This window comes from Acidovorax sp. LjRoot66, assembly GCF_964253305.1.
GTDB lineage: Bacteria > Pseudomonadota > Gammaproteobacteria > Burkholderiales > Burkholderiaceae_C > Acidovorax.
Genome location: NZ_CAXUQU020000001.1, coordinates 3,442,604 through 3,498,806, shown reverse-complemented (window position 1 = coordinate 3,498,806; position 56,203 = coordinate 3,442,604). Strand labels below are relative to the sequence as shown.

Annotated in this window: 46 protein-coding genes (2 of these 46 cut by a window edge); 27 read left to right on the top strand and 19 right to left on the bottom strand. The window is 66.4% G+C overall.

What is annotated here, in order from left to right; translation table 11 throughout:
• The 4 genes from ACSQ3Y_RS16420 to ACSQ3Y_RS16405 all read right to left on the bottom strand — a co-directional run.
• Positions 1-1,253, bottom strand: the 5' portion of a protein-coding gene (locus ACSQ3Y_RS16420; protein WP_436178086.1) for a hypothetical protein. 4 nt of this gene lie to the left of the window's left edge; the window shows 1,253 of its 1,257 coding nt (coding positions 1-1,253); the start codon lies at positions 1,251-1,253; its stop codon lies beyond the left edge, outside the window.
• A gap of 672 nt (positions 1,254-1,925) precedes the next feature.
• Positions 1,926-2,342 (bottom strand): hypothetical protein, encoded by a 417-nt coding sequence (locus ACSQ3Y_RS16415; RefSeq protein WP_436178085.1) that lies wholly within the window; start codon positions 2,340-2,342, stop codon positions 1,926-1,928.
• Between the two features lie 51 nt (positions 2,343-2,393).
• The gene (locus tag ACSQ3Y_RS16410; RefSeq protein ID WP_436178084.1) at positions 2,394-2,636 is read right to left on the bottom strand and encodes a hypothetical protein; all 243 of its coding nucleotides are present in this window, start codon (positions 2,634-2,636) and stop codon (positions 2,394-2,396) included.
• Positions 2,637-2,724: 88 nt separating this feature from the next.
• A complete protein-coding gene (locus ACSQ3Y_RS16405) occupies positions 2,725-2,943 on the bottom strand; it encodes a hypothetical protein (protein WP_057268723.1) in 219 nt (72 codons plus the stop codon).
• A gap of 277 nt (positions 2,944-3,220) precedes the next feature.
• On the opposite strand from ACSQ3Y_RS16405, the gene ACSQ3Y_RS16400 reads away from it, so the two are divergent.
• The 3 genes from ACSQ3Y_RS16400 to ACSQ3Y_RS16390 all read left to right on the top strand — a co-directional run bounded on the left by ACSQ3Y_RS16400 (position 3,221) and on the right by ACSQ3Y_RS16390 (position 4,141).
• A complete protein-coding gene (locus ACSQ3Y_RS16400; RefSeq protein WP_436178083.1) occupies positions 3,221-3,370 on the top strand; it encodes a hypothetical protein in 150 nt (49 codons plus the stop codon).
• Positions 3,367-3,759, top strand: coding sequence for a hypothetical protein (locus ACSQ3Y_RS16395; RefSeq protein WP_436178082.1), 393 nt, complete (start codon positions 3,367-3,369; stop codon positions 3,757-3,759). The genes ACSQ3Y_RS16400 and ACSQ3Y_RS16395 overlap by 4 nt, the downstream gene beginning before the upstream one ends.
• 64 nt (positions 3,760-3,823) lie before the next feature.
• Complete coding sequence (locus ACSQ3Y_RS16390) at positions 3,824-4,141, top strand: hypothetical protein (protein WP_179679889.1); 318 nt, start codon at positions 3,824-3,826, stop codon at positions 4,139-4,141.
• Positions 4,142-4,369: 228 nt separating this feature from the next.
• Here ACSQ3Y_RS16390 and ACSQ3Y_RS16385 read toward each other — a convergent pair whose 3' ends face one another.
• Complete coding sequence (locus tag ACSQ3Y_RS16385) at positions 4,370-4,525, bottom strand: hypothetical protein (RefSeq protein ID WP_157422097.1); 156 nt, start codon at positions 4,523-4,525, stop codon at positions 4,370-4,372.
• 109 nt (positions 4,526-4,634) lie between these two features.
• Between ACSQ3Y_RS16385 and ACSQ3Y_RS16380 the strand changes: the two genes are divergently transcribed.
• Positions 4,635-6,137: a DUF2142 domain-containing protein gene (locus tag ACSQ3Y_RS16380; RefSeq protein WP_436178081.1), complete on the top strand. Its 1,503-nt coding sequence runs from the start codon at positions 4,635-4,637 to the stop codon at positions 6,135-6,137.
• A gap of 63 nt (positions 6,138-6,200) precedes the next feature.
• On the opposite strand, the gene ACSQ3Y_RS16375 is transcribed toward ACSQ3Y_RS16380, so the two are convergent.
• Positions 6,201-9,002 carry a cation-translocating P-type ATPase gene (locus ACSQ3Y_RS16375; protein ID WP_436178080.1) on the bottom strand — a complete coding sequence of 934 codons (2,802 nt, stop codon included), beginning with the start codon at positions 9,000-9,002 and terminating at the stop codon, positions 6,201-6,203.
• Between the two features lie 5 nt (positions 9,003-9,007).
• Positions 9,008-10,045, bottom strand: coding sequence for a zinc-dependent alcohol dehydrogenase family protein (locus tag ACSQ3Y_RS16370; RefSeq protein ID WP_436178079.1), 1,038 nt, complete (start codon positions 10,043-10,045; stop codon positions 9,008-9,010).
• Positions 10,046-10,285: 240 nt separating this feature from the next.
• On the opposite strand from ACSQ3Y_RS16370, the gene ACSQ3Y_RS16365 reads away from it, so the two are divergent.
• From ACSQ3Y_RS16365 to ACSQ3Y_RS16345, 5 genes are all read left to right on the top strand, one after another.
• Positions 10,286-11,365 (top strand): endonuclease/exonuclease/phosphatase family protein, encoded by a 1,080-nt coding sequence (locus ACSQ3Y_RS16365; RefSeq protein WP_436178078.1) that lies wholly within the window; start codon positions 10,286-10,288, stop codon positions 11,363-11,365.
• Between the two features lie 101 nt (positions 11,366-11,466).
• A complete protein-coding gene (locus ACSQ3Y_RS16360; protein ID WP_436178077.1) occupies positions 11,467-12,009 on the top strand; it encodes a DUF4124 domain-containing protein in 543 nt (180 codons plus the stop codon).
• Between the two features lie 171 nt (positions 12,010-12,180).
• Positions 12,181-14,061 (top strand): M14 family zinc carboxypeptidase, encoded by a 1,881-nt coding sequence (locus tag ACSQ3Y_RS16355; protein ID WP_436178076.1) that lies wholly within the window; start codon positions 12,181-12,183, stop codon positions 14,059-14,061.
• Between the two features lie 58 nt (positions 14,062-14,119).
• Complete coding sequence (locus tag ACSQ3Y_RS16350; protein ID WP_436178075.1) at positions 14,120-14,395, top strand: hypothetical protein; 276 nt, start codon at positions 14,120-14,122, stop codon at positions 14,393-14,395.
• Positions 14,396-14,529: 134 nt separating this feature from the next.
• Positions 14,530-14,949 carry an energy transducer TonB gene (locus ACSQ3Y_RS16345; protein ID WP_436178074.1) on the top strand — a complete coding sequence of 140 codons (420 nt, stop codon included), beginning with the start codon at positions 14,530-14,532 and terminating at the stop codon, positions 14,947-14,949.
• Positions 14,950-14,972: 23 nt separating this feature from the next.
• On the opposite strand, the gene ACSQ3Y_RS16340 is transcribed toward ACSQ3Y_RS16345, so the two are convergent.
• Positions 14,973-18,374, bottom strand: a complete 3,402-nt coding sequence (locus tag ACSQ3Y_RS16340; protein WP_436178073.1) for an EAL domain-containing protein — start codon at positions 18,372-18,374, stop codon at positions 14,973-14,975.
• 228 nt (positions 18,375-18,602) lie between these two features.
• Here ACSQ3Y_RS16340 and ACSQ3Y_RS16335 point away from each other — a divergent pair, with 228 nt between their 5' ends.
• The 3 genes from ACSQ3Y_RS16335 (at position 18,603) to ACSQ3Y_RS16325 (ending at position 20,118) form a co-directional block, all read left to right on the top strand.
• Positions 18,603-19,019, top strand: a complete 417-nt coding sequence (locus ACSQ3Y_RS16335; RefSeq protein ID WP_436178072.1) for a GFA family protein — start codon at positions 18,603-18,605, stop codon at positions 19,017-19,019.
• A gap of 14 nt (positions 19,020-19,033) precedes the next feature.
• Positions 19,034-19,516 (top strand): GNAT family N-acetyltransferase, encoded by a 483-nt coding sequence (locus ACSQ3Y_RS16330; protein ID WP_436178071.1) that lies wholly within the window; start codon positions 19,034-19,036, stop codon positions 19,514-19,516.
• A gap of 227 nt (positions 19,517-19,743) precedes the next feature.
• On the top strand, positions 19,744-20,118 hold the full coding sequence (locus ACSQ3Y_RS16325) for a hypothetical protein (RefSeq protein WP_057203331.1): 375 nt from the start codon (positions 19,744-19,746) through the stop codon (positions 20,116-20,118).
• 36 nt (positions 20,119-20,154) lie between these two features.
• On the opposite strand, the gene ACSQ3Y_RS16320 is transcribed toward ACSQ3Y_RS16325, so the two are convergent.
• Positions 20,155-21,150 carry a LysR family transcriptional regulator gene (locus tag ACSQ3Y_RS16320; RefSeq protein ID WP_436178070.1) on the bottom strand — a complete coding sequence of 332 codons (996 nt, stop codon included), beginning with the start codon at positions 21,148-21,150 and terminating at the stop codon, positions 20,155-20,157.
• Positions 21,151-21,273: 123 nt separating this feature from the next.
• Between ACSQ3Y_RS16320 and ACSQ3Y_RS16315 the strand changes: the two genes are divergently transcribed.
• From ACSQ3Y_RS16315 to ACSQ3Y_RS16305, 3 genes are all read left to right on the top strand, one after another.
• The gene (locus ACSQ3Y_RS16315) at positions 21,274-21,483 is read left to right on the top strand and encodes a hypothetical protein (protein WP_436178069.1); all 210 of its coding nucleotides are present in this window, start codon (positions 21,274-21,276) and stop codon (positions 21,481-21,483) included.
• A 34-nt stretch (positions 21,484-21,517) separates the two neighbouring features.
• Positions 21,518-22,537, top strand: a complete 1,020-nt coding sequence (locus ACSQ3Y_RS16310) for an aldo/keto reductase (protein ID WP_428001125.1) — start codon at positions 21,518-21,520, stop codon at positions 22,535-22,537.
• 260 nt (positions 22,538-22,797) lie between these two features.
• A complete protein-coding gene (locus tag ACSQ3Y_RS16305; protein WP_436180126.1) occupies positions 22,798-23,517 on the top strand; it encodes a glutathione binding-like protein in 720 nt (239 codons plus the stop codon).
• 72 nt (positions 23,518-23,589) lie between these two features.
• Here the strand turns inward: ACSQ3Y_RS16305 and ACSQ3Y_RS16300 are convergent, their stop codons facing one another.
• Positions 23,590-24,942, bottom strand: a complete 1,353-nt coding sequence (locus ACSQ3Y_RS16300) for an MBL fold metallo-hydrolase RNA specificity domain-containing protein (RefSeq protein WP_436178068.1) — start codon at positions 24,940-24,942, stop codon at positions 23,590-23,592.
• Between the two features lie 474 nt (positions 24,943-25,416).
• Between ACSQ3Y_RS16300 and ACSQ3Y_RS16295 the strand changes: the two genes are divergently transcribed.
• Both ACSQ3Y_RS16295 and ACSQ3Y_RS16290 read left to right on the top strand, forming a co-directional pair.
• Positions 25,417-25,620: a YgaP family membrane protein gene (locus tag ACSQ3Y_RS16295; protein ID WP_057203336.1), complete on the top strand. Its 204-nt coding sequence runs from the start codon at positions 25,417-25,419 to the stop codon at positions 25,618-25,620.
• A gap of 243 nt (positions 25,621-25,863) precedes the next feature.
• Positions 25,864-26,469 carry a hypothetical protein gene (locus ACSQ3Y_RS16290; protein WP_436178067.1) on the top strand — a complete coding sequence of 202 codons (606 nt, stop codon included), beginning with the start codon at positions 25,864-25,866 and terminating at the stop codon, positions 26,467-26,469.
• Positions 26,470-26,771: 302 nt separating this feature from the next.
• Here the strand turns inward: ACSQ3Y_RS16290 and ACSQ3Y_RS16285 are convergent, their stop codons facing one another.
• Positions 26,772-27,659, bottom strand: a complete 888-nt coding sequence (locus tag ACSQ3Y_RS16285) for a LysR substrate-binding domain-containing protein (RefSeq protein ID WP_436178066.1) — start codon at positions 27,657-27,659, stop codon at positions 26,772-26,774.
• 115 nt (positions 27,660-27,774) lie between these two features.
• On the opposite strand from ACSQ3Y_RS16285, the gene ACSQ3Y_RS16280 reads away from it, so the two are divergent.
• Positions 27,775-28,098, top strand: a complete 324-nt coding sequence (locus ACSQ3Y_RS16280) for an antibiotic biosynthesis monooxygenase family protein (protein ID WP_428001131.1) — start codon at positions 27,775-27,777, stop codon at positions 28,096-28,098.
• A gap of 393 nt (positions 28,099-28,491) precedes the next feature.
• Here ACSQ3Y_RS16280 and ACSQ3Y_RS16275 read toward each other — a convergent pair whose 3' ends face one another.
• Entirely contained in the window at positions 28,492-29,760 is a 1,269-nt protein-coding gene (locus ACSQ3Y_RS16275) for an MgtC/SapB family protein (RefSeq protein WP_436178065.1), read from the bottom strand.
• A 277-nt stretch (positions 29,761-30,037) separates the two neighbouring features.
• Here ACSQ3Y_RS16275 and ACSQ3Y_RS16270 point away from each other — a divergent pair, with 277 nt between their 5' ends.
• Both ACSQ3Y_RS16270 and ACSQ3Y_RS16265 read left to right on the top strand, forming a co-directional pair.
• Positions 30,038-30,475, top strand: coding sequence for a universal stress protein (locus ACSQ3Y_RS16270; RefSeq protein WP_436178064.1), 438 nt, complete (start codon positions 30,038-30,040; stop codon positions 30,473-30,475).
• Positions 30,476-30,541: 66 nt separating this feature from the next.
• A complete protein-coding gene (locus ACSQ3Y_RS16265; RefSeq protein WP_436178063.1) occupies positions 30,542-30,874 on the top strand; it encodes a phasin family protein in 333 nt (110 codons plus the stop codon).
• Between the two features lie 247 nt (positions 30,875-31,121).
• Here ACSQ3Y_RS16265 and ACSQ3Y_RS16260 read toward each other — a convergent pair whose 3' ends face one another.
• Complete coding sequence (locus ACSQ3Y_RS16260) at positions 31,122-35,138, bottom strand: beta strand repeat-containing protein (RefSeq protein WP_436178062.1); 4,017 nt, start codon at positions 35,136-35,138, stop codon at positions 31,122-31,124.
• 18 nt (positions 35,139-35,156) lie between these two features.
• On the bottom strand, positions 35,157-35,324 hold the full coding sequence (locus ACSQ3Y_RS16255; protein WP_436178061.1) for a hypothetical protein: 168 nt from the start codon (positions 35,322-35,324) through the stop codon (positions 35,157-35,159).
• Between the two features lie 227 nt (positions 35,325-35,551).
• Here ACSQ3Y_RS16255 and ACSQ3Y_RS16250 point away from each other — a divergent pair, with 227 nt between their 5' ends.
• Positions 35,552-36,100 (top strand): dihydrofolate reductase family protein, encoded by a 549-nt coding sequence (locus tag ACSQ3Y_RS16250; protein WP_057203343.1) that lies wholly within the window; start codon positions 35,552-35,554, stop codon positions 36,098-36,100.
• A gap of 214 nt (positions 36,101-36,314) precedes the next feature.
• Here ACSQ3Y_RS16250 and ACSQ3Y_RS16245 read toward each other — a convergent pair whose 3' ends face one another.
• The 4 genes from ACSQ3Y_RS16245 to ACSQ3Y_RS16230 form a co-directional block, all read right to left on the bottom strand.
• Positions 36,315-40,484 (bottom strand): fibronectin type III domain-containing protein, encoded by a 4,170-nt coding sequence (locus ACSQ3Y_RS16245; RefSeq protein ID WP_436178060.1) that lies wholly within the window; start codon positions 40,482-40,484, stop codon positions 36,315-36,317.
• A gap of 173 nt (positions 40,485-40,657) precedes the next feature.
• A complete protein-coding gene (locus ACSQ3Y_RS16240; RefSeq protein WP_436178059.1) occupies positions 40,658-44,812 on the bottom strand; it encodes a fibronectin type III domain-containing protein in 4,155 nt (1,384 codons plus the stop codon).
• 210 nt (positions 44,813-45,022) lie between these two features.
• A complete protein-coding gene (locus tag ACSQ3Y_RS16235) occupies positions 45,023-46,936 on the bottom strand; it encodes a sensor histidine kinase (protein WP_436178058.1) in 1,914 nt (637 codons plus the stop codon).
• 23 nt (positions 46,937-46,959) lie between these two features.
• Positions 46,960-47,652 carry a response regulator transcription factor gene (locus ACSQ3Y_RS16230; RefSeq protein ID WP_436178057.1) on the bottom strand — a complete coding sequence of 231 codons (693 nt, stop codon included), beginning with the start codon at positions 47,650-47,652 and terminating at the stop codon, positions 46,960-46,962.
• Between the two features lie 711 nt (positions 47,653-48,363).
• On the opposite strand from ACSQ3Y_RS16230, the gene ACSQ3Y_RS16225 reads away from it, so the two are divergent.
• The 4 genes from ACSQ3Y_RS16225 (at position 48,364) to ACSQ3Y_RS16210 (ending at position 54,407) form a co-directional block, all read left to right on the top strand.
• Positions 48,364-49,482 (top strand): leucine-rich repeat domain-containing protein, encoded by a 1,119-nt coding sequence (locus tag ACSQ3Y_RS16225; protein ID WP_436178056.1) that lies wholly within the window; start codon positions 48,364-48,366, stop codon positions 49,480-49,482.
• Between the two features lie 149 nt (positions 49,483-49,631).
• Positions 49,632-51,623, top strand: coding sequence for a HEAT repeat domain-containing protein (locus ACSQ3Y_RS16220; RefSeq protein WP_436178055.1), 1,992 nt, complete (start codon positions 49,632-49,634; stop codon positions 51,621-51,623).
• Positions 51,624-51,659: 36 nt separating this feature from the next.
• Positions 51,660-53,042 (top strand): hypothetical protein, encoded by a 1,383-nt coding sequence (locus ACSQ3Y_RS16215; protein WP_436178054.1) that lies wholly within the window; start codon positions 51,660-51,662, stop codon positions 53,040-53,042.
• An 87-nt stretch (positions 53,043-53,129) separates the two neighbouring features.
• Positions 53,130-54,407 carry a CynX/NimT family MFS transporter gene (locus ACSQ3Y_RS16210; protein ID WP_436178053.1) on the top strand — a complete coding sequence of 426 codons (1,278 nt, stop codon included), beginning with the start codon at positions 53,130-53,132 and terminating at the stop codon, positions 54,405-54,407.
• A 66-nt stretch (positions 54,408-54,473) separates the two neighbouring features.
• On the opposite strand, the gene ACSQ3Y_RS16205 is transcribed toward ACSQ3Y_RS16210, so the two are convergent.
• Entirely contained in the window at positions 54,474-55,385 is a 912-nt protein-coding gene (locus tag ACSQ3Y_RS16205) for a LysR family transcriptional regulator (protein ID WP_057203351.1), read from the bottom strand.
• A 133-nt stretch (positions 55,386-55,518) separates the two neighbouring features.
• Here ACSQ3Y_RS16205 and msuE point away from each other — a divergent pair, with 133 nt between their 5' ends.
• Together msuE and ACSQ3Y_RS16195 are read left to right on the top strand one after the other, a co-directional pair.
• Complete coding sequence (gene msuE / locus ACSQ3Y_RS16200; RefSeq protein WP_436178052.1) at positions 55,519-56,100, top strand: FMN reductase; 582 nt, start codon at positions 55,519-55,521, stop codon at positions 56,098-56,100.
• A gap of 41 nt (positions 56,101-56,141) precedes the next feature.
• Positions 56,142-56,203 carry the 5' portion of a DUF1852 domain-containing protein gene (locus ACSQ3Y_RS16195; RefSeq protein WP_436178051.1) on the top strand. It continues 922 nt past the right edge of the window, so the window shows 62 of its 984 coding nt (coding positions 1-62); the start codon lies at positions 56,142-56,144; its stop codon lies off the right edge, out of view.

Below are 56,203 nucleotides of genomic sequence, written 5' to 3'. Positions count from 1 at the left end.
TCCGGCTTGTTGTCGCGAAGCATAGTCAGATATGAGCGATTTTCCTCTCTGCCTTCCCACGTTTTAGCGATGTGATCAGACAGCCCCGGAATGTCCACCTCAAGCGTTGACGGCCAGATCGACGGGTCGTAGTCGTAGACGCGCAGCATGTGATCGATATCAAAAATCGCGCCAGTTCCCTTCGCTCTGATCAAGCAGACAGGCTTGTTGAATGCGATCCGCATACCGAGCTCAAATAGGACGTTCGGATTGTGCTCAGTCAGGTCAACGATCACTAAATCGGCGTTGTATAAGTCGTTCACGATTGTCGACTGGATGACCTCGCTGCCCGCCTTCTTTGCCGTGCGTGAGTTGAAGTTTGCGCGCACAGCGGCCGGAGTGATTAGATGCTTAAGCACTTCATCAAAATAGCCTTGCTTGTAAGAGGCGGTCTTTTCTGAGAACGGCATAGCGATGAATGCAACCAGATTGCCTGCCTTTGCAGACTCCCCAAGTAAAATTGAAGTTCCGCCTTGCTTCGTCGCTGCACCCGCCGCACTTGAACTGACGCTAGTAAGATCCCCTTTCGATTTTAGATAGGCAAGGTTCTTCTGGAATAATTCGTAGAAGTCATCCTGATACGCCTCGTCAACACCCCACTCCGTCTTCAAAGTATTTTTTAAATACTGTACTTCGGGAAGATTTCCCCCGGTGTAGTAGTCATAAACCTTGGCGAATAGTTCAATATTCCGGAAAGCTGCCATCAACGTCTTCAACTCATCACCCGATGCTTTGGGATACACAAGCTCGCGGCCAAGCGTTGAAAGCTCGATTTTTGACGCATCACGCGTGCCGATGGTCAGACCATAGTCTCGTGACGCAGCGGTCAAATAGAAGAAACCACTACTAGCCGCACTCTGCCCAATCGATTCCGCCAGATGCTGTGGCGACCACGAGTTGCCCCCGTTGTGCTCTCGCAATGCATATGCAAGCTTGTAGCACTCTTCGAGTGCTCGTTGTGGAAACGTGCGCTTTGCCCTCGCAGCATCACCCTCCGCCTTCATCGTCTTCGCCTTGCCTCTCTTTGCCGTCGCGGCTTTTTTGGCGGGAACGCTATTGCCAACAGTTTTTTTCGCAGCTACCTTCTTCGCCGCCGCCTTTTTCGCCGGTGCGTTCTTTTTCGCGGCCGGCGCGTCGGGCGGCATTGCCCACTGCTTTTTCAGATCGAGCTTGGCAACTTTATCGTCCGCAGACGATCCCTTGTCATTCGTCATGGATCCTCCCATAGACCGGTCTCCAACAGCCGGAATTCATAGATGCTAATCGTAAGAAGGCTTTAGCAGGACGGTATTTTGTTTGAGCAGGCCCAGTCACTCCGGCAGTCTCATCCTCAGCCAAACATTCGCCTGACGCCTGCAGTCTCTAAGAATCGCCCAATGTTGCCTGCCGCCTTGTCATGGTCCGCCAGTGCGCGCTCGTGGCCTCGCACTTCGCAGAACTTCGCCTCGGTATGAAATATGGACTTGGCCAATCCACGGCCGGCCGTTCTTTGACTGCGCAGACCATGCTTTTACTGTTTCCGAGGCGGCACTGCTATGGCGACTTGGCATTCCACGAGCTGGCCCAGGGACTCGGGGCACAGGGGATCACCTCTCGGGCAAAGTTCTCCCGCCTGATGAAGAGGCACTGAAAGTCTTTGCTGGACATTGATCGGAGCAGGCTCGCCCCCTGGGAAGAGCGCTTCTTTTGCGATGAGTTTGGCGAGGAATTCGTCAAGGACGCACTTCGAAGGCAGTATTGGTTCGCCTTCCCTGCCCTCATCAGGATAGCCATGGAGTTGGAGTTTGGAGAAGCGGTGTCTGCTGACGAAAGCGCTGCCTGACCAAGTCCAGCCGTGACAGCATCCATGCGGATGCTGTCATTCCTGGTCTCTCCTCGTTTTCAGCCTACTTTTTGTTGCCAGCCAGCGATGCACGCACCGCATCCGTCTTGGCCACCACCGTGTCCGCGCACGCCGCGATGCGCTCCACATCGCAGGTGGCCAACTGCCGGTCGATCAGGGTGTCCTTGCCGGTAGAAACCCAGCTTGCTGAATAGACGATGGAGCCGGCGTCCTGCGCCGACATGGTGGCGATGCGCACGGTGAGCTGCGCCTTGGACGCTGGCTCCTTGTAGCGCATGGAGCTGCTCTTGCGGATGCCCTCGGTCACCAGGGCACCGAGGCGCGCGGCCTGCGGGCCATCGGCCTCGGCCACTACGGCGACGTCGCGCACGGCGGTGGTCTGCGCATAGGCCTGCGGCAGGTTGCCTGCCATGGCAGCGGTGATGGCGATAGCGGCCACGCTGGCGTTCTTCTTGATCATTGTGTTTCCTCCCTTTTGTAAGTTTCGGAAGGATATGCCGTGCTGCTCACTTCACCCCTGGCGCAGGCCCAGCATTTCTTGAAAGTCTTCGTAACAGACAGCGCAGACCCAGCGATAGTGGTCCGACGTGGCATACCCCTCGCGCAGGGCATCGGGGGCGTTCAGCGAGAACTCGGCCGAGCAGAATTCGCAGTGGTCGTGCTCCCATTCAGGACGGTACGGCTGGTAGGCCTTGCGTTCGAGCACGGCACCTTGGAGGTATTTTTCCTGCCCTTGCAGGCGCCAGTCGGTCATGTGTCAGCTGCCTTGTGAAAATGCGCGAGTACACCTCAGGCGGCGACATGCAGCGGTCCTGACATGCTCCCTTCCGCGATTTCTCGCCTTAAACGAAAACCAGATTCCCCGCATCCAGCGACGGCGGGCGCGACAGGTCCTCGTTGATGCCCATGGTCTGGCTGGCGCGCTCCACGGCCTGCCACAGGGGAGCGGGCATCTGCAGTATCTCTTCCGGCGAGGCAGAGCGCGCAATCCAGGCGCTGATTTCAAAGTGCTGCTCGTGGGTGAGCAGCTCCAGGTGCAGCATCTCGTCGATGGTCTTCATCTTGTGTTCGGGTCGGGTCGGTGGCTTTTCATACCGGGCACTCGTGAGCAAGCACCCGGAAACATGTTCTTGGGAACATGCTGCCACAAACACCGATGTCAAGGTGCGCAGGGGTAATGGGCCTGGCTTGCGCTGACTTGATCTTGCCCCCGAAGCAGACGATGGCAGCTTGCGCCCCGGGCACCGTATCACCCATTTGCGTACTGCCCGAGCGCAGGGAATCTCGCCAAAATGGCGCGCACATCCACTCAGGCCATTGCGCCAGTGAGTCCCGTCCATGCTGATGATGATCCCCGCCATCCTGCTGATCGCCCTGCTCGCAGCCATTGCCTTGGGTGGGCCGCGCGGCATGGCGCCGTTGGCCAGCGTCAACAGCCCGCCCTGCGTGCCCCATCGCCTGAACTTCACCATCCTGCCAAAAAAATGAAATTATCCGAACCGCGAATTGCCGGCCTGGGTTTTGCCCTCAGCGCCATCCTTCCCCTTGGCGTCTGGTTCGTCCTTTTGTCACCGGATGCCTCCTCAGGCATGTCCTTCCTGCAAAGCGCAGGCGCGTTCCTGACCCACGTGGTCACTGATGCAGAGGTGTCGCCGACGCTGAGGGTGCACTACATCCTGCTGGCGATGCTGCCTGCCCTGCTCCTGCTGCAGTCCGTCCTGACATGGCGCCAGGCCAGCTTGGCGGGTCCATGCCGGTTTTGGTGCATCTATCTGGGATGGGTCGCCACGGTCATGGCCATTGCGATTCTTCACTGGCCTTCTGCCGTCGCCTCGGCACTCGCCACGTACCACGCGGGCAAGCGCTCTGTGGCCTGACCAGGCTTTGGAAGCGGACCCACACGAGTTTTCACGAGCAACGCACACCCTCCCCTCCATCGCCATGGCATTCGACTTCCTGGCCGGCAACGGCCCCCAGATCCGCAACCCGGCCCACCATGTCGGCAGCATCGACCACCACGAGCTGCCAGCGATCCTGCGCCTGCTCGCGCACGCCGATTCGTTCTTCCTGCACAGGATCTTCGGCCTCTACGAGGACCAGACGTTTTCGACGCAGGAGGTCGAGCAGGCGCTCTCGCACCTGGTGCCGCTGCTGGCCCGGCCCCTGGAGAGCGACGACCGCACGCTGCTGCACAAGCTCATCGCAGTGCTGGCGTACGCCCAGGTCACGCAGCAATCGCTGCATGGCGTGGCCGACTGATACGACTTTGCCTTCAACCGTCTAACCTCGTTGGTCCGCCTTGCCGTGCCACAGCACTGTCTGCGGCCTCCCGCCTGGTTATACGATTGAATGCAAATCCGTATGGGCACCTGTTCAAGGAAGGTGTGAACGAGGGAGCGCCCTGCCCTGCTGAGTTCAAGCGCGGGGTGCTGCCTGCGCCTGCAATGACACGGCCTGTGCACCACCTGGACGTGACGGAAATCACCGTTAATTACCCAGGGCCGCGCCACAATGGCTCACCTTTGATTTTCTGATGCATCCCTGCCGGGGTGCCCATTGCGCCATTTTCAATTTCTGATCGCACCCGGCGAGGATATCCCTCGCACTGAATTTTTCGCAGGCTGCTTTTTCTTCCATTTTCATGGAGGTGGTGGTTTTTATTGCCATTCACATGGTATGGACCTTCAGATCCGCATTGCGCGATTTTATCGAAGCAGAAAAATACAAATCCACAAGAGCAGGGAGATATTCAATGCAGCTTAGCCCTCTGGCAGTGGCGTCACCGCCAACAGCAGCCTCTGGCGCCCTGTCGGTGCGCCCGGTGCGCCGTGCCATGCCCGCCACAACCAACCGAGGCCCGTTGACGCGCCCGGTCTGCATCGGACTATTCGTCCTCGCATTCGCCCTTGCACTGGTAATGGCGCGGTTGATTCCCGCCTTCCAGTCGCCGGACGAGATAATGCACCTGCACCGGGCCGACATGATCGCGAACGGCCAATTGCTGCTGGAGAAACCCGCGCCCGATGCCAGAGGCCATACCGGGGGTTATACCGACCTGCACCTGATCCGCTTTGCCACCTGGATGGCGACGATCACCGGAAACCGCAAGACCGATGTGTCTCCCGCCTGGCTGATGGACGAGGCCTCGCGCCACGGCTGGGCGCACGACCGGCATTTCGTCGATGCTGTCGGCACGGCCTATTATCTGCCGCTGATTTACCTGCCGCATGCCGCCGGCCTGGCCATCTCGCGCCAGATGGACTGGTCGATGCGGGCCAGCTACGACTTCACGCGGGGCGTGGTGACGCTGACGGTGCTGGCCCTGCTGGCCTGGGCCTGGCAGCTGCTGCCGCCCAACCTGCTGGTGCGGGCCCTGGTGCTGATGCCGATGTCGGCGTTCCAGATCCTGTCGCCCACCATCGACGGCCTGTGCATTGCCATGACGCTGGTGCTCGGGGGCCTGGCCATCGCGCAGTACAAGGCCCAGTGCCAAGGCAGCACCACCACGCCGCCCTGCCGATGGCGGTTTGCCGCCATCGTGGGCTTCACCTTCGTGCTGGTCACTTCACGCACCAACCTGCTGCCCTTGCTGGCCCTGCCGCTGTTGCTGCTGTGCCAGCGCTTTTCGGGCACCCGGCTGGCGGCCTTCGTTCTGCTGTGCGCGGCCAGCCTGGGCTGGACACTGTTCGTGCTGCTGACCACCATGGATGCGCGCATCGAGCGCACGCACACCACGCTGCAGATCCTGCAGATCTACCTGGAGGATCCGCTGTACTTCCTGGGGCTGGTCGGCAGCACGCTGGCCGACAAGGACAAGGGGTACATGCTCATCTACTCTTTCGTCGGGGTGCTGGGCTGGCTCGACACCTTGATCCCCAAGCCGGCGATGCGGGGGATCTGGGCCGTGCTGGCGGCCCTGGCGCTGCTGGCCACTGTCTACGCGGGGCGCGAAGAGCGGCAGTACACGCCGCTGCGGGCCGTGCTGGCCATTTGCGCCGTCACCAGCACCCTGCTGGCCTTCTTTGCCATCGCGGTCACCTGGAACGACTACCCTGTGCCCGTCATCGCGGGTGTGCAGGGGCGCTACTTCATCATGCCGGCCCTGCTGCTGGCGCTGGCACTCGGGCCGCTGGAAAAGGAGCGCACGCCCCTGCAGCAGGCCACCGAGTTCGGGGTGACCGGCGCAATGGCCGGGTACTTTCTGCTGGTGCTGGCGGTCACCCTGTATGGCCGCTACCAACTGGCGGCGTTCTGAACCGGCTTTGCCGAGGCCTGGACGCGCACAAATGCCTCGGTCGCCGCCTGCCGCCGTCCTCCGCTACCGGGGAGGTCGCAGACTTCTCCTTTTGAAAAACTTGCGCACTTCGCTGAACCACAGCACCGTGCTGCCCATCGCGCCGCAGACCAGCCACTGGCCAGGCGACAACGGCGCGGTGCCAAAGGCCAGGTTCAAGACCTCCAGGTGCACCACTGCCACCTGCAGCAGGGCGGACAGGGCCACCGCGCCCCACAGCCAGGGGTTGGTGGCCAGGTTGGCGAATGCGCTGGCGGTCTCGGAGCGGGCGTTGAAGCAGTTGAACAGGTGGGCAAAGACCAGTACGGTGAAGCCTGCCGTGCGGGCGTTGGCCAAGTCGCGGTCGCCCTCGATCAGGCCGCCAGGCAGGTACATGTCCATGGTGAGCAGCGTGGCCACGGCCACCACAATGCCGATCTGCACCACGCCCCACCACATGGCGGCGTCGATCACCCGCTCGCCCGGGTGGCGGGGCTTGCGCGCCATGGCGTCGTCGCTGGCGGGGTCCATGCCCATCGCCAGCGCGGGCCAGGAGTCGGTGATCAGGTTCAACCACAGGATCTGCGTGGCCAGCAGCGGCAGCACCAGCGCGCCGCCGGGCGCGGTCAGGCCGATGACACCAGCCCCCACCACGCCCAGGAACACGGTCAGCACCTCGCCCATGTTGGACGACAGCAGGTAGCGCAGAAACTTGCGGATGTTGTCGAAGATGCCGCGCCCCTCGCGCACCGCTTCGATGATGGTGGCGAAGTTGTCGTCGGCCAGCACCATGCGGGCCGCGCCCTTGGCCACCTCGGTGCCGGTCACGCCCATGGCCACGCCGATGTCGGCGGCCTTGAGCGCGGGGGCATCGTTCACGCCGTCCCCGGTCATCGCGACGATGTGGCCTTCGGCCTGCAGGGCGGCCACGATGCGCAGCTTGTGCGCGGGCGCCACGCGGGCGAAGACCGAGGTGCGGCGCACCGCCTGGGCGAAAGCCGCTCCATCCAGCACATCGAGCTCGGCCCCGGTGAGCGCCGTGGCGCCGGGCGGCACCAGCCCCAGGTCGGCCGCGATGCGTGCCGCTGTGCGCGGGTGGTCGCCGGTGATCATGATGACCCGTATGCCGGCCCGCCGTGCCTCGCGGATCGCCACCGCCGCCTCTTCGCGCGGGGGGTCGATGATGCCCGCCGTGCCTACGAAGATGAGGCCGCGCTCCAGCGCATCCACCTCTTGCAGATCCTCGTGCGCGGCCAGGGGGCGGTAAGCCACGGCCAGCGTGCGCAGGGCGTCGCCCGAGAGTGCGTCCACATCGGCCAGGATCTTCGCGCGCAGTCGTTCGTCCAGAGCGACCACGTCCATCCCCACCCGGGTGTGGGTGCACAGGTCCAGCAGCACGTCGGGCGCACCCTTGCAGATTAGCACCCGCTCGCCGCCGTGCTCCAGGTCCCGCTCGATGGTGGACATGCGCTTGCGCTCGGAGGTGAAGGGGTGCTCCGCAATGCGCTCGAACCGCTGCTTGCGCCGCGCGGTGGCCCCGAGCTTGTGCTCGGCCACCAGGAACGCGGCCTCGGTGGGGTCGCCGTGGACCTGCCACGCGCCGTTGTCGGCCTGCTGCAGCGATGCGTTGCCCGCCAGGCTGCCGCCGCTGAGCAGCACCACCTGTTCGGCATGCAGCGGGCCCGGCTGCAGGCGCGTGCCGGCCCATTGCACCTCCCCTTCGGGCGCATAGCCCACGCCCGTGACGTCGGTGGTGCCCGAGGCGGTCACGATGCGCACCACCGTCATCTCCGAGCGCGTGAGCGTGCCGGTCTTGTCGGTGCAGATGACCGAGGTGGCGCCCAGCGTCTCCACCGACGACAGGTTCTTGATGATGGCGTGGTGCCTGGCCATGCGCTGCACCCCCAAGGCCAGCACCACTGACAGGATGGCCGGCAGCCCTTCGGGCACGGCCGCCACGGCCAGGGCCACGCCCAGCAGCAGCACGCCGACAACCTCGGCCATGCTGTCGGGCCGGGAGATGAGCAAAATGGTGCACACCACCACGGCGGCGATGGCCAGCACGGCCACGCCCAGCATGCGCCCGATGTGGACGATTTCCTTTTCCAGCGGCGTGGGCTGCTCCACCGTGGCGGCCAGCATGCCGGCAATCGCGCCCATCTGCGTGGCCATGCCGGTGGCGACGACCAGTGCGGTGCCGCTGCCCTGGGCGACGAAGGTGCCCTTGAACACCATGTTCAGCTGGTCGCCCAGTGCGGCGGGGCCTGGCAGGGGCGCGGGGTCCTTGAGCACGGCCTCGCTCTCGCCGGTGAGCGAGCTCTCCTGCATGCGCAGGGCGGCTGCGCGCACCAGGCGGGCATCGGCGGGCGTGGCATCGCCCTCGGCCAGCACCAGCAGGTCGCCCTTGACCAACTGCGCGCTTGGCACCCGCTGCACCTGGCCGCCGCGCACCACCGAGGCCGTGGGTGCGCTCATGCGTGCCAGCGCAGCCACGGCGTCGTGCGCCTTGGCTTCCTGCACATGGCCCAGCACCCCGTTGAGGAGGACGATGGCCGCGACGACGATGGCGTCCACAGGCCAGCCGTGCAGGCCCTCGAACACCCATGCCAGCAGCGACACCACTATCGCGCCCAGCAACAGGTAGATGAGGGGGTCCTGAAACTGCGACAACAGGCGGCGCCAAGCGGCCGTGCGGGGGGTGGCCTGGAGTTCGTTGGGACCGTCCTGGGCCAGTCTGCGCGCGGCTTCGTGTGCCGGCAGGCCGCTGACCAGGTCGGTACCCAGCAGGCGCGCCAGGTCCTCGGCACCTTGCGTTGGTGGGTCGTTCGGTCCTTGCGGCTGTGCCATGCGGGCTACGCCTCGATGATCACTTTGAGCGCCTTGGTCTCTGCGGCCCGGCCGAAGGTGTCGTAGGCCTGCAGGATGTCCGCGAGCTTGAAGCGGTGGGTGATGAGCTGTTTGGCGTCGATGCGCTGGGACTGCACGGTCTTGAGCAGCATGGGCATTGACACGGTATCGACCAGGCGCGTGGTGATGGTGATGTTGTGCGACCACAGCCGCTCCAGGTGCAGGTCGGCCTTGACGCCGTGTACGCCCACGTTGGCGATGGTGCCGCCCGCAGCCACGATGTCCTCGCACATCGTGAAGGTGGCCGGGATGCCAACGGCCTCGATGGCCGTGTCCACCCCGCGCCCGCCGGTGAGGGCCATCACCTGCTGGGCGGCGGTGCCATCGGCGCTGTTGACCGTGGCCGTGGCGCCAAAGCGCTTGCCCACGGCCAGGCGGTTGTCGTCCAGGTCGACCATGATGATCTCCGACGGCGAATACAGCTGCGCCGTGAGCAGCGCCGCCAGCCCGATGGGCCCGGCGCCGACGATGGCCACCGTGGAGCCGGGCTGCACTTTGCCGTTGAGCACGCCGCACTCGAAGCCGGTGGGCAGGATGTCGCTGAGCATGACCAGCGCCTCTTCGTCCGCGCCGTCGGGGATGGGATACAGGCTGGTGTCGGCATGCGGGATGCGCACAAACTCGGCCTGGGTGCCGTCGATGCGGTTGCCCAGCACCCAGCCACCGGTGCTGCAGTGCGAGTACATGCCCTTGCGGCAGTTCTCGCAGCGCCCGCAGGCGCTGATGCAGGAGATGAGCACCCGGTCACCGGGCTTGAAGGTGGTGACACCCGGGCCCACCGAGTCGATCACGCCCACGCCTTCGTGGCCCAGGGTGGTGCCGGGCTGGCAGGTGGGCACGTCGCCCTTGAGGATGTGCAGGTCGGTGCCGCAGATGGTGGTGCGGGTGATGCGCACGACGGCGTCAGTAGCGTCCTGGATGGTGGGCTTGGGGCGTTCGACCAGCTTCTTCTGGCCGGGGCCGTGGTACACGAGGGCGAGCATGGTGAGGGTCCTTTGGGTGGTCGGGGTGTCAATCCACTGTCTGCGCCATCCCGGTAGCTGTCAGTGCGCTGGCGCACAAATCTCCCAGGCAGTTGCTTTATTCGGCCGGCGTTTGATCCTGATCAAGCCTGCTGTACACAGGCCTTGCAGGACCATTGCAACCAAAGCCCGCTAGGATGGGCCCTTTGCAGTCACCGCCTGGGCAAGCGCCCTCCTCCCACTCCCCACCTGCTGCCCCCCATGCGCCCCACTACTGCCGACACGACCCCGCCCCTGGACACGTTGATGGTGGCCACCTGCAATGTGCTCAACCTGGCCAACCCCGGGCGCATGTTCTACCCCAACCAGGACGCCTACACCGAGGCCGAGTACGGGCGCAAGGTGGAGTGGCTGGGTGACCGGTTTCGCACGCTCAACGCCGACGTGCTGGCCGTGCAGGAGGTGTGGGACGAGGCGGCGCTGAAGGCGGCCATCGCGCACAGCGGGCTGCGCTACGATTTTGTGTCGGTGCCCGGTGCCGAGAACGACGCCACGCGCCATGGCGCCCAGGGCACGCCGCGCGTGGGCATTGCCACGCGGCTCAAGGTGGAGGCGGTGCAGTCGTTTGCGAACTTTCCGCCGGCCTTTCAGGTCGATGTGCCGGGCCTGGGGCCGCACACGCGCTTCGAGCGCCCGCCCCTGGTGGCCACGCTGCGCATGAAGCATGGGCAGCGGGTGAACGTGCTCACGGCGCACCTCAAGTCCAAGCGCCCCAAGTTTCTGCAGGACGCGCAGGGCCGTGCGCTGGAGGACAAGGACGACCGCAAGGTGGGCGCCCTGGCCTCGCTGCGCTCGCTGGTGATGCGCGGCGCCGAGGCCATGGCCCTGCGCTGCCTGGTGATCGACCTGCTGCAGCGCACCAGCGTGCCGCTGGTGGTGATGGGCGACTTCAACGACACGCCCGACAGCGTGACCACGCAGCTGATCTGCGCCACCACCGAGATCGCCTACGACCGCTCGGCCCGCGACGTGGCGCTGTTCAACGCCTACGACCTGCAGGGCGAGATGGCGCTCAAGAAGGACGTGGCCTTCTCCCACATCCACCAGGGTTCGCCCTCGGTGCTGGACCAGATCCTGGTGAGCGAGGAGTTTTTGCCGCGCGGGCGCAACAGCCTGGGCGACGTGCGCCGGGTGGACTATTTCAACGACCACCTGCACGAGGGCCGCGACCGCACCCGCTCGGACCACGGCTTTGTGCGCGCGCTGTTGCGGCTGCAGATGGAGCCCCAGCGTGCGCAGCAGGCCCCCGCTCCGGTTGTTGCGGCCCAGCCACCGGGCTAGAAATCCCCCCTCGCACCGAGGGGCACAGATCACCCATTTGCCTGCGCACGGCGGTGCATGCCGGTGCTACATTCCTCCGAGAAAAAACGAGGAACAGACAGATGCGTTGGAACACCATCGCCATGGCCTGCCTGGGCCTTGCGGCCCTGTCCGCAGGCGCGCAGGTACACCGCTGCAAGCAGCCGGACGGAAAGATGGTCTACAGCGACCAGCCCTGCACCCGCAGCCAGACGGGCGGGGTGATCCTGCCCGACCCCAGTGTGCGCGAAGTGGCCTGGGAGCAGGCGCGCAACAGGGCGCAAGGGGCAGGCACCGCCAACTCCCTGCCGTGCCGCAAGGCAAAGGAAGAAATGGCCCAGCTCGTGGGCCTGCGCACCCTGTCGCCAGAGGAAAAGCGCATCCGGGTGCAGGGGCAGGAAACGCGGGTGGCCGCCGCCTGTGGTGCCGAGCCCCCTGGCGCCAACCCGCCGCCAGTAGCTGGCAAGGCAGCTGCCGCTTCCGGGCCCGTGGCCTTCGTCTACTGCGAGGCCGGCCTCTGCCACGACAACAAGGGGGGTATCCATATGAAAAGCGGCCCGGATTTCGTGGATGCAGCCACCGGCAAGACCTGTTCGCGCGTAGGAGCCCAGACGATCTGCCCTTGAACGGTCAGGCACGCTGCCAAAACCCTCGTCCACCCTGGGAATTGCGCCCTGGCGCGCCGCGCTGCGGCACACCTTGCAACACGGCGTGCCGGCTGACACATGTGGTAACGAGGCGCCCAGTAAGATGCCGGGCCAGGCCCCGGATTGAGCAAGGGGCGACGAGACCTCTATATGACCATGCCCAGAGCCCACATCTCCCCACCACCCCAGCAGCACACTGACGCCCAGACCAGCCGGGGGCCTGGCCGCACGGCGGCAGCCGCCCTGGTGGCCCTGCTGCTGGCGGCCTGCAGCAGCACGCCGCTGCCGCCCTGGAATGCGCCGGGTGCCACAGCGCCGCGCCCCAATGCCCCCGCCCCGGTGCCCCGCGCGCAGCCAGGCAGGGTGGTGCCCGCGCCCCTGGGCGCCCAGCAGCAGGCGCCCGCGCCGCAGCCCGGCGCCACAGGCGTCATCACCGCCCCGCTGCCGCCCACGGCGCCGGTGGTGGGCCGCAACGAGCCCCTGGCCACCCCGCCCTACGGCCCGGCCGTGATGGCACGCTTCCCGGACCCCACGGTACGCTACAGCACGCCGGGCCTGGCGCCCGGCCGCCGCGCCTACACCACCAATGCCGAGGTGGAACAGTGGCTGCAGTCCGTGGCCTCGGGCACGGCAGGCGGCCCTTCGCGCGCCAGCGTGCTGCGCCTGGGCACCTCGCAGCGCGGCGAGCCCCTGGTGGGCCTGCTGCTCACCCGCGCCCCCGGTGACGACCCGGCCAGCCTGGATGCTGGCAAGCGCCCGACCGTGGTGCTGATCGGCCAGCAGCACGGCAACGAGCCCGCCGGCGCCGAGGCCCTGCTGGTCATTGCCAGCGAGCTGGGCCAGGGCCTGCTGGAGCCGCTGCTCGAACGCATGAACGTGATCGTGGTGCCGCGCGCCAACCCCGACGGTGCGCAGGCCGACACCCGCGCCACGGCCAATGGCATCGACATGAACCGCGACCACCTGCTGCTCAAGACGCCCGAGGCCCAGGCCATCGCGCGCCTGGTGCGCGACTACCGCCCCATCCTGGTGGTGGACGCGCACGAGTACACCGTGGCCGGCCGCTACCTGCAGAAGTTCAACGCCGTGCAGCGCTACGACGCCCTGCTGCAGTACACCACCACGGCCAACTACCCCGAGTTTCTGACCAAGGCCTCGCAGGAGTGGTACCACCAGCCCATGCAGGCCGCGCTCAAGGCGCAGAACCTCTCCAGCGAGTGGTACTACACCAATGCCACGGGCGCGGACGACCGCACCCTGTCGATGGGCGGCACGCAGCCCGATACGGGCCGCAACGTGCATGGCCTGAAGAACACGGTGAGTTTGCTCATCGAGACGCGCGGTGTGGGCATCGGCCCGCTGCACATGCAGCGCCGCGTGCACACCCAGGTCACGGCCATCGCCAGCGCGCTGCGCTCCACCGCCGAGCGCGCCGCCAACCTGGAGCAGGTGCGCGGCTTCGTGGTGCGCGACATCTCGGCCAAGGCCTGCCGCGACAACGTGGTGGTCGAGGCCGGCCCCACGCCCACGCAGCGCGAAGTGGTTTTCATCGACCCCGAGACCGGCATGGACCGCCCGGTGCGCGTGGACTGGAATTCGTCGCTGAACCTGCGCACCCTCAAATCCCGCGCCCGCCCCTGCGGCTACTGGGTATCGAACCAGGCCGCCCCGGTGGTGGAGCGCCTGAAGCTGCTGGGCCTGCAGGTGCTGCGCATCGCCGAAAACGGATCGCTGCTGGGCGAAACCTACCGCGAGACCGCGCGCGAAACCTCGGAGCGCCGTGACGTGCTGGGCACCATCAGCGACAGCGCCGACATCATCCGCGTGCAGGTCGCCCCCGTGCGCGCTGCCATCGACGTGCCCGCCGGCAGCTACTACGTGCCCCTGAACCAGCCCCTGGCCCACCTGGCCGTGGCCGCGCTGGAGCCGGATACGCAGAACAGCTACTTCGCCAACCGCCTGGTGGAAGACCTGTCGCAGACGGCGCGCGTGATGTCCACGCCGTCGCTGGTGTTTGAAGAGACGGATTGAGTGGTCTGCCCATAAAAGGCAACCTGCCCTGCTCCAAGCCAACTGCCTCAACCCACGCATGAAATACTCACCAGGCAGAGACGCCAGCGGCAAACCCCTGATCACCGGCCGGGAAGCAGCCATTGGCCTGTGGCTGATGGCTGCGGCCACAGGTCTGCTGCTGTGGACGAATCCCATCGTGCCGCCTTATACCGGCAGGGCTGCGTGGCTGTTCTCAGCTTTTGCGCAGATGTTCGGGCCTTCGGGCCCGGCCATCGCCATGTGGTCGTTCGTGGCCTTGCTGCTCGCCCTGGGCGTGATGGGATGGGTCGGCGCTGGCAAGCAGCCGCGCTGACCCAGGGAAGCGCCCTGACTTCCTTCAGGGATTGGTAACTCCACCCCTGCTTCGCCCTGGCGGCGCCAGACGCCACCACCGGCCGCGACCTGCGGCCCCACACCAGCCTGATCGGGATCGCCATGGTTTTGCGGATGCCGAATTTTCCCAGGGCGGCCAGGCTCTGGCCGGTGCTGGCCCTGGCGTTGTACGGCGTGGTGCAGCCCGCGCTCACCCCGCTGCGCCAGGAACCTGCGCGGTACGCGGCCATGAAGAAGCCGGACTATCCCCCTGAGGCACTGCTGGCGGGCACAGAGGGCAAGACCGTTCTCAGGGTGCTCATCAGCGCATCGGGTGCCGCCAGCCGGGTGGAGGTGCACCAGAGCTCGGGGCACCCGTCGCTGGATGCGGCAGCGCTGCAATCGGTCCGGCAGTTCCAGTTCATTCCCGCCCGGACGAACGGGGTCGCACATGCCTCTTGGGCCAGGATTCCCATTGGCTTCAGCATCGAGAGCCCTCTGCACACCCGCCTATTGACCCGCCTCCTGCGTTTTGCCGACGGGGGTGATCGATGATGCACCGCGTCACCCGGGCCGGCTCAGTAAAGCCCAAGCGCATCGGCGCCAGCCACCTCCCTGCGCTCTTCGAATGCCAGCGCCCAGGCCGGGAAATCCGCCGCAGGCATGGGCCGCGCGATGAAGTAGCCTTGGGCCACGTCGCAGCCCAATTCGGCCAAACGATCCCAGTCGCGCTGGGTCTCGATGCCCTCGGCCACCACCTTGCGGCCCAGGGCGTGGGCCAGGTCGATGGTGGACTTGACGATGACGGCAGAGTCGTTGTTGGTGGACATGTCGCGCACGAAGGACTGGTCGATCTTGATGTACTCCACCGGCAATTTGAGCAGGTAGCTGAGTGATGAATAGCCGGTGCCAAAGTCGTCGATGTACAGGGACACGCCCTGCGCACGCAGACCATGCAGTATGCGCAAAGCGGCGTCAGGGTCTTCCATCACCACGCTTTCCGTGATCTCGAATTCGAGCAGGCCACGGTCTACACCCCAGCTCTGGTGAAGCAGTTGCACCCTGCCCAGCAGCCCTTCATCGCGCAGATTCCTGGCCGACAGGTTCACGGCGATGGGCAGGGCATCGCCGCGGCCCTGGGCTTCGCGGCACACCCGCATGGCCGCCTCGATCACCCACTCCGTGAGGTTCTTGATGAGGCCAGTCTGCTCGGCAAGCTCTATGAATTGAGCGGGCGGCATGAGCCCCCGGTCAGCATGCTGCCAGCGCACCAAGGCTTCGGAGCCCAGCAGTCGGCCACTGGTGAAATCGATCTTGGGCTGAAGGTACAAGCGCAGGTCTCCACGCTCGATGGCGCGGCGCAGCTCGCCGGCCATGGTGAGCCGTTCGGGTCGGTTCTCAATGGTTTGCGGGTCGTATATGCAAAATTGAAGCTCTCTGCTCTTGGCCTGGTGGACCGCAAAATCCAGGTGCCTCAGCAGATCGTCTGCGGCACTGCCATGGGCAGGGAACAAGGCGATGCCAGTGCGCGCGGACACGTCCAGGAAAATGTCCGCGATCGCAAAGGGTTGGTGCAACAGCGCCTGAATGCGGCTGACCATCCCCACCGCTGCCCGCTCGTCACCCGCCGACAGCAACAGTGCAAACTCGTCACCCCGCAGCCGTGCAACGCAGTTCGCGTCGGGTGATGCCGAGCGCAGCCGCTCACCAAACTCCTGCAGCAACTGGTCGCCATGCGCAAAGCCCAGTGCCTCGTTGATATCCCGAAGACGCTCGACATTCACCTGCAGCAACGCAAACGATTGTCCCCCCGGGGCTGCCCGCGCCGCTTCGATGGCGTGGGTGATGATTTCGGTGAACTGTGCCTCATTGGGTAGCCCTGTCAACACATCGAATCGGGTCAGCCGGCGCATCTCTTGTTCCGCTCTGGCATGCTGGGCATTGGCACGCAAGCTGGCAATGCCGAAGGCCAGATCCTCTGCCGACTCTGTGAGCAGCCGCGTTTCGTCGGGTCCAAAGGTGTCTGGCTCCTTCGCGAAAATAGCCATCGTCCCGATGGTGACTCCTCCCACAACCAGCGGGCAGGCGATGCACGATGCATTGCCCATCAAAATTGATCGTACGTGCTGGTAGTTGGGGTTGGTCTGCATGTCGCCGACGACCTGCGTCATGCCTGTGCGCAAGCAGGTTGCAATTGCACCGCGGCCGAACTCGCCGTCGCTCCAGGTGACGTTCAAGGTCCGCATCACCGCTATGCCAGGAGCGAAGCCGCTCTCGGCCATGGGCCGCATGGACCGCGCCGCGTCCTCCACGCGGTACCACACCATGGCAATCGGGTAGCCGCCTGCATCCACGATGGCCTTGCACATGGTTTCCAGCAGTTGCTGTTCATCGGTGGCGCGCAGCATGGCGCTGTTGCCAGCGCTCAGGGTCTTCCAGGCTCGGGTTACGCGCTCGAGATCGCCGAGGCGTTGCCCTAGCTCTGCGTTCAAACTATGAATGCGCTCTTCGGACAACTTGCGCCCTGTAATGTCGGAGCCCAGCACATAGTAGCCGACGATGCCATCGAGCGTGTCGCGCTTGGGCACGTAGCTGATGGCCTGCCACACGCCGGGAAAAGGCTGCCAGTCGTAGCTCTGGGGCGCACCGCTCATTACCTGGTCGATGATCGGCGAGGCGATGGCATAGCGGTCCTCCCCGAGCACCTCGCTCACGGAGTGCCCGGTGATATCGCCGCCGTCCGGCGCAAACCGGGCGCGGTACTGTTCGTTGACGTACACGTAGCGCTGCTGTGCATCCACATAGGCAATCATGGCCGGCACACTGCTCATGACGCTGCTCAGATGCTCCTGCGTATCGAGCAGTTGCAGGGTGCGCTCGCGTACATGTTTCTCCAACAAAGCATTTTGGTCGCGGATGAACTGCCGGGCCTCCTGCTCTGCCGATATGTCGCGGAATACCAGTACCACGCCCTGCAGTTGGCCGGTTTCATCTCGGATGGGCGCAGCAGTGGCGCCAATGGGGCACGCGCTACCGCTGCGCCGCACCAATGCCACGCCATCCATTTCTTCATAACTCTCATTGGTGGCGAGCACCCTGGCCACCGGCGCCCGATCCAGAAACTGCCCGTCTTGCCGGATGAGTTTGAACACCGCGTCCGCATGCTGGCCAAGGGCGTCGCAAAGGGTCCACCCCGTCAGGTGCTCGGCCACGGGGTTCAGGCCCGTCACGCGGCCCTGGACATCGCACTCCAGCACTGCATCGCCCAGGGAGCGCAGTGTGGTTGAGAGTTTCGCCTCGCTTCTCATCAGGGCGCGTTGATTCGACTCGCTGTCCATCAACTGCCGGCGGATGAGGCCGTAGGTGCCCGCAAGAAGCGCCGCCAGCAGCAGAGCAGCAACCAACCCGCTTGCGGCCAGGAACCCCTGCGTCCTCAACTGGTCCGCGGTACGGACTTGCAGAACTGCTCGTGCTTGCTCGCCCATCGCGTCAAAAAGAGCATGGGTGCGCTCGCGCGTTTCCCGAAGCGGAGCCCGGGTTGCGAACGCTGTGGCTGCATCGCCGCCTTGCGTGGTGCGCAGTACCTCCACCTGTTTGGCGATGGTGATGCGCTGGTCCAGCACCGCGCGAAGCTTTGTCCAGCGCTCCACCTGCGCGGGGTCGTCGGCGATGAGTTGCAGCAACAAGCGCATCGCATTTTCGCGATCGTCCATCTTCCTGTTGCGATCGGCCAGGGCGTTTGTATCGCCTGAAATTCTGTAGTTCTGGGTGCTCAGCTCGATCTGCAGCGTATCGGATTTTGCCTGCGAGATGGCATTGACCACCTGGTGGGTGTGCGAAACCAGATGCGCCGCATCCCGTGCGTCCTGCGCAAGTGTCCACGTGACCGAGGCCAGGGCGGCAACCACGATGGTTGCCGCAATGAAACCCGCGAGCACCATTCTTTCAAAGCGGCGCCGCAGCTTCAGCAACTTTGCCATATGCACTCCCGGAGCCAATGGCTGTTGGAACATTGTGCACGTGCGCCCAGCCCTGTCGAGAGGAGATACACCAGTGCGGCACAGGTGGAAAGCAGCTTCCCAGACAAGCAAAGGCACCCGGTCGCTCCCGCAGGCAACGCCGATACAGTTGCAACGCGGCTAGGTTCGGCAAGTCTCGCAAACCAAACCTGCGGCAGAATCTGTACAACATCCACCCGCTAGAGCACCATGGACAAGAACAGCAACGCCGCTGCGCACTACCGGGGCAGTTGCCTGTGCGGCGCCATCCACTACGAAGCCCGCGCCGAGATCAAGGCCGCCTCGCACTGCCACTGCAGCATGTGCCGCAAGGCGCATGGCGCGGCCTTCGGGTCCTATGGCAGTGTGCAGGTGGGCAGCTTTGCCTTCATACGCGGCGCAGAGCTGCTCAAGCGCCGCGAGTCATCGCCGGGCGTCACGCGCACGTTCTGCCCGGAATGCGGCTCGCCGCTGACCTGGCACAGCGAGCATGGAGATGCGGCGGCGTGGATGTCGTTCTCACTGGGCACGCTGGATACACCGTTCGTGCCGGCGAAGGCGCTGCGCAGCATCCATGCGGGTTCGGTGCCTGCGTGGTATGCGGCCGGCGAAGCGCGCAAAGACTGAGCGGCAAACATCCCATGGACTTTCAAATCAGACGCGCGACCGCCAACGACGCACCAGAAGTGGCCTTGCTGACCCGCGCCGCCTATGCCAAGTGGGTGCCGGTGATCGGGCGGGAGCCCCTGCCGATGAAGGCGGACTACGAGACGGCTGTCAGGGAACACCTGGTTGATTTGCTGCACGTCGACGGCGTGCTCGCCGGCCTGGTCGAGATGATCCCGGAGCCGCAATGGCTGCTGATCGAGAACCTGGCGGTCGCGCCCGCCTTTCAGGGCCGCGGTTGTGCACGCATCCTTCTCGCGCAGGCTGAACAGACCGCAAAGGCGCTGCAGCTCCAAGGCCTGCGTCTGTACACCAACAAGCAGTTTGCATCGAACGTCGACCTGTACCTGCACCACGGTTTCGATGTGGACCGCGAGGAGCCCTTCATGGGCGGGTTCACTGTCTACATGCGCAAGCCGTTGGCGCCCGACAACGGTCCGCCTGTCGCCCTGGATTGATTCCCCTCCCGCTGCCATGGCACCATCGCGCCACCGCTGGCCGTGGCTGACCCCAGTGGAACGGGACGCGGTAACCAAAAATTCAAATCCAACAAGGGGAATACCAATGAGGAATCAAGGCGCCATGGCCCTTTGCGGCCGGCTTGATCGCGGGATGCGGTGCAAGAGCGGATGGCAAGCCCGCCCCTGCCTGCCACGGCGGGGGAACATGCAGGGGATTGCCCTCCATGGCTAACACCTACAACGGCATAGGCACCTCGTATCTTGGCAAGTGCAAATTCGAGCAGGACGACTCGTTCGTCACCACCAAGTGGTTTCTGATCGGTTTTCCGATCTTCCCGATGGGCAGTGCGCGGCTGCGTGAACTGGGCAGCGAAGGTGTGCCCTTCTTCAAGCGCACCACGAACTACGAGTTCATCGAGGACGTGCCGCTGGACGTGATGCAGGTGCTGCGCATCTACGTGTACTCGGTGTTCATCGTCGCCTGGTTCGGCCACTGGGCCATGGGCAACCAGCCGACGCTGGTGCGCTTCATCATGATCACGCTGGGGATTTTGCTGCCGTTTGCGATGCGGTTCCTGTCCAAGCGCATGGCGCAATAAAAACCGGTTTGGGGTTTCAGAAGGCCGCGCGGATTTTCAGCGCCGAGGACGCCTGCGAGGTGCTTCTGGCGCAGGGGCCGGTGGCCTTGCACCCGCAGTGGCCAGCGCGCCCCCGGTCGGGCCCTCCTCCCCCACCAGCTCCTGCGCCACCTGCACGACCAGCGCACGCAGCCAGCGGTGCGCCGGGTCGTCGCGGTAGCGCACGTGCCAGCCCATGTGCAGCGGAAAGGTGCCCAGGTCCACAGGCGCCAGCAGCACCTTGAGCCGCGCATCGTGCGCCAGCCGGTGGCAGATCAGCCGCGGCAGCGTGGTGCAGTAATCGGTCATGGCCACCATCTCCGGAATGGCCAGGAAGTGCGTGACCGAGACGGCCACATCGCGCTGCAGGCCCTGGCGCTCGAGCGCCTGGAACAGGCCTGCGCGCAGCCGGCCCGGCGGCAGCACGTTGACGTGGCGCAGCTGCTCGTAGAGCTTCTTGGTCAGCTTGTTGCCGGCGACCTGCGGATGGTCGGCCCGCACCACGCAGGCCAGGCCGTCATCGCCCAGGTGCTGCACGACCAGGTTGTCGGGCGCGTCCATGATGCGGCCTAGCACCAGGGCGGTGGTGCCGGAGACCACGCCCGTCTCGGCCAGGTCGGTGCCGAACGGTACCAGGCGCAGGCGGATGCCGGGGGCCTGCGCGCGCAACCGCGCGACGATGGCCGGCATGAGCGCGAACTCCATATAGCTGTTGGCGGCGATGGTCACGAGCTGGTCGGCACTGGCCGGATCGAACGCCTGCTGCCCCAGCACGATGCCATCGAGCACCGCCAGGGCCTGCGCGATCTGCGGCGCCAGGGCCAAGGCCCGTGCGGTGGGCTGCATGCCGTAGCGCTCGCGGATGAACAGCGGGTCCTGCAGCAGCGTGCGCAGGCGCGTGAGCGCGTTGGACAGCGCGGGCTGCGTGGTGCCCAGGCGCTCCGCGGCGCGGGTCACGCTGCGCTCTTCCATCAGGGTCAGAAAGACGGGCAGGAGGTTGAGGTCGTAGCGCATCAGATATCTTTTACTGGAATATCTGGAATCCAGCAAATAAATTGGATGAATTTGTCAGCGGCGCGCATCCTTCGTCCTGTGCAAGCCTTTACCCATCCACTTTTGCCATCGAAAGAAACCACCATGACCACCACCGAAACCCTGTTCACCCCCACCCGCCTGGGCGCCATTGATGTGAAGAACCGCATCGCCATGGCCCCGCTGACGCGCTCGCGCGCCGGCATGGGCGGCGTGCCCTCGGCCCTGGCAGCGCGCTACCACGCCGAGCGTGCACCCGCCGGCCTGCTGATCGCCGAGAGCTATACGGAATTCACGGCCATGCAGGCTGCCTGAGCCCCCTACCATCACCCATCCGCAGGAGAACACCATGACAGCAACCCTCAAAGACCTTCTTCCCGGCCCGCTGGGCTTTGGCACCGCCCCGCTGGGCAACATGTTCCGCGCCATCCCCGAGGCCGAGGCGCGCGCCACGGTGGACGCTGCCTGGAACGACGGCATCCGCTACTTCGATAACGCACCCTTCTACGGCGCAGGCCTCGCCGAGATCCGCATGGGCGAGGCCCTGGCGGACCGGCCGCGCAGCGAGTACGTCATCAGCACCAAGGTCGGCCGCCTGGTGCTGGACGAGGTGGAGGACGTGGCCGCGCGCGACCTGGGCGAGAAAGGCGACGTGTTCCGGCACGGCCGCCCCAACCGCATCGTCAATGACTACTCGGAGGACGCCACGCTGCGCTCCATCGAAGACAGCCTCAAACGCCTGAAGACCGACCACATCGACATCGCCTGGGTGCACGACGTGGCGCAGGACTTCTACGGCGACGAATGGCTGGGCGTGTTCGAGACCGCGCGCAAGGGCGCCTTCAAGGCGCTGGACCGCTTGCGCGATGAGGGCGTCATCAAGGCCTGGGGCCTGGGCGTGAACCGGGTCGAGCCCATCGAGCTGCTACTGGACCTGCAGGGCCCGCGCCCGGACGGCTTTTTGCTGGCGGGCCGCTACACGCTGCTGGACCACAGCCGTGCGCTGCAGCGCGTGATGCCCAAGGTGGCCGAGCAGGGCCTGTCCATCGTCGTCGGTGGCCCCTACAGCTCGGGCGCGCTGGTCGGCGGGCCCAATTTTGAGTACGCCCCGGCCACGCCCGCCATCCTGGCCAAGGTCGCTGCCATCAAGGCGATTGCGGACCGGCATGGCGTGTCGATGAAGGCCGCGGGCCTGCAGTTCGCGCTGGCGCACCCGGCCGTGGCAGCGGTGATCCCGGGTGCCAGCCGGCCTGAACGCCTTGCGGAGGACCGCGCCGCGCTGCAGCTGGCCGTGCCGGCGGATTTCTGGCGTGAGCTGCGGGCTGCGGGGCTGGTGCATCCCGAGGCGCCGCTGCCACTCATCGGCTGAGGTGGCAACAGCAGGTACCTCAGGGGGCCATGACGATCTCTTGCTGTTGGCCCCGCGAACCGAGACTGCCTTCATCAGAGATCCCCCTTGGGGGCTGTCTCCGGCCCGCCAGAGGTTACAAGGTGCCCAACGGATTCAAGCAAGCCGCAGACGCCCTCAGAACGGCAAGCACCACATGGTCTTGCCGGGCCCTCCCCTGCAACCTTCCCCCAAGGCTGCTACGCTGCCGCTTCCTTCAACCACCACCGATGAAGCGCCCCATGATCGACCTGCACTACTGGCCCACGCCCAATGGCTGGAAAATCTCCATCATGCTGGAGGAATGCGGCCTGCCCTACCGCACCCTGCCGGTGAACATCGGCCATGGCGAGCAGTTCAAGCCCGACTTTCTGGCCATCAGCCCCAACAACCGCATGCCGGCCATCGTGGACCACGCGCCGCCGGGCGGCGGCGCGCCGGTGTCGGTGTTTGAGAGCGGCGCCATCCTGATGTACCTGGCCGAGAAGACCGGCCAATTCTGGTCCACCGAGCTGCGCCAGCGCTACGCGCAGATGCAGTGGCTGATGTGGCAGATGGGGGGCCTGGGGCCCATGTCGGGGCAGAACGGGCACTTCAAGGTGTATGCGCCCGAGAAGGTGCCCTACGCTATCGAGCGCTACGGCAAGGAAGTGAACCGCCTGTACGGCGTGCTCGACGGCCAGCTCGCGCGCACCGGCGCCTACGTGGCGGGCGACGACTATTCGATTGCCGACATGGCCAGCCTGCCCTGGATACGCTCGCATGTGGCGTACGAGATCCCGCTCGAAAACTTTCCGCACCTCAAGCGCTGGCACGACACGTTGATGGAGCGCCCCGCCGTCCAGCGTGGGCTGGACCTGCTCAAGGACCTGCGCAAGCCGATGACGGACGAGCAGAAGAAGGTATTGTTCGGGCAGACGGCACAGAGCATTCGCGACAGCGCCAAGCAGGCGGCGAATTGACCAACCATGGTGCGGTCCCCTGCAGACCCTGCCTGCCTTGACCATGGTGGCCGTGCAACTGTCGGTAGTTACTCAAAGCTCAAAGGACTGCCGGTACTCGGGCACGGTGCAGTCCCAGCCGTAGGTTTCCTCGATGGCCAAGCGCATCGCATCCGCTGCCACCGGCTCTCCGTGGGTCACAAAGACGCGGCGCGGTGAATGCTGCACGCCGAGCCAGTCGAGCAACTGGCGGCGGTCCGCGTGCGCAGAAAACTGTTGCAGGTTGGCGACCTCCGCCCGCACCTTCACGTACGCGCCGTGGATCTTGATGGCATCTGCACCGTCCACAAGGGCCTGGCCCCGGGTCCCCGCGGCCTGAAAGCCCGCAAACAGGATCGCGTTCTTTCTGTCCGGCGCATAGGCCTTCAGGTGGTGCAGCACCCTGCCGCCGGTGGCCATGCCGCTGGCGGAGACGATGACCGAGGGATAGCTCAGGCTGTTGAGCCGGCGTGACTCCTCCACGGTGTTGACGATGGTGGTTTGCACGCTCATCGCCTCGCACTCGATCGCCCCCAACCGATGTTCGTCCGCGTGGTTCTTGTAAAGGCCGGTGACGTCCGCAGCCATCGGGCTGTTGAGGTAGACCGGAAGGTCCGGAATGCGCCGCGCTGACTTGAGCAACTGGATGGCATGGATCAAGGTCTGCGCCCGACCCACTGCAAATGCGGGTGCGACCACGATGCCGCCCCGGGCCGCCGTGCGGTTGATGACCGAGGCGAGCTCGACGAGTCCATCCTCTTGAGGATGCTGGCGGTTGCCGTAGGTGGACTCGACCACCACGTAGTCTGCCTTTTCGACGGTTTGCGGCGGCCGCATGAGGAGGTCATCGCTTCGCCCCACATCACCCGAAAACAGCAGGCTACCACCGTCCCAGGCAATGCGCGCACTGGCGGCCCCGAGGATGTGCCCCGCACGCTGCAGCCGCCATGACCAGCCGCTCCAGGGCGAGCATTCGTGCCCGAAGGGGATCTCCTCGAACGCCTCGAGTGCCAGGCGGGCATCCTCCTGGGTGTAGAGCGGCAGCGAAGGCTTGTGCCTGGAATGGCCATGGCGGTTGGCGTACTCTGCGTCCTCTTCCTGCAGCCATCCCGAGTCGGGCAGCAGCAATTGGCACAGCTCGCGCGTGGCCGCTGTGCAATACACCTTTCCGCGAAATCCTGATTTCACCAACCGCGGCACATAGCCACTGTGGTCCAGGTGCGCATGGGTGAGCAAGACGGCATCGATGCTGGCAGCATCCACCGGCAACGGATCCCAGTTGTGCAGCCTCAACTGCTTGAGCCCCTGGAAAAGACCGCAGTCGACCAACAGCCGGCGCCCATGGTGGGTCAGCAGGTATTTCGAACCGGTGACGGTGCCTGTTCCGCCCAGAAAGTCGATGCGCATGCTTGTCTCCGATCTACGTGGTGGTCCGTGGCTTTGGACGACGCACGCCCAAGCCCTGCCGTGCACACACGTTAGGCCCATTGGCCCTGGACACCATTGACCTGGGTCAATGGAAGACGGGCCCTGGATTGGGCTAGTCCACTGAAACCGAGGAATCGGCTGTGCGTGAGGGTCTGGCAAGGCCGCAATCTGGGCGGCGGGCGCAGCCGGATTGCACATCCGGCGAGCACGTCAACGACGAGTGCGGCCCTGCCAGGCCCTCACCCTTCGGGCCGGGGCGGCAGCGGGCGCATCGCGGCGTTGCGGGCTTTGCCAAGGCGGCCAGCCTTGGCCGCAGCCCGCGCCTTGCGCTGCATCCCCCTGCCTCCCCGGCGCACAGCCGATTCCTCGGTTTCAGTGGACTATTGATTGATCTGCCTCAATGGGGCCATGGCCAGGACGCGCACCATGGGCCATGACCATCAAGGAGCTGCCATGTCATTTCTTCAAAGCAATGTCGGGGTATTGGACCGGGCCGTACGGCTGGCTGCGGGGGTGCTGCTGATCAGCCTGGCCGCCATGGGAACCATTGGCCCCTGGGGCTACATCGGTTTCGTGCTGCTTCTCACAGGTGTCATGGGAACCTGCCCGATCTACTCCCTGATCGACTTCAGCACCTTCAAGCGCCAAAAGCCTTGACCTGCACACTGCTCCATCTTTGTGGAGGGGCCACTCGATGACGCCCCGTCTATGGATCATTGGCGCACTGGGCCTGGTGTGCGCGACGGCAGCAATATGGTTGGCGGTGCGGATGTTCGTGGCGTGGATCACCTTCGATTGACCAGGCGCCACGCCCAACCGCACAGGCCGATGTCGCCGTGACGAAACGGGGCAGCGGCCACCTGCCCCAGCCCCTTTCATTCTTGTTGACAGGAGTTCCAGATGGCGCACCCACTGCCCAAAATCATTGTGCTCACCTTGGTCACGGCCAGCCTCACCGCCTTCGCAGCGCAAGCAGGCGATCCCTCAGCCCGGCCACCAGCACCCCAGGCCAACCCATCGGCAGACAGTGTGGCCGCAAGGGCAGCCCACGACGCAGAGATCGCGGCCCGACAGGCCACAGCGGCAGCCAAAGCCGCCGCAGACAAGAGCAGGATGGCCGCAGGCAAGGTTTCCAGGGCGCTGGCGCAAGGCATACAGCGGGCAGCGCGCAAGGCCGCCGAGGCAACGGTCCGGTTCGAAGAAAAAGCCGCCGCGTCGGCAGACAAGGCCATCGACCAGAGCAAAGAGGCTGCAATCCTCGCCCGCGCCGAGGCACGCAAAGCATCTGAACTGGCAAGTGAGGCGCTGCAAAAGGCTGACGACGCGGCCAAGCGGTCCTTGCAGGCGAGCAGGCAAGACACGCAGCAGGCAGCCCTTGCCACCCGCGAGGCGCTTGAACAGGCCGAACTTGCCATGCAGAAGGCGGCCAAAGCGGCGGCAGAAGCTTCATCGAAAGCCGCCAGGGCCTTGCGGCAGAGCGTCCACCGCAAGCGCGGGGAAGAGTGATGGCGCCTTGTACCGCCAGGCTGCGTATTTCTGCCGCTGCTGAGCACCCAGTCCGGTGACAGTGGGAACGGCGGGCGCTGGCCACCCAGATCGGCTCAATTGCACACCCGCAAGCTGCTGCAACTGGGAATCCCCGCATTGCTCAGTTGCCCTGAGGTGGACCAAGGGAGGTGCACGACCGGTTGAATCCATCGCCCAGGGCTGATTTTCAGCCTTGCCCCGAAGCAGGCAACCGATAGCAGCTTTCTACCATCTGCAGACAACGCCAAGGATACGCCTGGACCAGGACTGACCGGGCTGCGTCAATCGACGCGGCGTTGCCGCGGTGGCCGTTGCCCCTGCCGGATCAAATCTGCAAGGACCTTCACCTTGGGTTGTGGCGAATCCCTGCGCCAGATGAGCAAGGTCTTCACCGTTCGGAAGTCGCCCTTGAGCTTGTGCTCCGAAAGCCTGGCGCGTTCGGTGTAAGTGTCCAGCACTGCCGTCGGAATGAGCGCGACGCCCATGCCCGCCACACAACATCCAAGGATGGCGTGGTAAGACCCAAGCTCAATGATTCGACTCGGTGCCATATTGTCTCGTGCACACCAGGCCTCCAGTCGCTGGCGATGCGGACAGTCCGGTTCAAAGACCAGCAACGTGCCTTTTCGAATGTCATGGGCAGAGCGGATCGGCGGATGCCCGGCCGGTCCGATGACGACCAGTTGCTCCGTGTACGCCACCAGGCTGTCCAGCTGCGGGTCGGACACGGGTTCTGCCACCAGCGCCGCGTCCAGCTCGCCAGACAGCACGCGCGCCGTCAGCGGGCGCGGCGCGCCCGTGCGAAGTTCGATGGAAAGATCCGGGTAGTTATCGTGAATCTGCCCGATCAGCGACGGAAGGCGAATGGCAGCGGTGCTCTCCATCGCACCCAAATGAAGCACGCCACGCGGCACCTGCTCGTGCATTGCACCGCGCGCCTCCTCGGCCAAGGAGAGCAAGCGATTGGCGTATTCGAGCAACACTTTTCCTTGCGGCGACAACTGAAACTGCCGATTTTCCCGGTCAAAGAGTGTGACGCCGAGATTGCTTTCGAGATTTTTGATGCGCGTCGTGACATTGGACGGAACGCGATGCAGCAAAGCCGCCGCCCGTGTGATGCCACCAGCCGTAGCCACAGCCTTGAAAACGCGCAGATCGGGCAAGTCCATATTCTCAATTCAAGAATGAAATGATTTTAATTATTCATTTTACGAGACGAACGATGCTTTCTAGACTGCAATCACTTTGTCTTTGAAGTGCACACTTTGCGTTGAAAGAGGATCCATGATCGTCACCGTTTTCAGATCCAGATTGAACGCCCAATTCCAGGGCGAATACCAGAAATCCGCAGCGCGGATGAGCGAGTTGGTCCGAGGCATTGCCGGCTACGTTTCGCACAAGGGCTTCACGGCCGACGACGGCGAACGGGTAACGATCGTGGAGTTTGAGTCCGAAGAAGGTCTAAAGGCCTGGGCGGCCCACCCAGAGCACGTTGGGGCCAAGAAGATGGGGCGACAGGTGTTCTTTTCGGAGTACCGCGTGCAGGTTTGCAACGTGGTGCGGGATTCGGCCAACCGCAAATCGGCAGCGGTCCGCCCTGATGCTTGAGCGCAGCCAAAGCACCTGTGCGGATGGGATGGTTCGTGTGGCGGAGCAACGCCGCGATAGTCCGCATCGCGTTTCGTGGTGCAACGCAGTCTGGCGATTGATGGAGCACTTTTGGAAGGCCCAGTGCACACGGGCTGAGCGCGGGGAGAGGTCCGTTCCGTACTACTGAATGCGCAGGTCTGGCAGGCCCACTCGGTACGGCGCCTTTGCTGCGGCCTTGTCCTTGTACCGGTCTGCATCTGCCCATGGCTCTGATGGATGCGGATCTTGGCCACGCGCCGCTGTTCGCAGCGCGGGTCGAAGGCATGGACGCAGTGGTCATGGCTGACTGTGTCAGCCGCTACCTTCTTGCGGCTTGGTGCCCATCAAGGGACTGGCAGGTTGAACAGTGAATCACCCCAGCAGGGTCCACCACGCCGTCAGCGATGCGAGGGCCAGGCTGCACGCCAGCGCCCCCGCAATGCGTGCAGCGAACCATTTGCCGCCCGCTACGGCTGCCACCACGCAACGGGTCAACGTGTTGGCACCGATGGCCACCAGCACGCCTGCGATCCAGTGATCGGCAGATACACGGCCGGCGGCATGCAGCGCGGCCAGCGCGGCGATGGAGGCGTGGGGATCGAGCAGCGCTGCCAACGCCACGCCGATGTTGCCTGCCGTGTCGCCCAGATGGCGCTGGGCGTTTCCCACCAGCAAGGTCACACCCGCAAGTACCAGCGCGACCAGAATGGCCTCGCGGGGGCGCAGGGCGGAGCCCTTGCTGTCCGGCAGCGCCTCGGGTGGGGCGGCTGCATGGCGGGCAAGAACTGCGCCGCACGCAGCCGCACCCACCGCCCCAGCAAGTGCACTGGGCAGCAGTGCCCACGCGGCACTTGGTGAGAGCGCCGCCGACAGCATCAAGGCCTGCAGCCAGGTGGCAGATGCCGAGACAGCGCCGCTCCCCGCCAGGACCGACAGCTGCTGCGGCTGGGCACGGGCCCGGCTGCCCAGCGATGCAATGCACGCCGTGCTGGAGACAAAGCCCGAAACGAGGCCTGCCAGCAGCGGCCCGCCGCGGGGGCCCAGCCTGCGCAGCGCGACCTGGCCGCCCGCCTGCATCGCCAGGATCAGCAGCACCATCGCGGCCAGCGGGCGCGGATTGATGCCACCCAGCATGTCCATTGGACGCGATGGAACCAGCGGCAAAAGGATCAGCGCCAGGGCGATCAGCAGCAAGCCATCATGCAGCTCCTGCTCGCTGAGCAACTCGGTCGCGAACCGGTGGAGATGGCTGCGCGCGGCCAGCAGCGCAGCCAGGCCCGCACCACAGGCTGCACCCAGCGGCGGTGAAATGGCCGACTGCACCCCGATCAGGTAGGTGACGAACAGGGCCATCTCGGTGGTCAGCCCCGGGTCTTTCGAGCGGCTTTTGAAATAGGCAATCACCGCCAGCAGGGTCACCAGCAGCGCGCCCACCGCCACCAGGCCCGGCACTGGCAGGCTTTGCGCCAACGCCCCGCAGACGGCGGCAACGGCAAAGCTGCGCACACCGGCCACTTCGCGGTCGTCGCCTTGCCCCTTGCGCCGTTCGCGCTCGGTGCCGATGAGAAGACCGACACCCAGCGCCACGGCCAGGCCGAGGGCCGGGAGCATGGTTGCCTGGCTGCTGGCAGTCGAATCCATCAGACACCTTTCTGGATGGCCTGCGACGCGCAACAGCACACATCCTTCAAGGCCAGAGGCCGCGCGTGCAGGACATCGATCATCTTCGCGAGCCACGCACCGGGGGGACTTGATGCGGATCAAGAAACAACGCATCGCCGCTGCGCTGCTCCCCTGCCCCAGTTACTCACAGCAGCGCGGCAGGAAAAATCCAGCTGTATCCGCCAAGGATGACCAAGGTCAATGGATGCGCGCACCGGTCCATCCATGATGGAACTCCCACCCCAAGGAGAACCCTATGTTCAAGCGCATTCTCGTTCCCGTCGATGGAAGCCAGACCTCCAACAAGGCACTCGCCACCGCGCTCGGGCTGGCGCGGGAATGTGGTGCCGTGGTGCGCCTCGTGCATGCCATCGACGACCTGGCACTGATTTCCGGCTACGACTACAGCGTCGATCTCCTCCCGGTTGCACGCAACCAGGCACACGGCCTTTTGGCCGATGCGATGGCGATTGCCCGCTCTTCTGGGGTGGAGTCAGACTCCGTGCTGGCGGAGATTCCTGGCGTGCGGCTCGGTGAAACGGTGGCCATTCAGGCCCGCGAATGGAAGGCAGACCTGATCGTGGTGGGAACCCACGGGCGCAAGGGCTTGGGACGGGTGTTGCTAGGGAGCGGCGCGGAACAGGTCATTCGCACCGCCCCCGTTCCCGTGCTCGTGGTGCGCGGCGACGAATAGAGCGCTCGCGTCGAACGGTTGCATCCCTGGGCACAGGAATGCTGGCCAACGTGAAGCAGGCCAGCCATGCAGGTGCCAAGCCCCCAACCCGACAACAAGGAAAGAACGACCATGACCGTCCACTCCCTCCCCCTCCCGTCAGTGCCGTCCTCGGCAACTCCCTTGCGCGGGTTCTGGGACGCTGTGCAGCAGCATCAGTCTGCAGCCATAGCCGACTGCGCCACGTCACTGTGCCGCGGCCTTGACGGCATGTGGAAGGCACAGGCACACACCGTCCAGGCAGTGGCGCAACGGCATGCAGCAATTGCCGAAAAGCTCAAAGGCCCATGCACCCCGTGCGATCTCGTTGCACTGCAAACCGAGTGGCTTCAGTTCGGGATGGAAAGTGCTGTCCGGTAATGGCAACAGATGGGAATGCTTGCGCTCGACATGCAAACATCGGTACTGGGGTTTCGCAACCAGTATGCGTACCCCGATTTCTTGCTGGAAGCGGCATCCGCCTTTGATCGTGCGACCGGGCGTGGCATTGCATCCACGCACTCCTGAGAGCGCATTTGTCCCAGTCCGCAACCGGATGATCGGCGGCGCAGCCAAGGTACGCCCGTCACGGAGACAAGCGCCCGCAGACCTGACAGCCGGCATCCTCCTACAGGTACATGCCCTGATTCACCATCTGCAGAATGGTGGCGTTACTGCCGCTCATCGTGCCCACCATATACACGGCCCATTGCTCGCCAGCACCTGCAAGAACGTCTTCCACGTAGTAGATGGACCCATTGGCGTTGTTGCCGGTACTGCCGCTCGCAAACGAGAAGACAACCGCCTTACCGTCGTTGGCGATGATGACTTCGCCGGCGGCTCCCGTGCTGGCCGTCTTGATGTTGGTGGTGGACAGGCTTGAGCTTCCGTAGCGCACGCCGATGTTCTTGTTGGCAGTAAGGTCCAGGCGCACAGCATCGGCTGTTGCGTCCACCGCAGCGTTCAGTAGCGCGCCCGGTGCGCCGAGAAACCCCGAGAAATCGAACTTGCCGGTGCTGAGCACGCCGTTCAGGGTGTCATTGCCGTTGGCGGAAGCCGTTGCCTCGAAGACATAGGTGGCGGTGCCAGTGATGGAGGTGGTGATGGTGTCGTTGCCGCCGCCGCCGCGGAAGGTGTCGTTGACCCGGCCGCCCGACAGGGTGTCCCCGCCCGAGCCGCCGGTGATGGCGTTGGTGCCCTGGAACACGCCGCTTACCGTCATAGCTCGCGTAACGCCCGAGAGGTTGATCGTCGCCGTGGAGCCGGTGGCCTGGTCGTACACCAGGTCAATCTGGCTGATGGAGCCGAGGTTGGCGTCGGACTGGAAGGTCAAAGCAAAGTTTCGGGCAGCGCCCGCATTCACGTCGCTGCGCAGGGCCTCGACATTGGTGATGCGCGCGAGCGACTGCGTGCTGCCGACGCTGAACGAGCCACCGACCGTGATGGCATCGGTGCTGCCACCGCCATCGATGCTGTCGACCACTGCAGTGCCGGAGATAAACGAGGCCGCGTTGGCATAAAAGATGAAGTCGGCGCCGCTGCCGCCGACGATGGTGTCCACGCCCGAACCGCCGACGAAGTTGTTCCCGCTCGCGCCCACACCCTTGAGCGTGAGGTCCCGCGTGACGCCGGTCATGTCGAAGTTTGCCGAGGAGCCAAACTTGGTGTCGCCCGAAAGATCAATGGTGGTCACGTCACCCAGGTTGAAGTCGCTGTTGACAACGATGCTGTGCGCGAAGTTTGTCGCGGACTGGCTTCGTGCCTTGATCTGCTCCACGCTGGTCATGTGCGTCAGGTCGGACGAAGTTGTCAGGACGATAGCGGCGGGGCCGATCTCTGCAGTGTCGATGCCGTTGCCGCCATTGACCAGGTCGAGCAGCGCGTTTGCCGACAGAAACTCCGCCATCGAACCGTACAGGAATGTGTCATTGCCATCCTCGCCATTGAGGGTATCAACGCCGGCCCCACCTGTGATGATGTCCGCACCGTCACCGGCATTTACGGTGTCGCCGCCGCTGCCCAGCGTGATGGTATTGGCCGCCGTCCCGCCCGTCACCGTAAGTTTTCCCGTGGCGCTGCTGGCCGAGAGATTGCCGTCCGCCAGCGTGACGGTTGCCGCGAAGCTGCCGTCCAGCGCCAGCGACTGCCCGGCGGTGAGGGCCTGTGCATTGATCGACTGCGCGGCACCCAGTGTGACCGAATTGTTCCCTGCGGCCAGGGTGAAGTTCTCCACTGCTGCATTCAGAACCTGGCCACCGTTGAGCGCCGAGGTGAGGATGATCCTGTCGTTGTTGCCCGTGGCCGTGATATTGCCGAAGCCAGTGTACTGGTTTGCACGCATCGAGATGTCGCCGCTGACCGTCAGGTTCTCGACCGAGCTCGTCGTGGCGCCCGCGATGTTGGCGCCATTGGTCGCCTCCAGCACGTCTGCACCGTGGCTCAACTGGTAGTTGCCGGTGACCGTGGTGCCACCCACGCTCACCGTCGTAGCGTTGCCCGCCACGCCGTTGACGCTGGTGGAGGCCAGTACGAAGACGTTGTTCGAGGCGCCCCCCGACACGGTGTAGGTTTCCACCCCTGCGCGCGCCGTGACGGTGCCGCCCGTGGTGATGGTGATGAAGTCCGCGCCCCCAGTCGCTGAAATGTTGGTCAGCCCCAAGCTCTGGGCCTGCGTCATGATGATGCCGCCGGTCAGCGTGAGGTTTTCCGCCGTGGTGGCAGCGCCGCCGTTGACGCCGGAGATGTTTGCACCCGAGGCGACGATCACATCGTTGGCGTTGCCCAGCGTCCAGGTGCCGCTGACGATGTGGCTGCCGATATCCACCGTCGTGGCGTTGCCCGCTGCGCCGATGATCTGTGTCGCACCCGCAAGCACCGTCAGCGTGTTGGAGCCGCCCCCGGAAAGCTTGTAGGTTTCAATGCCGGCCTTTGCGGTGACGGCCCCGCCCGTGGTGATGGTCACCTCGTCCGAACCGCCCGTGGCACTGACGGTGGTAAACGCCCCGTGCTGCGCCTGCGACATGCTGATCGCACCGTTGATGGTGAGGTCCTTGGCCGTGGTTGCGCCGCCGCTGTTCACGCCCGAAAGGTTCACGCCGTTGCCCGCGCTGATCGCGCCGGAGAAGCCGTTGAGGACGTAGTTGCCAGTGACTGCCAGGCCGGGGGCAATGACCAGTGTCGCATCACCCGAACCGCCAGTCACGTTGGTGGTCCCAAGCGTGATGAGGATGGTGTTCGGGGCGCTGGAGTTTGCCACCCTGTAGGTTTCCACATCGGCGCGGGCGGTGACGGTGCCGACGTTGACAATGGTCACGCTGTCCGATGAGCCGGGCGCCGCAATGCTGGCCAGCGCCTCGTGCTGCGCCTGCGTCATGAGGATGCTGCCGGTCAGCGCAAGCTTGTCCGCCGTGGTGGCGGCACCGCCGTTGACGAATTGGATGTTGGCGCCGTCGGTGGCGACCAGCGTGTCGTCGCTGGCGTGGCCAAGTGCCCAGGTGCCGGTGGGCGTGGCGCCGGCAATGTCCAGCGTGGTCCCGGTGCCGGCAGGGCTGCTCACGTTCTGCCCTGCGGCGCCCAGAGTCACGCTGTTGGCAAAATTGCCCAGCGCGAAGGATTCAACGCTGGCGGCCAGCGTGCCGCTGGCCTGGGTGGTCAGGGTCACCACCTGCGTGCCCGTGGTGCCATCGGCCAGCGCGGCCTGCGCCGCCGTCATGGTGTAGTTGCCGCCGGCCAGCACGATGCTGTCGATGCCGGCTACCGTGGTGGCCGAGATGTCGCCGGGCGTGGTGGCGCTGGCGATCACGCTGTCCGCGCCGTGGGCCTTGAGCGTGGCGGCGGTGCCGCCGCCCAGGGCGGCCAGCGTGTCGCGCACGGTGGTGGTGCCCACGTCGGTCAGCGTGCCCGCCGCCCCGCCGGTGCCGATGCGGCCGATGGCTGCCTGCGCGGCCGTGAGGGTGTAGTTCTGCCCGCTGGTGAGGGCAAAGCCGGTGACGCCGGTGCCGGTGAACGCGGTGAGGTCTTCGCCACCCGCATTGGCCACCACCAGGGCGGTGCCCGCGCCGGAGAACGCCTTGCCATTGGCCAGCGCGCTGCTGAGGGCAAGGGTAGCGCCTGCGGGCACGGCGAAGCCTGCCAGCGGGCCTGTCACCGTGGCGGTGCCCACGCTGCCACCGCTGCTGGTGAAGGTGAAGGTGCCGCCCGCCTCGGTCAGGTCGATCTGCGTGCCCGCAGTGGTGAACGAGGCGATGTCGCCCGCGCCCTTGGTCACGGCGAACACCGGTGGTGGCCCGCCACCGCCTGCATCCGGCACCAACGGCTGGTCGAGCACCAGCTTGGCCGCGGCCACCGAGGCCGGGTCGTGCGTCACGTTCTCCAGCACCTTGGCCAGGGCCGCAAAGTCGGTTTCCGTGCGGCCCGCGATCTGGGTGTGGTAGTAGGCGACCTCGGCCTTGTTCTCCAGCAGCGCGCGTGCGGCGGCGTACTGCGCCGGCACGGTGGGCGATGCGAGGGCCTGCACGGCGGCGAGCATGATCTGCTGCGGCGGCGTGCCCGTGTTGAAGAGGTCCGCCGCAAGGCGGTGCAGCCCTGCATCGGCCGCCAGGCCCATGCCGGTCAAGAACTGGGTGGCGAAGGCGTCGCCCGCCATGCCGGCCGGGTAGCGCGCCTAAAACTGCGGCAACCCCGCCAGCGCCAAGGCCAGATCGGGCAGGCTGTGGCCCACGTCTTCGTAGGTTTTGACCAACAGCGGCATGTAGGCACTGCCGGGGGAGATGCCCAGCATGCTGACGACGAGTTTGATGAGCAGCTTCTGCTCTTGCGTACTGACCGCCATGGGGCTTCTCCTGCAGGCTTATGGTTTTGTATGGGCCGCGGAGATGCGGAACAGTGCTCTGATCATAGGGGCGCCATGCTCCTGGAATGCCCCATGAACAGGTAACAGTGGCAGGCTTTACACACGCCCATCGTGGTTCGGCCCGCCGTGGCTGCCAGCTGGCAAGCCCGTTGGCGCAAGGGCCCACTACACTGCGGATGGACACCACCTTCCCCATCCCCCCTGCGATGCGCCCTCTCCGGTACTCCATCAACGTCACCCTGGACGGGTGCTGCGACCACCGCGCCATGCCCGCAGACGAAGAGCTGCACCGCCACGCGGTCGAAAACCTCGAACGCGCCGATGCCCTGCTCTTCGGGCGGGTCATCTACCAGATGATGGAGGCCGCGTTCCGACCTGCGGCATCAACCGAACCACGGCCTGGCTGGACGGACCCGTTTGCCCGGACCATCGACGCGGCCAAGAAGTACGTCGTGTCGAGCACCCTGGCACAGGTTGAATGGAACGCGGAGCTCCTGCTCGGGGACTTGGGCGCTGCCGTTCAGCAGCTCAAGCAGCAGCCGGGCAAGGGGCTGTTCACCGGGGGCGTGCAGCTCCCGATGGCGCTGGCGCAGCTGGGGTTGATCGACGAGTACGAGTTCGTGGTGCACCCCCGGCTGGTGGGCCATGGGCCGACCCTGTTCGCGGGGCTGTCGAAGTACGTGGACCTGGAGCTGGTGGATCGGGTGGAGTTTGGCTCGGGGGCCGTGGCGATGCGGTATGTGCCGCGCAGGTAGGAGCGTGCGCGGCGGAAGGCATCGAAGCAAAACGTCCGAAAGCCGGGGATCGCTGGCTAATACCGACAAACCCAGGTGGGCCCCTGGACGCCAGAGGTAAACCCCGGCGAGACCGGTTTATCGGGCGTTGCAGCCGATGCTCCTTCTGCCGCGCACGCTCCTGGGCGTGGGAACGGCGCCCCACGCGCTCCCCCAGGGTCGGTTCATCGTTCAGTCAGTCAGCGATGTGCACGCCCTGCACCTGGCTGCCCAGTTTGAAGTACAGCACGCCATCGGCGCCCAGCGTCCAGGGCGCCGTCTGCCTCGCGGCACCGCCTTCGGGCAGCACCCACTGCGGCACCAGGCGCCATTGGGTGCCGCCAAGCGTCAGCGTCATCGATCCATCGCTGGCCGATGGCTGCACCGCCAGCATTGCGCCCGGCAGGGCAGCTCCCAGGATCGCGCTGGCCTGCGTTGGGCTCAGCAGCGCCGGCAGCAGCCACTGCCGCGCGCTCTGCCCTGTCTGCAGGTAGATGCGGCCTTGTTCATCCACGCCGATCTGCGGGGTGCCGGTGGCCGCGCCTGCGCCCATCCAGTCGGGCCGCAGCACGTAGGTTTGGCCACCGGTGCGCAGTTGCAGCACGCCTTCAGCGCCGAGCTTGGTCTTCGCATCGGGCAGCAATGCCGTGATGGCTTGGGCCAGGCCCGCCAGGTCGGCCACGGCGGGCGCAAACTGCACCACCACGCCGCCGCGCACCCAGCGCAGCAGGCCCAGCGGTGTGAAGGTGATGCCATCGGGCAGGCGCGTGTCGATGGTGATGGGCTGCACGGGCAGCAGTTGCATGGTCTGCCCGCCATCGCGCACCAGCACCACGCCCGAGGGGGTGGTCTCCAGGCCCACGGCAAGGTTCGCGCCCGAGAGGCGGGTGACTGCACCACTGAGGCGCGCATACGCCGCGCCGTCCACGGTGATGCTGGCGGGCAGGTTGGCAAACGCCATGGCATCGCCCACCTGCTGTGCATCGCCCTTGAGCGAGCCGAGCGCAATGGACACCAGCTTGCCCTGCGCGTCCACCTGCAGGCGCTCGCCCGCCAGCAGGCCCTGGCTACCCAGCTCGGGCAGGGCCCCGGAGGCAGGCACCAGCGAACCGCTGACCACGGCCACCACCAGCGGCTGCGCCTCGATGCGCGTGCCTGCAGCCCCCGAACTGAGCAGCACCTCGCCCGCCAGCGCCATGGGCTGGCCTGCCGAGCTGCTGGTCATGCTTGCCCAGCCCTGCAGCACCACCAGCACCAGCACGCTCTGGCCATTGACCTGGGCCACCTGCAACTGGGTGCCGGGCAGGGCCTGCACCGTGAGCGGCTGGCCGTTGACCGTGACCTGCAGCGTGACCGGCGTGGTGCCCGTGCCGGGCAGAACGATGGTGCCACCCACCGCCCCTGGGCCCACGACGATCGGCAGGCTGGGGTCGGTGATGGTGGTGACGCCCGTGCTGTTGACGCTGACCGTGGTGGGTGCGCCACCGCCGGCGGGCGCAGCTGGTATGACTGCCACGCTGGCGGCCGATGCCACGCTATCGCCCACCGCATTGGTCGCCTTGACGGTGAAGGTGTAGGCGGTGCCGTTGACCAGACCCGGCACCGTGCAGGTGGTGTGCAGCGGGCTGCCGGTGTTGACCGTGCAGGTCTTGGTCGGGTTGGCCACTGCGGTCACCGTGTAGGCGGTGATGGCGCTGCCGTTATCGCTGGCGGGTGCCGTCCAGGCCACGCGCGCCTGGGCGTCGGTGGCAGTGGCGGTCACGGCGGCGGGGGCGTCGGGGACACCAGGCTGCACCAGCATCAGACGAGAGCGCGTCGGCGCCGCCGCGAAGTAGGCGGCATCGGCGCCCGCACCGCCTGCCTGGCTTGCCAGCACTCCGCACATGTAGCCAGCTTTGCCGGCCAGCACCGTCAGCGTGGTGCCGCTCACGGTGCAGACATCGGGCGTGAAGGTGTCGAACACCACGGCCAAGCCGCTGCTGACGGTGGCCGCCAGGGTGGTCGGGGCGCCCGAGGTAGGCGAGCCAGCCGCTACTGGATAGTCGATGGCCTGCGCTGTAGCGATGCGCGTTGGCAGGTTGCGGTCGGCCGTGCCCCCGTTGCCCAGTTGGCCCTCGGAGTTTCGGCCCCAGCACTGCACCGCCCCTGGGGTGGTCAGCGCGCAGGTGTGGTAACCCCCTGCCGCAATGGCCGCCACCCCGCTGGCCAGGCCTGTGACGGGCTGGGGCGTGCTCTTGTCGGTGGTGCTGCCATCGCCCAGTTGACCTTGATTGTTGCGGCCCCAGCACTGCAGGGCCCCGGCGGTGGTCAGCGCGCAGGTGTGGTAACCCCCTGCCGCAATGGCCGCCACCCCGCTGGCCAGGCCCGTGACGGGCTGGGGTGTGCTTTTGTCCGTGGTGCTGCCATCGCCCAGTTGGCCGTATGCGTTGCGGCCCCAGCACTGCACGGCCCCGGCCGTGGTCAGCGCGCAGGTGTGGTTGCCCTCTGCCGCAATGGCCGCCACCCCGCCGGCCAAGCCCGTGACGGTCTGGGGCGTGGTTTTGTCGGTGGTGCTGCCATCGCCCAGTTGGCCAAAGCTGTTGTCGCCCCAGCACTGCACAGCCCCGGCCGTGGTCAGCGCGCAGCTGTGGTTCTCCCCTGCCGCAATGGCCGCCACCCCGCTGGCCAGGCCTGTGACGGGCTGGGGCGTCCTCTTGTCGGTGGTGCTGCCATCGCCCAGTTGGCCTTCATTGTTGCGGCCCCAGCACTGCACGGCCCCGGCGTTGGTCAGCGCGCAGTTGTGGTAAGTCCCTGCCGCAATGGCCGCCACCCCGCTGGTCAGGCCTGTGACGGGCTGGGGCGTGCTATTGTTGGTGCTGCTGCCATCGCCAAGTTGGCCAAAGCCGTTGTTCCCCCAGCACCGCACAGCCCCGGCCGTGGTCAGCGTGCAGGTGTGGTAAACCCCTGCAGCAATAGACGCCACCCCGCTGGCCAGACCCGTGACGGGCTGGGGAGTGGCTTTGTCGGTGGTGCTGCCATCGCCCAGTTGGCGGAAAACGTTCCAGCCCCAGCACTGTACGGCCCCGGCCGTGGTCAGCGCGCAGGTGTGGTTAGTCCCTGCCGCCATGGCCGTCACCCCGCTGGCCAGGATCGTGACGGACTGGGGCGTATTTTTGTTCGTGGTGCGGCCATCACCCAGTTGGCCAGAGCTATTCCAGCCCCAGCACTGAACAGCCCCGGCCGTGGTCAGAACGCAGGTATGGAGCACCCCTGCCGCAATGGCCGCCACCCCGCTGGCCAGGCCTGTAACCGGCTGGGGCGTGCTCCTGTCGGTGGCGCTGCCATCGCCCAACTGGCCGAAGTTGTTATAGCCCCAGCACTGCACGGCACCGGCCGTGGTCAGCGCGCAGGTGTGGTTGGCTCCTGCCGCAATGGCCGCCACCCCGCTGGCCAGGCCTGTAACCGGCTGGGGCGTGCTCCTGTTGGTGGCGCTGCCATCGCCCAACTGGCCGAGGGTGTTTTGGCCCCAGCAGTGCACAGCCCCGGCGGTGGTCAGCGCGCAGGTGTAATAGTTCCCCGCCGCAATGGCCGCCACGCCGCTGGCCAGGCCTGTGACGGGCTGGGGCGTGCTCTTGCTGGTAAGGCTGCCATCGCCCAGTTGGCCGGAGCTGTTCGAGCCCCAGCACTGCACGGCCCCGGCCAGGGTCAGCGCGCAGGTGTGGGCAACCCCTGCCGCAATAGACGCCACCCCGCTGGCCAGGCCTGTGACGGGCTGTGGCGTGCTCTGGTTGGTGGTGCTGCCATCGCCCAGTTGGCCGGAGTTGTTCGCGCCCCAGCACTGCACCGCCCCGGCCGTGGTCAGCGCGCAGGTGTGGAACTGCCCTGCCGCGATGGCCGCCACCCCGCTGGAAAGGCCCGTGACGGGCTGGGGCGTGCTTTGGTTGGTGGTGCTGCCATTGCCCACCTGGCCGTAGCCGTTGTTGCCCCAGCACTGCACGGCCCCGGCCGTGGTCAACGCGCAGGCGTGGTTGGCCCCCGACGAAATGGACGCCACCCCGCTGGCCAGGCCCGTGACGGGCTGGGGAGTGCTCTTGTTGGTGGTGCTGCCGTCGCCCAGTTGGCCGGAGGCATTCCAGCCCCAGCACTGCACCGCCCCGGCAGCTGTCAGCGCGCAGGTGTGCTCCAGGCCCGCAGCCAACTGCTGCACAGGCTGGCCCAGCACCGATGCCGGTACGGCGCTTTGGGCCCGCGCGGGCGTGGGGCCGGACAGCAGCAGCCAGGCCATCACCAGCCACAGCAGCATGGCCCACGGGGTGGCGGCGCGGCGCCAGGCCAGGGGCCCACCCGTTGCAGGGGTGCTTGAGAAGGGTGTCGGACGGGTTGGCATGGGGGCAGCTTTCATGATGGAAACGCCGGCGCAGGCAGCGCACAGGCGATAACGCCGGAATCTATCGGCTTGCGGCCGGCTTGTATGTCCCTAGAACTAGTGACAAGGCCCCTGAAAAGGGGCCTTGCCGAAGTCCATGACCAGCCGGGTTGGCCGGCCTCGATCTGCCTCGATCAATCCACAATGCGCACGCCCTGCACCTGCGTGCCCAGCTTCAGGTACAGCACCCCGTCGCTGCCCATGCGCCAGGGCGCGGTCTGCGCTGCATCGTTGCCGGGCAGCACCCACTGCGGCACCAGGCGCCACTGCTGGCCGGCCAGGGTGAGCGTGAGGGCGCCTTCGCTGCTGCCGGGCACCACGGCCAAGGCAGCGCCTGGGATGGCGGTGGTGAAGATGCTGCTGGCCTGGGTGGCGTTGAGCAGCGCGGGCAGCAGCAGTTGCCGGGGTCCGTTGCCGATCTGGAACACGATGCGGCCCTGCCCGTCCACGCCGATCTGCGGGGTGCCGGTGGCGGTGCCTGCGCCGGTCCAGTCGGGCTTGAGCACATAGGTGGCGCCGCCGGTGGTCAGCTGCAGCACGCCCTCGGCACCGAGCTTGGTCTTCGCATCGGGCAGCAATGCCGTGATGGCGTTGGCCAGGCCCGCAAGGTCGGCCACGGCGGGCGCAAACTGCACCACCACGCCGCCACGCACCCAGCGCAGCAGGCCCAGCGGGGTGAAAGCGACGCCATCGGGCAGGCGCGCATCGATGGTGATGGGCTGCACGGGCAGCAGCTGGATGGTCTGTGTGCCATCGCGCACCAGCACCACGCCCGAGGGGGTGGTCTCCAGGCCCACGGCAAGGTTCGCGCCCGAGAGGCGGGTGACTGCACCACTGAGGCGCGCATACGCCGCGCCGTCCACGGTGATGCTGACGGGCAGGTTGGCAAACGCCATGGCATCGCCCACCTGCTGTGCATCGCCCCTGAGTGAGCCCAGGCTGATGCTCACCAGCTTGCCCTGTGCGTCCACCTGCAGGCGCTCGCCCGCCAGCAGGCCCTGGCTGCCCACCTGCGGCAGGCTGCCTTGCGGCGGTACGAGCGAGCCGACCACCACCGCAACCACCAGCGGCTGCGCCTCGATGCGCGTACCCGCAGCCCCCGAACTGAGCAGCACCTCGCCCGCCAGCGCCATGGGCTGGCCTGCCGAGCTGGAGGTCATGCTTGCCCAGCCCTGCAGCACCACCAGCACCAGCACGCTCTGGCCGTTGACCTGGGCCACCTGCAACTGGGTGCCGGGCAGGGCCGTCACCGTGAGCGGCTGGCCGTTGACGGTGACCTGCAGCGTGACCGGCGTGGTGCCCGTGCCGGGCAGAACAATGGTGCCGCCCACCGCCCCTGGGCCCACGATGATCGGCAGGCTGGGGTCGGTGATGGTGGTGACGCCCGTGCTGTTGACGCTGACCGTGGTGGGTGCGCCACCGCCGGCGGGCGAGGCCGTCGTGACCGGGGCGCTGGCGGCCGATGCCACGCTGTCGCCCGCGCCATTGGTCGCCTTGACCGTGAAGGTGTAGGCCGTGCCACTGGCAAGCCCCGTCACCGTGCAGGTGGTGGGCAGCGGGCTGCCGGTGGTGACCGTGCAGGTCTTGGTGGGGTCGGCCACTGCTGCCGCGGTGTAAGCGGTGATGGCGCTGCCACCATTGCTGGCGGGGGCCGTCCACGCCACGGTTGCCTGGGCAGTGCCGGCCGTGGCGGTCACTGCGGTGGGGGCGCCAGGGACATCGGGCACCAGCATCAGGCGAGAGCGCGTGGGTGCCGCAGCAAAGTAGGCGGCATCGGCGCCCGTGCCGCCGGCTTGGAGGGCCAGCACGCCGCACAGGTACCCGGTCTTGCCGGGCAGCACGGTCAGCGTGGTGCCGGCAACGGTGCAGACATCGGGGGTGAAGGTGTCGAATGCCACGGCCAGGCCGCTGCTGGCGGTGGCCAACAGGGTGGTCGAGGTGCCCGAGGCAGGCGAGCCAGCCGCCACAGGAAAGTCGATGGCCTGCGCTGCGGCGATGCGCGTTGGCAGGTTGCGGTTGGCCGTGCCCCCGTTGCCCAGTTGGCCGGTGCCGTTGTTCCCCCAGCACTGCACAGCCCCGGAGGTGGTCAGCGTGCAGGTGTGATCGCTCCCTACCGCAACAGACGCCACCCCGCTGGCCAGGCCCGTGACGGTTTGGGGCGTGGTTTTGTTGGTGGTGCTGCCATCGCCGTTGTTCCCCCAGCACTGCACGGCCCCGGCCGTGGTCAGCGCGCAGGTGTGCGCGCTCCCTGCCGCAATGGCCGCCATCCCGCTGGTCAAGCCCGTGACGGGGTGGGGTGTAGTTTTGCCGGTGAAGCTGCCATCGCCCAGTTGGCCAACGGCGTTGCTCCCCCAGCACTGCACGGCCCCGGCCGTGGTCAGCGCGCAGGTGTGGGAGCCCGCTGCCGCAATGGCCGCCACTCCGCTGGCCAGGCCCGTGACGGGCTGGGGCGCGCTCTGGTTGGTGGTGCTGCCATCGCCCAGTTGGCGACTACTGTTCCAGCCCCAGCACTGCACGGCCCCGGCAGTGGTCAGCGCGCAGGTGTGGTAATCCCCTGCCGCAATAGACGCCACCCCGCTGGCCAGGCCCGAGACGGGCTGGGGCGTGGTTTTGCTGGTGGTGCTGCCATCGCCCAGTTGGCCGAAAACGTTATGGCCCCAGCACTGCACGGCCCCGGCCGTGGTCAGCGCGCAGGTGTGAAACTGCCCTGCTGCAATGGTAGCCACCCCGCTGGCCAGGCCTGTAACCGGCTGGGGCGTGCTCCTGTTGGTGGCGCTGCCATCGCCCAACTGGCCGAGGTTGTTTTGGCCCCAGCAGTGCACAGCCCCGGCCGTGGTCACGGCGCAGGTGTGGGCAACTCCTGCCGCAATGGCCGCCACTCCGCTGGCCAGGCCTGTGACGGGCTGGGGCGTGGTTTTGTTGGTGGTGCTGCCATCGCCTAGCTGACCGTCATAGTTGTAGCCCCAGCACTGCACGGCCCCGGCCGTGGTCAGCGCGCAGGTGTAGAACTGCCCTGCCGCAATGGCCGCCACCCCGCTGGCCAGGATCGTGACGGACTGGGGCGTATTCTTGTCGGTGGTGCCGCCATTGCCCAGCTCACCGTCGCCGTTGTAGCCCCAGCACTGCAGGGCCCCGGCCGTGGTCAGCGCGCAGTTGTGGTAGCCCCCTGCCGCAATGGCCGCCACGCCGCTGGCCAGGCCCGAGACGGGCTGGGGCGTGCGCTTGTTGGTATTGCTGCCATCGCCCAGTTGGCTATCGACGTTGCTGCCCCAGCACTGCACGGCGCCGGCCGTGGTCAGCGCGCAGGTGTGGTCATCCCCGGGCGCGATGGCCGCCACTCCGCTGGCCAGGCCCGTGACGGGCTGGGGCGTGTTTTGGTTGGTGGTGCCGCCATCGCCCAGCTGGCCGAAAGCGTTCTTGCCCCAGCACTGCATGGCGCCGGCCGTGGTCAGCGCGCAGGTGTGGCTGTACCCCGCCGCAATGGCTGCCACCCCGCTGGCCAGGCCCGTGATGGGCTGGGGCGTGCTCTTGTTGGTGGTGCTGCCGTCGCCCAGTTGGCCTTCAGCGTTGTAGCCCCAGCACTGCACGGCCCCGGCCGCGGTCAGCGCGCAGGTGTGTTTGGCACCCGCCGAAATGGCCACCACCCCGCTGGCCAGGCCGGTGACGGGCTGGGGCGTGGTTCTGTCGGTGGTGCCGCCATCGCCCACTTGGCCGTTGAGGTTCAAGCCCCAGCACCGCACGGCCCCGGCCGTGGTCAGCGCGCAGGTGTGGTTGGCTCCCACCGCAATGGCCGCCACCCCGCTGGCCAGGCCGATGACGGGCTGGGGCGTGGTCTTGGCGCTGCCGATGCTGCCATCGCCCAGTTGGCCATATGAGTTGATACCCCAGCACTGCACGCCCCCGGCCGTGGACAGCGCGCAGGTGTGCTCGCCTCCCGCCGCAACGGCCGCCACCCCGCTGGCCAGGCCGGTAACGGGCTGGGGCGTGATCTTGTTGTTGCCTAAGCTGCCATCGCCCAGTTGGCCTACATTGTTGTAGCCCCAGCACTGCACGGCCCCGGCCGTGGTCAGCGCGCACGTGTGAAGATACCCCCCCGTCATTTGCTGCACAGGCTGGCCCAGCAACGATGCCGGCACGGGGCTTTGGGCCCGCGCGGGCGTGGCGCCGGACAGCAGCAGCCAGGCCATCACCAGCCACAGCAGCAGGGCCCACGGGGTGGCGGCGCGCCGCCAGGCCAGGGCTCCCCCCGTGTCAGGGGTGCTTGAGAAGGGGGTCGGGCGGGTTGGCATGGGGGCAGCTTTCGTGGTGAAAACGCCGGTGCAGGCAGCGCACAGGCGATGACGCCGGAATCTATCGGTTTGCGGCCGGCCTGTATGTCCCTAGAACTAGCTACAAGCGAAGCGGCGCAGCCCCTTGCGCAGGCGCCTGCACCCGAGTACACCGGGCCAGGCAGCGCAGAAAGGGAGTGCCGCCTGGGGCAGCAGGGGCCGCAGGGCCGGCTACGGCGCAGGCGGTTGGCCGGGCGCCTGCAGCGGCAGCCACAGCACGCAGCGCGTGCCGGCCGCCGTGCTGGCCCAGGACACGCTGGCGCCGATGGCGTCGGCCCGGCGCAGCTGGTTCTTCAGGCCGCGCCCGCGCGCCTGCAATGCGGCGTCGACATCGAAGCCGTGGCCGTCGTCCAGCACGCGCACCTCGATGCCGCCGGCGCATGCCTCGCACTCGACGCGGATGCAGGAGGCCTGCGCGTGTTTGACCACATTGGCAAAGCATTCCTGCAGAATGCGCAGCAGGTTCAGCGCGCTGCCGGCATCAAGCCACGCCAGGGGCGGCACGTCCTGCACCTCCCAGCGCAGCTCCATGCCCATGCCCTCCAGGCGCGGCGCAAGCCGAAAGCGCAAGGTCGCCAGCAGCAGCAGCAAGTCCGCGTCCACGGGCTCCATGGAGTCGATGGCCAGCTTGAGGTCGTCCATGCACTCGGCCAGCACCTGGGCCAGCTCTTCGCTGCCGGCCTTGCCGTGGCGCACCAGGTGCAGCGCGCTGGTGAGGGAGGAGCCCAGGCCGTCGTGCATGTCCTGCATCAGGCGCTGGCGCTCTTGCGCCAGGGTGGCCCGGTGCTCGGTCTCGCGCAGGCGCTCGTAGCTCAGGGCCAGCTCGCCTTCCCGCTCGCGCAGGCGGTGCTCCAGGTTGGCGTTCACGCGCTCCATGCCGTCCAGCGCCGCCAGATAGCGGCGCAGCATGATGTACGAGAAAATGAAGAACACGCCGATGTTGCTGTAGGGCCCCAGGTAGATGCCCTCCACGCTGACCAGCAGGTTGCTCTGCAGCAGCCAGTCGTAGCCGCCCGACATCAGGCTGATGAGCCCCCAGCCGCCGAGCAGGCCGGCCTCTTTGGAGCCGACGCGCCAGGCATCGCGGCAGGCGACGCCCAGCAGCGTGGTGCCCAGCACCAGCAGCAGCGCGTACAGCAGTGGCGAAATGATCGCCGCGTTGGGCGGCGCCGGTAGCAGTGGCAGCGTCAGCATGCTCACCAGCGCCGTGACCACGCAGGCCGTGATGGTGAGCCGGCGGTGGTGCACCCCATGCAGGTAGCTCAAAAACAGGTACGAGATCAGCACCTGCCAGAACAGCGCGCTCACGGTGAGCCCGCTGAACCATGCGTCGCTGATCGGCAGCCGCTGGCGGCTCACGAAGTAGTGCAGCGTCCTCACAAATGCCACCACGGACGTGGCGAAGAACAGCAGGTACAGCGGCTCGTGCCGCCGCAGCAGCCACACGCCCAGCGCGAAGATGCCTGCGGCCACGAAGGCGGCGCTGCTCATGGCCGGAAAGTCGGACTGCAGCCAGTGGCGCGCCTGGTAGCGCCAGCCGATGGCCGCACTGGGCCCAACCCAGGCGCTGGAGATGGCAGCACCGGTGTGCCGCAGGCGCTGGCCGCGGATCTGCACCTCGCGCACGGCGGGCGCGCCGGCCGTGCCCTGCAGGGGAATCCACAAGGGCAGGTTCACCGCGTTCCACAAAAATTTTGCGTCCGTCTGGTAGAGCAGCCGTCCATCGGCGTACACGGCGATCTGGCCGTCCGACTTCCAGCGCGGCAGGTACAGGTACAGGGGGCCGGCCTCAGGCGCGAGCGCGGGCACCGCCAGGCGGTACCAGACCTCGGTGGTCAACGGCTGGCCCTGCTGCTGCTGAGGCACCTTGACCTGCGGCGACTGGGCAAACGGCAGCGCCACTGCCTCCCACCCGCCGCGCGGCATGTCGTCCCCTTGCAGCACGTACGGCGGGGGTGTGAAGCCCACGCTGGGGCGCTCCAGCCGCTGCGCCTGCACGATGTGCACCGCACCCTGATCGACAGGCGATGGCCCGGGGTCAGCCGCCTGCAGCGCGCCGCTGCACAGCAGGCACCATGCCAGCACAAAGGCGCGCGCCAGAGCGGTCTTCAGATCAGACCCCGCGCACGTGCCTCGTAGATCGCCTCGGCCTTGGAGCGCACCTTGAGCTTGGCGTACGTGCGCCGCACGAAGGTGAGCACGGTGTGGTGCGATACATCCAGCGCCCGAGCAATCTCTTCTGCCGTGAAACCCTTGGTGATGTACTGCAGCACCTCGCGCTCGCGGGCGGACAGCATGGCGTGGGCATCGGCCTGCGCGGCCGCCTCTGGCGCCGGCACACTGGCCTGCTTGAAGCGCATCAGCACCTGCCTGGCGATCAACGGGCTGATCGGGCTGCCGCCCGCGTGCAGGCTGCGGATCTCGCCCACGATGCGCTCGGGCATGCTGTCCTTGAGCAGGTAGCCGCTGGCACCCGCCTCGATGGACTGCAGCACATGCGCCTCGTCGCCAAAGGCCGTGCTCACCATCACCGCGCAGCCGGGCCACCGCCGCGCAGCCGCTGCAATGGCCTCGATACCCGAGCCATCGGGCAGGCCCAGGTCCACCAACAGCACATCGGCAGCAGGGCCGCCACCGTTCAGTGCGCGCAGCGCCTGCGCCAGCGTGTCGGCCACCCACAGCAGTTGCATGTCATCCGTCTGGCGGATCGCCGAGGCCACGGCCGCCTGGAAACGCGGGTCGTCCTCCACGAGAGCGATCTGGATGCTTGCGGGGCTGGTGATGGCAACGGTTTCTGGCATGGAACGGGGCGCTGGACCTGTCGGTATGTCTGTCTGTCTGTCTGTCGGGGCATGAAGGCCCGTGGAGTGTCCCACAGCACTGGCTTGCGCGCTGTCCCCAGTTCTAGTGACAAACAAGGCGGGCCAGGCGTGTTGCCCCGCCACCCCCTGCCCCTGAAACCGTGCGTCTCACACCGACCAGATCCATTCCCCCATCAGCGTACTGAACCATGCCCAGGGCCTGCACCTGGAGCGCTTTACCAGCGACGACCTCGATGAGATAGCAGGCTGCGACGACGTGGTGGAACTGTCGCTGCGCAGCAGCAAGATGGCCGAGCCTGTGGACCTGGCCCGCCTGGCCCACATCACCGGCCTGCGCAAGCTGAGCCTGGACAGGCTGAAGTTCACCAACCTTGCGGCACTGCGGGTGTTGCCCCATCTGCAGCCCGGTCCACTGAAACCGAGAAATCGGCTGTGCGCCGGGGTGGCCGCGGGATGCAGCGCAAGGCGCGGGCTGCGGCCAAGGCTGGCCGCCTTGGCAAAGCCCGCAACGCCGCGATGCACCTGCTGCCACCCCGGCCCGCAGGGTGAGGGTCTGGCAGGGCCGCACTCGTCGTTGCCGTGCTCGCCGGGTGTGCAACCCGGCTGCGCCCGGCGCCTAGATTGCGGCCCTGCCAGACCCTCACGCACAGCCGATTTCTCGGTTTCAGTGGACCAGTCATCGAGAACTGCATGTTCTCGGACTTCGATGCGCTCAACGGATTCAAGGCGCTCAAATACCTGTTTCTGTGGCACAACAAGCTGGCGGCGTTTCCGGCGGGGCTCTACCTGCCGCAGCTCGCCTGCCTGTACCTGTCGGACAACCGCATCACGGACCTGGGCTTTGCGCGCAGCTACCCTACCCTTGCCAACCTGCATGCCGACAACAACCAGATCACCGACCTGTCGCCGCTGGCCACATGCCCCGGCCTGACCGAGCTGCACGTGAACGACAACCCGGTGGCCAGCCTGGCGCCGCTGGCGGGCATGCGGTTCTCACGGTTCTACGCCGATGCGCGGCACAACGAGGAAAAGGGGGCCCTGCAACTGCTGCTGCCCGAGCTGCCGCACGTGCAAGACGCCGAGCAGGTCGAGAGATGGCGCGTGGCCGACCTGATGCGCGCGCACGACTGGGCCCAGCTCTACGCCATCACCGATCTGGCGCTGCTGGGCGAGGCGTTCGCGAGCCTGGTGCACGGGCACTACGACGAAGACACGCTGCGCGGCGTGCTGGCCCACCCGGCGCCAGGCGCCTTCGACGCCATGGTTGCCCAGGGGCTCAGCCCGCACTACGCCACCGAGGCCGAGCTGATGGTGAACGTGCTGAGCGGCTATGGCGAGCGGCTGATTCCCGTGCTGACCCAATGCTTTCACACGGCGCTGGCGCGGCCCTGGTACCGGGGCAACGACTTCAGCGCCGGCAAGATGAAGCTGGAGCACGCGATGGTCATGCGCATTCTGGTCAAGGCCGCAAGCCCCGCCCATACCAACCTGTTCCTCGCCTACTTCAACGAGCGCGAGAGATTCTCCGAGATGCATTTGTACTACTACAAAAAGCTGCTCGACGTGGTGGGCAAGACCCAGGCGCCGCAGCTGGTGGAGCCGCTCATCGACCTGCTGCGCCTGGACAAGCACATCATCGGCGGCGATGCCGCCTTCATGAAGAAGATCTTCAAGGCCATAGCCCAGCTGGGCGGCAAGGCCGATGCGGCTGTGCTGGCCAGCCGGTTCAACGCCGCAGCCGAAGCCCGACCGGATGTGCAGCAGGCTTATGAAGCTACGCTGGCGCGCTTGGAGAAGAAGAAAGCCTGAGGCGTTCGGCTCGGCAATTGCCGAGCGCGTTGGTAAACGCACGAACGCTCCTCTGAGCAACCAGCCCTGTTGAAACTATGCCGCCGCCCATCAACGAACCCCGCTGATGGACCTGCCCACCCTTCCACCCACCCGCCTACTTACCGCACATGAATGAAGACTTGAGCCAGGCGCTTGCCGAACAACTGCGGGCTGCCACGAACGATGTAGATGTATTCCTGGCGCTGGAGGCACTTTCCTGCGCGGCCCCCGCAGTGGCCTGCGAGGCCATCGCGGCGTTCATCAGGTCGGCGCCAGCACGCCACTTGCCCCTGGCCCACAAAGCGCTGCTGGTACTGGCCGACCGCGCACCCGCCATGCTGGTAGAGGCCACACTGGACGAGCATGCAGCCGTGGCCGATGCGGCCAGGCAGGCACTGCTGAGCCGGCCGTCCAATGGTGCCCTGCCCCTGTACCTGCGCATGGCCAAATCCAAGAGCGTTGACGAGGCCGGCGCAGGGCTGATGTTCCTGGGGCGAATTTCTTCGCCAGAGGTGCGCGCGCCCTTGTTCAAGGCACTGGGCCACCGCAGCGCCAGTGTGCGTGCGTATGCAGCGGACTCCATCCGCCGCCACGCTGACGACCGCTGGATCGCAGAGCTGCTCGAAGCCATCGGCAAGATGCGCCGTGAAGAGACCGACAAGAAGAAGGACTTTGGCGATGTCATCGTCACGCTGTGCAGCACGGTGGTCGATAAATCCACCAAGGCCAACCTTGACCTGCTGATCCAGGGGCTGGGCGACGCCGACGCCCGGGTGCGCAAGACCTGCATCAGCGCCCTGGGGCGCCTGGGCGACCAAGCCGCCGTGGTGCCGCTGATCGACACGTTTGAACACCCGCGCCGCGGCATGCCGCTGGAGCTGCGGATGGAACTGGTCAAGGTGCTGGGCCAGTTGGGCGACGCCCGTGCCATTGCGCCGCTGCTGCGGGCCGGGGTGGCCCTTGCCGCACCGGCACTGGGCCCGCTGAACGCGCAGGAGGCCGTGCCCGAGCTGATGGCCGCGCTGGAGCAGGCCAGGACACCGCGCGATGCCGGCGAACTGGCCGAGGTGCTGGCCCAGCTGGACGGGCCCGGCGAGCAGCAGTGGCCGCGCGCAGGGTTGCATTCGGCTTCGCTGCAGGTTCGCCGCGCTGCCGCGTTGCAACTAGTGCACACGGCTCCCGAAGAAGCAGCGCAGCACCTGCGCGGAATGCTGGCCCAACTGCCCAGCGGCGATGCCGTCAGCGTGGCGAAGGCGCTGGCCGCGCTGGGCCATGCGGAGGGTTTTGAGGGCTTTGCGCAGGCACTGGCAGACGACCCTCTCCACTGGAACGCCAGCGCCGTTGCCTGCGCCTGCGAAGGCCTGCGTGGGCCTCAGGTGCAGGCCTTGCTGCTGGGCTTGCTGCCCGGCATCCGCAACGAATACGTCCACACTGTCTGCAAGGCGCTGATCGCACAGGGCGCCCAGGCACTGCCCGCGCTGATCAGCGAGGCGCAGGCGGCCAGCAACGACGTGCAGCACCGCTACGTGCTGGCGCTTTCCGAGTTCCGCGACCCCCAGGGAGCCAGGTTGCTGGCACCCTTACTGGTGCGCAGCAACCCACTGCGCGACGGCGCCATGCTGTCCCTGGCTACCACGCCCAGCCCTGAGGCCAGCGCCGCACTGTCCGCAGCACTGCAGCAGGCCGAAACGCCTGCCGATGCGCAGCTGATCCTGGAGACCCTGGCCAGCGCAGCCACGCGCGAGGCCATACCCGATCTGCTGCGAGGACTGCAGGCCAATGCCGCCACCGACGAGATACTCGATGCCCTGGGCCGCCTGGCCGATCCAGCCGCAGTGCCTGCGCTGGTGGAGCAACTGGCCAGCCCCGACGCACGCCGCCGCCACGGCGCCGCCACCGCGCTGGCGCAGATCGCAGACCCTGCGGCAGGCCAGCCACTGTACGAGCTGCTGCTGCAGGAAACCCACCTGGAGGTGGCCCAGGCCGCCCTGACAGCCTGGCTGGCCCTGGGCACGACGGGCGACGATGATGGCGGCAGTGCGCACAACGGTCTGGGTGTACCGGGCACGCGGGCGTTCCTGCTGGCCAGTGTGGCGCGGCTGGGCGAGAAAAAACTCTGACGCACGCAGCTCCCAACAACCCAACAACCACGAAAAATGCTGTTCAATTTTTGGGGCATCGCTGCAGTGGACACCACGCCGGCGGGCCTGGAGTTCGTGAGCGAAGAGTCACGCGTCATGCTGACCGAAGGGAACAGCACCCCCTTGCTCAAACCGCCGGTCGACGAGTACCTGAAGTTCAGCATCGGCGGCAACCGGGTCGTGGGCAGCTTCCGCAAGGAAGGGGACCACAACCGCATCACCCACGCCCAGGGTGAATGGTTGTCCCCGCACAGCTTCCTGGGCGGCCAGCTCTCGTATGCATTCTTCAATGAGGAGCAGGACGACGGGCAAGACCTGTATGTGGCGCGCCGCTGGGATGGCGAGCTGATCTTTCAGATGCCGTATTACTACGCCGAGCGCTACCTCGCCCCGACCGCCATCGCCCTGGGCAACCAACAGCAATGGGCCGTGTACGACCTGGCGGGAACGAAATTGGAGGAGATCACCGGCGTCGACCGATCCGAGCGGCGCTGGCGGCCCCGCTTCACCGATGATCTGTTTTTCTTTCGCACCACCGAGGAGCCGATCTACCAGGTTTACGACGTGGCGCAGCGCGCATTCGCAGGCTCCATCAGCGTGGTGGATGGGCTGGTAGGGGTGCTCGCGCTGCCGAGCGGTGGCACGCTGCTGGTGGACGCCGAAGGGGTGAAGCTGCTGGGCGCAAGTGCAGGCAGTGCATTGCGGACGGTGCACCGCTTCGATCAGCCGCTGGACGCCGATGGCAACGACTTTCTCGGCTGGCATGATGGCACGCGCGCCTGCATGGCTTTCACCGGGTGGCTGCAGCCGCAGGTGCTGCTGGCCATCCCGCTGAGCGGCGTGGGGCACGCAGGGCCAGTGCCAGTGCAGGCCGAGGAGCTGCGCTGGGACACCCCATGGGAGATCACCAACCAATGCGGCCTGGTGGATGGCCTCAATTACCTCACACTGCGACGCAAGGACCTGCTCGCCGAAAGCGCCCTGCTGATGTGGCGCCCCGACGAGCCGCTGACCCACGCGCTGCTGGAGCCCCACCTGAGCCCCGTGGTGCGCGTGACCCAGCCCCCTTCCGCCAAGAAGGGCAAGCACGGCTACCGCATAGAGATCGAAGACGCCTCTTCGACCAACCGCGCAGTGCGCTCGGCCGCATTCGAGCTGGGCCGCTTGCTGAGCGAATCGTGCAGCGGCCCCTACAACACGGCACAGGTGATACAAGACCGCCAATTCGACGGGCAGTTTTACATCGACATCACCTGCGCCGCTGAACCCGATGAACTGGAGCGGGGGTACCTGGCAGACTACATCCAATACTTCAGGCACTGGGGCGGCCTGTCGCCTGCGGGCAGCAGGGCCGCTCTTAAGGACCCGGTCATCACCTGGAACATCGGCGTGCCGTGAGCATTTGCTTTGAGGCAGGTATTACGGCCACGAGCCATCAGCCCGGCAGCCCCTTGTGCGGAGCGTTAAAGTCAGACGCTTATGCCCTTGCCCGATTCGACAACCGCTTTGCGCACCTTCACGAGTGCCCAGGCCGAAACCGCTGATCCCAACCCCAATGCCGCGCAGCCCGAAGGGATGAAGCCAGGCAGCGATCACAGCCACAGGCTGCTGCTGGGCCTGAGCCTGATCCTCATTGCCTGCAACCTGCGGCCGGTGTTTGGCAGCCTCTCCGTGGTCTTGCCCGAGGTGATGCGCGACACCGGCCTGTCGGCCGTCGGTGCCAGCATGCTGACCACCTTGCCCATCGTGTGCCTCGGGCTGTTTTCTGCACCCACGCCCGCCCTGGCACGCCGGTTCGGGCCAGAGCGGGTGCTGCTGCTGGCCCTGCTGCTCATCACCGTGGGCACCCTGCTGCGCGCTGCGGGCACGCTGGGGCCGCTGTTTGCGTCGTCGGTGCTGGCAGGGGCCGGCATCGCCATGGGCAATGTGCTGCTGCCGGGTCTGGTCAAGCGCAGCTTTGCCAGCCACACCGCCCTGATGACCGGCCTGTACACGCTGGCGATCTGCGCGGGCGCCGCATCGGCCACAGCCTTGACCGTGCCGCTGATGGTGGGTGCATTCGATGGGCACTGGGCCTGGGCCCTGGCGTTCTGGGCGCTGCCCGCCGTGCTGGTGCTGCTGCTCTGGGCGCCGCAGGCGTGGCACACCCGTGCCCAGCCCCTCGACGGGGCGGCTGGGGGCGGCGCACTCTGGCGCGATCGCCTGGCCTGGCAAGTGACTGCCTTCATGGGGCTGCAATCGGCCCTGGCCTTCATCGTGATGGGCTGGCTGTCGCCGCTGTTGCGAGAGCGCGGCATCGGCAGTGCGGACGCAGGCTACATCGTGGCGGTGTCGATACTGACCCAACTGGTCACCTGCCTGCTGGTGCCCTCGTTCGCCGCACGCTGCCGCGACCAGCGCGCGCTGGCCGTCGGCATGAGTGCGTTGATCCTGGTCGCTTTTCTGGGCCTGATGGTCGGCCCGCTGGGTGGCCGCTGGCTCTGGGCCGTGCTGCTCGGGTGCGGCCAGGGCGGTGCCTTTGCGCTGGCCCTGAGCCTGATCGTGATGCGCAGCGGTAATGCCCAGATCACGGCCCAGCTCTCGGCCATGGCACAAGGCTGGGGCTACCTGCTGGCAGCCGGCGGCCCCCTGCTGGTGGGTGTGCTGCGCGAATGGACCGGCGGCTATGCGGCCAATACCTGGCTGGTGGGGGCGCTTGCGGTGGCGATGGCGTGGAGCGGTTGGGGGGCCGGGCGGCGCATGGTGGTTCAGGCGAAAAAGTGACGGCCACCAGATGCTCTCGGCGCTCCACCGGGCAGCGCAGGCGGTTTGCGTCGGCGGTGGGTGGCGTCAGCCCCTGGCTCCTTGCGCCATGGCGATGGCAGGCTGGCGGGCCAGTTCGATGAAGGCGCGCACGTAGTCGATGGCGGTGTCTGCCTCGCGTGCCCCCAGAAAAATTTGCTTGGCGATGCCGCGCACGCCCAGCCGCACCGGCACCACGTCCATCCGGGCCGCGTACTCCTCGACCAGCCAACGCGGCAGGGCCGCCACGCCGCGGCCGCTGGCCACCATCTGCAGCATGATGTCGGTGGTTTCGATGGCCTTGTGGCGCTTGGGCGTGACACCGGCCGGCAACAGGAACTGGTTGTAGATGTCCAGGCGCTCCACGTCCACGGGGTAGCTGATCAGCACCTCCTGGGTCAGCTGCTGGGGCTTCACATAGGGTGCCGAAGCCAGCGCGTGGCCTTTGGCCACGACCAGCACCTGCTCGTAGTCGAACACGGGCTCGAACTTCAGCCCTGGCTTGAACAGCGGGTCGGGCGTGACCAAGAGGTCGATCTCGTAGCCGAAGAGCGCGCCGATGCCGCCGAACTGGAATTTCTGCTTGACGTCCACATCCACGTCTGGCCACGCCGCCAGATAGGGTGACACCACCTTGAGCAGCCACTGGTAGCACGGGTGGCATTCCATGCCGATGCGCAGTGCACCGCGCTCGCCCTGCGCGAACTGGCCCAGGCGCTCTTCGGCCAGGTCCAGTTGCGGCAGCACGCGGTTGGCCACGGCCAGCAGGTACTGGCCGGCCTGCGTCAGGCGCAGGCTTCGGCCTTCGCGCAGCCAGATGTCGGTGCCCAGCTGCTGCTCCAGCTTCTTCATGCTGTGGCTCAGGGCCGATTGGGTCAGGTTCAGCACGCCCGCAGCGGCTGTGAGCGACCCTTGTCTTTCGACCTGCTGAACGATGCTGAGGTGGATGCGCTCAAGCATTTACATGAATCTCGCTCATGGATTGTTGAAATAAAACCATTTTACTTCATTGGTTTGCGCCAATATCATCCGCCCACATCGTTCGTTTGCCTGCTTGGCGGCAACGCGCAGAACCATCCTGATGAAAGCACAAATGACACGTCCCCTGCGTCTCGTCGCAGTCTCCGGCGGGCTGCAACGCCCCTCCAGGTCGGCAGCCCTGGCAGAGCACCTGCTGGAGCTGATTGCCGACGAACTGCCGTGCGAGCAGCGCCTGGTCGAACTGGGCCAGCTCGCACCGCGGCTTGCCGGAGCGGTCTGGCGTGCGAACCTGCCCGACACGGTGGAGCGCGAGCTTGCAGCGGTCGAGCAAGCCGACGTGCTGGTGGTGGCAATCCCGGTCTTTCGCGGCGCGTACACGGGGCTGTTCAAGCACTTCTTCGACTTCATTGATCAGGACGCCTTGACCGACAAGCCCGTGTTGCTGGCGGCCACCGGTGGCAGCGAGCGCCATGCCCTGGTGATCGACCACCAGTTGCGGCCGCTGTTCAGCTTCTTCCAGGCGCGCACCTTGCCGCTGGGTGTCTACGCGACCGACGCGGATTTCGCCGACTACCGCCTGCAGAATAAGGCCGTCATCGAGCGGGCCAGGCTGGCCGTGCAACGGGCACTGCCGCTGGTCGAACTGGCGCGCCACGCCAGGCCCGCTGTGGCCGAGGAAGTGTTTGCGGCCTGACACAGGAATCGTCTTTTCTCTCAAAAAAACAGATCATCGCCATGAACACAGACCCCAGCTTTCACCTCAAGAGCATCTTCTTCGATGAGAACTACCACCCATC

Excerpts from the sequence above, each read along its gene's own strand:
- ACSQ3Y_RS16300 (WP_436178068.1), bottom strand. The coding sequence starts at position 24,942 with ATGCGCATCGACTTTCTGGGCGGAACAGGCACCGTCACCGGTTCGAAA.
- ACSQ3Y_RS16345 (WP_436178074.1), top strand. The coding sequence starts at position 14,530 with ATGCCGAATTTTCCCAGGGCGGCCAGGCTCTGGCCGGTGCTGGCCCTG.
- ACSQ3Y_RS16350 (WP_436178075.1), top strand. The coding sequence starts at position 14,120 with ATGAAATACTCACCAGGCAGAGACGCCAGCGGCAAACCCCTGATCACC.
- ACSQ3Y_RS16395 (WP_436178082.1), top strand. The coding sequence starts at position 3,367 with ATGAAATTATCCGAACCGCGAATTGCCGGCCTGGGTTTTGCCCTCAGC.
- ACSQ3Y_RS16305 (WP_436180126.1), top strand. The coding sequence starts at position 22,798 with ATGATCGACCTGCACTACTGGCCCACGCCCAATGGCTGGAAAATCTCC.
- ACSQ3Y_RS16215 (WP_436178054.1), top strand. The coding sequence starts at position 51,660 with ATGCTGTTCAATTTTTGGGGCATCGCTGCAGTGGACACCACGCCGGCG.
- ACSQ3Y_RS16400 (WP_436178083.1), top strand. The coding sequence starts at position 3,221 with ATGCTGATGATGATCCCCGCCATCCTGCTGATCGCCCTGCTCGCAGCC.
- ACSQ3Y_RS16390 (WP_179679889.1), top strand. The coding sequence starts at position 3,824 with ATGGCATTCGACTTCCTGGCCGGCAACGGCCCCCAGATCCGCAACCCG.
- ACSQ3Y_RS16255 (WP_436178061.1), bottom strand. The coding sequence starts at position 35,324 with ATGGCGGTCAGTACGCAAGAGCAGAAGCTGCTCATCAAACTCGTCGTC.
- ACSQ3Y_RS16250 (WP_057203343.1), top strand. The coding sequence starts at position 35,552 with ATGCGCCCTCTCCGGTACTCCATCAACGTCACCCTGGACGGGTGCTGC.
- ACSQ3Y_RS16410 (WP_436178084.1), bottom strand. The coding sequence starts at position 2,636 with ATGACCGACTGGCGCCTGCAAGGGCAGGAAAAATACCTCCAAGGTGCC.
- msuE (WP_436178052.1), top strand. The coding sequence starts at position 55,519 with ATGACACGTCCCCTGCGTCTCGTCGCAGTCTCCGGCGGGCTGCAACGC.
- ACSQ3Y_RS16385 (WP_157422097.1), bottom strand. The coding sequence starts at position 4,525 with ATGAAAATGGAAGAAAAAGCAGCCTGCGAAAAATTCAGTGCGAGGGAT.
- ACSQ3Y_RS16330 (WP_436178071.1), top strand. The coding sequence starts at position 19,034 with ATGGACTTTCAAATCAGACGCGCGACCGCCAACGACGCACCAGAAGTG.
- ACSQ3Y_RS16415 (WP_436178085.1), bottom strand. The coding sequence starts at position 2,342 with ATGATCAAGAAGAACGCCAGCGTGGCCGCTATCGCCATCACCGCTGCC.
- ACSQ3Y_RS16365 (WP_436178078.1), top strand. The coding sequence starts at position 10,286 with ATGCGCCCCACTACTGCCGACACGACCCCGCCCCTGGACACGTTGATG.
- ACSQ3Y_RS16290 (WP_436178067.1), top strand. The coding sequence starts at position 25,864 with ATGGCGCACCCACTGCCCAAAATCATTGTGCTCACCTTGGTCACGGCC.
- ACSQ3Y_RS16220 (WP_436178055.1), top strand. The coding sequence starts at position 49,632 with ATGAATGAAGACTTGAGCCAGGCGCTTGCCGAACAACTGCGGGCTGCC.
- ACSQ3Y_RS16270 (WP_436178064.1), top strand. The coding sequence starts at position 30,038 with ATGTTCAAGCGCATTCTCGTTCCCGTCGATGGAAGCCAGACCTCCAAC.
- ACSQ3Y_RS16295 (WP_057203336.1), top strand. The coding sequence starts at position 25,417 with ATGTCATTTCTTCAAAGCAATGTCGGGGTATTGGACCGGGCCGTACGG.
- ACSQ3Y_RS16230 (WP_436178057.1), bottom strand. The coding sequence starts at position 47,652 with ATGCCAGAAACCGTTGCCATCACCAGCCCCGCAAGCATCCAGATCGCT.
- ACSQ3Y_RS16205 (WP_057203351.1), bottom strand. The coding sequence starts at position 55,385 with ATGCTTGAGCGCATCCACCTCAGCATCGTTCAGCAGGTCGAAAGACAA.
- ACSQ3Y_RS16380 (WP_436178081.1), top strand. The coding sequence starts at position 4,635 with ATGCAGCTTAGCCCTCTGGCAGTGGCGTCACCGCCAACAGCAGCCTCT.
- ACSQ3Y_RS16245 (WP_436178060.1), bottom strand. The coding sequence starts at position 40,484 with ATGCCAACCCGTCCGACACCCTTCTCAAGCACCCCTGCAACGGGTGGG.
- ACSQ3Y_RS16285 (WP_436178066.1), bottom strand. The coding sequence starts at position 27,659 with ATGGACTTGCCCGATCTGCGCGTTTTCAAGGCTGTGGCTACGGCTGGT.
- ACSQ3Y_RS16265 (WP_436178063.1), top strand. The coding sequence starts at position 30,542 with ATGCAGGTGCCAAGCCCCCAACCCGACAACAAGGAAAGAACGACCATG.
- ACSQ3Y_RS16280 (WP_428001131.1), top strand. The coding sequence starts at position 27,775 with ATGATCGTCACCGTTTTCAGATCCAGATTGAACGCCCAATTCCAGGGC.
- ACSQ3Y_RS16355 (WP_436178076.1), top strand. The coding sequence starts at position 12,181 with ATGACCATGCCCAGAGCCCACATCTCCCCACCACCCCAGCAGCACACT.
- ACSQ3Y_RS16240 (WP_436178059.1), bottom strand. The coding sequence starts at position 44,812 with ATGCCAACCCGCCCGACCCCCTTCTCAAGCACCCCTGACACGGGGGGA.
- ACSQ3Y_RS16405 (WP_057268723.1), bottom strand. The coding sequence starts at position 2,943 with ATGAAGACCATCGACGAGATGCTGCACCTGGAGCTGCTCACCCACGAG.
- ACSQ3Y_RS16310 (WP_428001125.1), top strand. The coding sequence starts at position 21,518 with ATGACAGCAACCCTCAAAGACCTTCTTCCCGGCCCGCTGGGCTTTGGC.
- ACSQ3Y_RS16315 (WP_436178069.1), top strand. The coding sequence starts at position 21,274 with ATGACCACCACCGAAACCCTGTTCACCCCCACCCGCCTGGGCGCCATT.
- ACSQ3Y_RS16275 (WP_436178065.1), bottom strand. The coding sequence starts at position 29,760 with ATGGATTCGACTGCCAGCAGCCAGGCAACCATGCTCCCGGCCCTCGGC.
- ACSQ3Y_RS16260 (WP_436178062.1), bottom strand. The coding sequence starts at position 35,138 with ATGGCGGGCGACGCCTTCGCCACCCAGTTCTTGACCGGCATGGGCCTG.
- ACSQ3Y_RS16375 (WP_436178080.1), bottom strand. The coding sequence starts at position 9,002 with ATGGCACAGCCGCAAGGACCGAACGACCCACCAACGCAAGGTGCCGAG.
- ACSQ3Y_RS16325 (WP_057203331.1), top strand. The coding sequence starts at position 19,744 with ATGGCTAACACCTACAACGGCATAGGCACCTCGTATCTTGGCAAGTGC.
- ACSQ3Y_RS16370 (WP_436178079.1), bottom strand. The coding sequence starts at position 10,045 with ATGCTCGCCCTCGTGTACCACGGCCCCGGCCAGAAGAAGCTGGTCGAA.
- ACSQ3Y_RS16335 (WP_436178072.1), top strand. The coding sequence starts at position 18,603 with ATGGACAAGAACAGCAACGCCGCTGCGCACTACCGGGGCAGTTGCCTG.
- ACSQ3Y_RS16360 (WP_436178077.1), top strand. The coding sequence starts at position 11,467 with ATGCGTTGGAACACCATCGCCATGGCCTGCCTGGGCCTTGCGGCCCTG.
- ACSQ3Y_RS16225 (WP_436178056.1), top strand. The coding sequence starts at position 48,364 with ATGTTCTCGGACTTCGATGCGCTCAACGGATTCAAGGCGCTCAAATAC.
- ACSQ3Y_RS16320 (WP_436178070.1), bottom strand. The coding sequence starts at position 21,150 with ATGCGCTACGACCTCAACCTCCTGCCCGTCTTTCTGACCCTGATGGAA.
- ACSQ3Y_RS16340 (WP_436178073.1), bottom strand. The coding sequence starts at position 18,374 with ATGGCAAAGTTGCTGAAGCTGCGGCGCCGCTTTGAAAGAATGGTGCTC.